This is a genomic window from Micromonospora sp. NBS 11-29, assembly GCF_002140155.1.
Lineage (GTDB): Bacteria > Actinomycetota > Actinomycetes > Mycobacteriales > Micromonosporaceae > Micromonospora.
The window spans coordinates 515,844-572,046 of sequence record NZ_NAPR01000004.1; the positions used below are offsets into that span (position 1 = coordinate 515,844).

The 56,203-nt window shown below is 71.8% G+C and carries 52 protein-coding genes, 2 tRNA genes, 3 pseudogenes and 1 riboswitch (1 of these 58 running past the window's edge); of the genes and pseudogenes, 24 read left to right on the forward strand and 33 right to left on the reverse strand.

The features are described from left to right. Positions 1-276, reverse strand: a pseudogene (locus B1205_RS30215) (allophanate hydrolase subunit 2 family protein); the annotation flags it as partial. Then, positions 273-887 (reverse strand): 5-oxoprolinase subunit B family protein, encoded by a 615-nt coding sequence (locus B1205_RS06470; RefSeq protein ID WP_089154750.1) that lies wholly within the window; start codon positions 885-887, stop codon positions 273-275. The gene B1205_RS06470 and the pseudogene B1205_RS30215, both read right to left, overlap by 4 nt. A gap of 75 nt (positions 888-962) precedes the next feature. Here B1205_RS06470 and trhA point away from each other — a divergent pair, with 75 nt between their 5' ends. Continuing rightward, positions 963-1,640 (forward strand): PAQR family membrane homeostasis protein TrhA, encoded by a 678-nt coding sequence (gene trhA, locus B1205_RS06475; protein WP_089154751.1) that lies wholly within the window; start codon positions 963-965, stop codon positions 1,638-1,640. Positions 1,641-1,710: 70 nt separating this feature from the next. Here trhA and B1205_RS06480 read toward each other — a convergent pair whose 3' ends face one another. Then, entirely contained in the window at positions 1,711-2,001 is a 291-nt protein-coding gene (locus tag B1205_RS06480; RefSeq protein ID WP_089154752.1) for a DUF6458 family protein, read from the reverse strand. Positions 2,002-2,117: 116 nt separating this feature from the next. Here B1205_RS06480 and B1205_RS06485 point away from each other — a divergent pair, with 116 nt between their 5' ends. Further along, positions 2,118-2,648, forward strand: coding sequence for a SixA phosphatase family protein (locus B1205_RS06485; RefSeq protein WP_089154753.1), 531 nt, complete (start codon positions 2,118-2,120; stop codon positions 2,646-2,648). A gap of 116 nt (positions 2,649-2,764) precedes the next feature. Here B1205_RS06485 and B1205_RS06490 read toward each other — a convergent pair whose 3' ends face one another. The 4 genes from B1205_RS06490 to B1205_RS06505 all read right to left on the reverse strand — a co-directional run bounded on the left by B1205_RS06490 (position 2,765) and on the right by B1205_RS06505 (position 7,026). Further along, complete coding sequence (locus B1205_RS06490; RefSeq protein WP_013283345.1) at positions 2,765-3,034, reverse strand: DUF6458 family protein; 270 nt, start codon at positions 3,032-3,034, stop codon at positions 2,765-2,767. A 159-nt stretch (positions 3,035-3,193) separates the two neighbouring features. Beyond that, positions 3,194-5,050 carry an acyl-CoA dehydrogenase gene (locus B1205_RS06495; RefSeq protein ID WP_089154754.1) on the reverse strand — a complete coding sequence of 619 codons (1,857 nt, stop codon included), beginning with the start codon at positions 5,048-5,050 and terminating at the stop codon, positions 3,194-3,196. A gap of 117 nt (positions 5,051-5,167) precedes the next feature. Beyond that, the gene (locus tag B1205_RS06500) at positions 5,168-6,295 is read right to left on the reverse strand and encodes a PP2C family protein-serine/threonine phosphatase (protein ID WP_089154755.1); all 1,128 of its coding nucleotides are present in this window, start codon (positions 6,293-6,295) and stop codon (positions 5,168-5,170) included. 68 nt (positions 6,296-6,363) lie between these two features. Next, positions 6,364-7,026: a septal ring lytic transglycosylase RlpA family protein gene (locus tag B1205_RS06505; protein WP_089154756.1), complete on the reverse strand. Its 663-nt coding sequence runs from the start codon at positions 7,024-7,026 to the stop codon at positions 6,364-6,366. A gap of 170 nt (positions 7,027-7,196) precedes the next feature. Here B1205_RS06505 and B1205_RS06510 point away from each other — a divergent pair, with 170 nt between their 5' ends. Both B1205_RS06510 and B1205_RS06515 read left to right on the forward strand, forming a co-directional pair. Further along, the gene (locus tag B1205_RS06510; protein ID WP_089154757.1) at positions 7,197-7,742 is read left to right on the forward strand and encodes a phosphoribosyltransferase family protein; all 546 of its coding nucleotides are present in this window, start codon (positions 7,197-7,199) and stop codon (positions 7,740-7,742) included. A gap of 66 nt (positions 7,743-7,808) precedes the next feature. Then, positions 7,809-8,198, forward strand: a complete 390-nt coding sequence (locus B1205_RS06515) for an ASCH domain-containing protein (RefSeq protein WP_089154758.1) — start codon at positions 7,809-7,811, stop codon at positions 8,196-8,198. Positions 8,199-8,233: 35 nt separating this feature from the next. Here B1205_RS06515 and B1205_RS06520 read toward each other — a convergent pair whose 3' ends face one another. Then, positions 8,234-9,121, reverse strand: coding sequence for an LLM class flavin-dependent oxidoreductase (locus tag B1205_RS06520; RefSeq protein WP_089154759.1), 888 nt, complete (start codon positions 9,119-9,121; stop codon positions 8,234-8,236). Positions 9,122-9,151: 30 nt separating this feature from the next. After that, positions 9,152-10,195, reverse strand: coding sequence for a MerR family transcriptional regulator (locus B1205_RS06525; RefSeq protein ID WP_089154760.1), 1,044 nt, complete (start codon positions 10,193-10,195; stop codon positions 9,152-9,154). 264 nt (positions 10,196-10,459) lie between these two features. Between B1205_RS06525 and B1205_RS06530 the strand changes: the two genes are divergently transcribed. The 5 genes from B1205_RS06530 to B1205_RS30980 all read left to right on the forward strand — a co-directional run bounded on the left by B1205_RS06530 (position 10,460) and on the right by B1205_RS30980 (position 15,552). Beyond that, positions 10,460-11,026 (forward strand): RNA polymerase sigma factor, encoded by a 567-nt coding sequence (locus tag B1205_RS06530; protein ID WP_089154761.1) that lies wholly within the window; start codon positions 10,460-10,462, stop codon positions 11,024-11,026. Beyond that, positions 11,023-12,084, forward strand: coding sequence for a hypothetical protein (locus tag B1205_RS06535; RefSeq protein ID WP_089154762.1), 1,062 nt, complete (start codon positions 11,023-11,025; stop codon positions 12,082-12,084). The genes B1205_RS06530 and B1205_RS06535 overlap by 4 nt, the downstream gene beginning before the upstream one ends. A gap of 405 nt (positions 12,085-12,489) precedes the next feature. Beyond that, the gene (locus B1205_RS06540) at positions 12,490-13,008 is read left to right on the forward strand and encodes a helix-turn-helix transcriptional regulator (protein WP_140157989.1); all 519 of its coding nucleotides are present in this window, start codon (positions 12,490-12,492) and stop codon (positions 13,006-13,008) included. 2,112 nt (positions 13,009-15,120) lie between these two features. Further along, entirely contained in the window at positions 15,121-15,378 is a 258-nt protein-coding gene (locus B1205_RS30975) for a hypothetical protein (protein ID WP_254909754.1), read from the forward strand. Continuing rightward, positions 15,379-15,552: a hypothetical protein gene (locus tag B1205_RS30980; protein ID WP_254909755.1), complete on the forward strand. Its 174-nt coding sequence runs from the start codon at positions 15,379-15,381 to the stop codon at positions 15,550-15,552. It begins immediately after the preceding gene. A gap of 89 nt (positions 15,553-15,641) precedes the next feature. Here the strand turns inward: B1205_RS30980 and B1205_RS06550 are convergent. Then, a tRNA-Gly gene (locus B1205_RS06550) sits at positions 15,642-15,715 on the reverse strand. A 167-nt stretch (positions 15,716-15,882) separates the two neighbouring features. Here B1205_RS06550 and B1205_RS06555 point away from each other — a divergent pair. Further along, positions 15,883-16,842 (forward strand): zinc metalloprotease, encoded by a 960-nt coding sequence (locus tag B1205_RS06555; RefSeq protein ID WP_217809764.1) that lies wholly within the window; start codon positions 15,883-15,885, stop codon positions 16,840-16,842. A 118-nt stretch (positions 16,843-16,960) separates the two neighbouring features. Here B1205_RS06555 and B1205_RS06560 read toward each other — a convergent pair whose 3' ends face one another. Continuing rightward, a complete protein-coding gene (locus B1205_RS06560) occupies positions 16,961-17,506 on the reverse strand; it encodes a pyridoxamine 5'-phosphate oxidase family protein (RefSeq protein WP_089154764.1) in 546 nt (181 codons plus the stop codon). Between the two features lie 78 nt (positions 17,507-17,584). Here B1205_RS06560 and dcd point away from each other — a divergent pair, with 78 nt between their 5' ends. Beyond that, complete coding sequence (gene dcd, locus B1205_RS06565) at positions 17,585-18,163, forward strand: dCTP deaminase (RefSeq protein WP_073826900.1); 579 nt, start codon at positions 17,585-17,587, stop codon at positions 18,161-18,163. A 63-nt stretch (positions 18,164-18,226) separates the two neighbouring features. Here dcd and B1205_RS06570 read toward each other — a convergent pair whose 3' ends face one another. Next, the gene (locus B1205_RS06570; RefSeq protein ID WP_089154765.1) at positions 18,227-19,258 is read right to left on the reverse strand and encodes a C40 family peptidase; all 1,032 of its coding nucleotides are present in this window, start codon (positions 19,256-19,258) and stop codon (positions 18,227-18,229) included. A 10-nt stretch (positions 19,259-19,268) separates the two neighbouring features. After that, positions 19,269-19,408: riboswitch (cyclic di-AMP (ydaO/yuaA leader) on the reverse strand. 211 nt (positions 19,409-19,619) lie between these two features. Between B1205_RS06570 and B1205_RS06575 the strand changes: the two genes are divergently transcribed. Next, positions 19,620-21,653: an N-acetylmuramoyl-L-alanine amidase gene (locus B1205_RS06575; RefSeq protein WP_089154766.1), complete on the forward strand. Its 2,034-nt coding sequence runs from the start codon at positions 19,620-19,622 to the stop codon at positions 21,651-21,653. A gap of 68 nt (positions 21,654-21,721) precedes the next feature. On the opposite strand, the gene B1205_RS06580 is transcribed toward B1205_RS06575, so the two are convergent. The 5 genes from B1205_RS06580 to B1205_RS06600 all read right to left on the reverse strand — a co-directional run bounded on the left by B1205_RS06580 (position 21,722) and on the right by B1205_RS06600 (position 28,020). After that, positions 21,722-22,723, reverse strand: a complete 1,002-nt coding sequence (locus B1205_RS06580) for a C40 family peptidase (protein WP_176308446.1) — start codon at positions 22,721-22,723, stop codon at positions 21,722-21,724. 180 nt (positions 22,724-22,903) lie between these two features. Next, on the reverse strand, positions 22,904-23,908 hold the full coding sequence (locus tag B1205_RS06585; protein WP_089154767.1) for a hemolysin family protein: 1,005 nt from the start codon (positions 23,906-23,908) through the stop codon (positions 22,904-22,906). Beyond that, positions 23,901-25,208 (reverse strand): hemolysin family protein, encoded by a 1,308-nt coding sequence (locus B1205_RS06590; RefSeq protein WP_089154962.1) that lies wholly within the window; start codon positions 25,206-25,208, stop codon positions 23,901-23,903. Before B1205_RS06590 ends, B1205_RS06585 begins: the two co-directional genes overlap by 8 nt. A gap of 115 nt (positions 25,209-25,323) precedes the next feature. Then, entirely contained in the window at positions 25,324-27,567 is a 2,244-nt protein-coding gene (locus tag B1205_RS06595; protein WP_089154768.1) for a (Fe-S)-binding protein, read from the reverse strand. Positions 27,568-27,756: 189 nt separating this feature from the next. Next, on the reverse strand, positions 27,757-28,020 hold the full coding sequence (locus tag B1205_RS06600; RefSeq protein WP_089154769.1) for a cell division protein CrgA: 264 nt from the start codon (positions 28,018-28,020) through the stop codon (positions 27,757-27,759). Between the two features lie 229 nt (positions 28,021-28,249). Here B1205_RS06600 and B1205_RS06605 point away from each other — a divergent pair, with 229 nt between their 5' ends. From B1205_RS06605 to B1205_RS06620, 4 genes are all read left to right on the forward strand, one after another. Then, positions 28,250-29,056 (forward strand): DUF881 domain-containing protein, encoded by an 807-nt coding sequence (locus tag B1205_RS06605; protein WP_089154770.1) that lies wholly within the window; start codon positions 28,250-28,252, stop codon positions 29,054-29,056. A gap of 707 nt (positions 29,057-29,763) precedes the next feature. Then, the gene (locus B1205_RS33295) at positions 29,764-30,816 is read left to right on the forward strand and encodes a class E sortase (protein WP_441338444.1); all 1,053 of its coding nucleotides are present in this window, start codon (positions 29,764-29,766) and stop codon (positions 30,814-30,816) included. A 3-nt stretch (positions 30,817-30,819) separates the two neighbouring features. Next, positions 30,820-31,104 (forward strand): hypothetical protein, encoded by a 285-nt coding sequence (locus tag B1205_RS06615; protein WP_089154771.1) that lies wholly within the window; start codon positions 30,820-30,822, stop codon positions 31,102-31,104. A gap of 5 nt (positions 31,105-31,109) precedes the next feature. Then, the gene (locus B1205_RS06620; RefSeq protein WP_089154964.1) at positions 31,110-31,760 is read left to right on the forward strand and encodes an aminodeoxychorismate/anthranilate synthase component II; all 651 of its coding nucleotides are present in this window, start codon (positions 31,110-31,112) and stop codon (positions 31,758-31,760) included. A 146-nt stretch (positions 31,761-31,906) separates the two neighbouring features. On the opposite strand, the gene pknB is transcribed toward B1205_RS06620, so the two are convergent. From pknB to B1205_RS29545, 7 genes are read right to left on the reverse strand one after another with little or no spacing between them, the layout of a single operon-like run. After that, entirely contained in the window at positions 31,907-33,736 is a 1,830-nt protein-coding gene (gene pknB, locus B1205_RS06625; protein ID WP_089154772.1) for a Stk1 family PASTA domain-containing Ser/Thr kinase, read from the reverse strand. Continuing rightward, the gene (locus B1205_RS06630) at positions 33,733-35,139 is read right to left on the reverse strand and encodes a serine/threonine-protein kinase (RefSeq protein WP_089154773.1); all 1,407 of its coding nucleotides are present in this window, start codon (positions 35,137-35,139) and stop codon (positions 33,733-33,735) included. Before B1205_RS06630 ends, pknB begins: the two co-directional genes overlap by 4 nt. 1 nt (position 35,140) lies before the next feature. Further along, on the reverse strand, positions 35,141-36,646 hold the full coding sequence (locus B1205_RS06635; protein ID WP_089154774.1) for a peptidoglycan D,D-transpeptidase FtsI family protein: 1,506 nt from the start codon (positions 36,644-36,646) through the stop codon (positions 35,141-35,143). Further along, positions 36,643-38,130, reverse strand: a complete 1,488-nt coding sequence (locus tag B1205_RS06640; protein ID WP_089154775.1) for an FtsW/RodA/SpoVE family cell cycle protein — start codon at positions 38,128-38,130, stop codon at positions 36,643-36,645. Before B1205_RS06640 ends, B1205_RS06635 begins: the two co-directional genes overlap by 4 nt. A 28-nt stretch (positions 38,131-38,158) precedes the next feature. Further along, a complete protein-coding gene (locus tag B1205_RS06645; RefSeq protein WP_089154776.1) occupies positions 38,159-39,613 on the reverse strand; it encodes a PP2C family protein-serine/threonine phosphatase in 1,455 nt (484 codons plus the stop codon). Further along, positions 39,610-40,104, reverse strand: coding sequence for an FHA domain-containing protein FhaB/FipA (locus B1205_RS06650; RefSeq protein ID WP_089154777.1), 495 nt, complete (start codon positions 40,102-40,104; stop codon positions 39,610-39,612). The genes B1205_RS06645 and B1205_RS06650 overlap by 4 nt, the downstream gene beginning before the upstream one ends. A gap of 6 nt (positions 40,105-40,110) precedes the next feature. Then, positions 40,111-40,887: an FhaA domain-containing protein gene (locus B1205_RS29545; protein ID WP_176308447.1), complete on the reverse strand. Its 777-nt coding sequence runs from the start codon at positions 40,885-40,887 to the stop codon at positions 40,111-40,113. Between the two features lie 237 nt (positions 40,888-41,124). On the opposite strand from B1205_RS29545, the gene B1205_RS06660 reads away from it, so the two are divergent. From B1205_RS06660 to B1205_RS06675, 4 genes are all read left to right on the forward strand, one after another. Then, positions 41,125-41,210: transfer RNA gene (locus tag B1205_RS06660), tRNA-Leu, on the forward strand. Positions 41,211-41,298: 88 nt separating this feature from the next. Continuing rightward, complete coding sequence (locus B1205_RS06665; protein WP_176308448.1) at positions 41,299-42,390, forward strand: NAD-dependent epimerase/dehydratase family protein; 1,092 nt, start codon at positions 41,299-41,301, stop codon at positions 42,388-42,390. Further along, positions 42,387-43,193, forward strand: coding sequence for a WecB/TagA/CpsF family glycosyltransferase (locus B1205_RS06670; protein ID WP_089154966.1), 807 nt, complete (start codon positions 42,387-42,389; stop codon positions 43,191-43,193). The genes B1205_RS06665 and B1205_RS06670 overlap by 4 nt, the downstream gene beginning before the upstream one ends. Before the next feature lie 12 nt (positions 43,194-43,205). Then, a complete protein-coding gene (locus B1205_RS06675; protein ID WP_254909759.1) occupies positions 43,206-43,436 on the forward strand; it encodes a hypothetical protein in 231 nt (76 codons plus the stop codon). Here the strand turns inward: B1205_RS06675 and B1205_RS06680 are convergent. The 3 genes and pseudogenes from B1205_RS06680 to B1205_RS06690 form a co-directional block, all read right to left on the reverse strand. Then, positions 43,404-43,753, reverse strand: a pseudogene (locus tag B1205_RS06680) (hypothetical protein). The gene B1205_RS06675 and the pseudogene B1205_RS06680 sit on opposite strands and share 33 nt — an antisense overlap. Before the next feature lie 150 nt (positions 43,754-43,903). Next, positions 43,904-44,125 carry a DUF397 domain-containing protein gene (locus B1205_RS06685; RefSeq protein ID WP_089154780.1) on the reverse strand — a complete coding sequence of 74 codons (222 nt, stop codon included), beginning with the start codon at positions 44,123-44,125 and terminating at the stop codon, positions 43,904-43,906. Next, positions 44,095-44,921, reverse strand: a pseudogene (locus tag B1205_RS06690) (helix-turn-helix domain-containing protein). The gene B1205_RS06685 and the pseudogene B1205_RS06690 overlap by 31 nt, the downstream one beginning before the upstream one ends. Before the next feature lie 497 nt (positions 44,922-45,418). Here B1205_RS06690 and B1205_RS06695 point away from each other — a divergent pair. Together B1205_RS06695 and B1205_RS06700 are read left to right on the forward strand one after the other, a co-directional pair. Continuing rightward, entirely contained in the window at positions 45,419-45,706 is a 288-nt protein-coding gene (locus tag B1205_RS06695) for a hypothetical protein (protein ID WP_089154781.1), read from the forward strand. A gap of 98 nt (positions 45,707-45,804) precedes the next feature. Beyond that, positions 45,805-46,221 (forward strand): hypothetical protein, encoded by a 417-nt coding sequence (locus B1205_RS06700; protein WP_176308449.1) that lies wholly within the window; start codon positions 45,805-45,807, stop codon positions 46,219-46,221. A gap of 3 nt (positions 46,222-46,224) precedes the next feature. On the opposite strand, the gene B1205_RS06705 is transcribed toward B1205_RS06700, so the two are convergent. Next, entirely contained in the window at positions 46,225-47,094 is an 870-nt protein-coding gene (locus B1205_RS06705; protein WP_089154782.1) for a PASTA domain-containing protein, read from the reverse strand. A 111-nt stretch (positions 47,095-47,205) separates the two neighbouring features. Beyond that, on the reverse strand, positions 47,206-47,874 hold the full coding sequence (locus tag B1205_RS06710) for a PASTA domain-containing protein (RefSeq protein ID WP_254909760.1): 669 nt from the start codon (positions 47,872-47,874) through the stop codon (positions 47,206-47,208). Positions 47,875-47,988: 114 nt separating this feature from the next. Between B1205_RS06710 and B1205_RS30990 the strand changes: the two genes are divergently transcribed. After that, positions 47,989-49,455, forward strand: a complete 1,467-nt coding sequence (locus B1205_RS30990) for a hypothetical protein (RefSeq protein ID WP_254909761.1) — start codon at positions 47,989-47,991, stop codon at positions 49,453-49,455. A gap of 272 nt (positions 49,456-49,727) precedes the next feature. On the opposite strand, the gene B1205_RS06720 is transcribed toward B1205_RS30990, so the two are convergent. Continuing rightward, positions 49,728-51,206 carry a glutamate--cysteine ligase gene (locus B1205_RS06720; protein ID WP_089154784.1) on the reverse strand — a complete coding sequence of 493 codons (1,479 nt, stop codon included), beginning with the start codon at positions 51,204-51,206 and terminating at the stop codon, positions 49,728-49,730. 213 nt (positions 51,207-51,419) lie between these two features. Continuing rightward, positions 51,420-52,001: a YceI family protein gene (locus B1205_RS06725; RefSeq protein ID WP_089154785.1), complete on the reverse strand. Its 582-nt coding sequence runs from the start codon at positions 51,999-52,001 to the stop codon at positions 51,420-51,422. A gap of 101 nt (positions 52,002-52,102) precedes the next feature. Between B1205_RS06725 and B1205_RS06730 the strand changes: the two genes are divergently transcribed. After that, a complete protein-coding gene (locus tag B1205_RS06730; protein ID WP_089154786.1) occupies positions 52,103-52,597 on the forward strand; it encodes a MarR family winged helix-turn-helix transcriptional regulator in 495 nt (164 codons plus the stop codon). Between the two features lie 245 nt (positions 52,598-52,842). Here the strand turns inward: B1205_RS06730 and B1205_RS06735 are convergent, their stop codons facing one another. Together B1205_RS06735 and B1205_RS06740 are read right to left on the reverse strand one after the other, a co-directional pair. Continuing rightward, positions 52,843-55,383 carry an ATP-binding protein gene (locus B1205_RS06735; protein ID WP_089154787.1) on the reverse strand — a complete coding sequence of 847 codons (2,541 nt, stop codon included), beginning with the start codon at positions 55,381-55,383 and terminating at the stop codon, positions 52,843-52,845. A 101-nt stretch (positions 55,384-55,484) separates the two neighbouring features. After that, positions 55,485-56,203, reverse strand: partial view of an acyl-CoA dehydrogenase family protein gene (locus B1205_RS06740; RefSeq protein WP_089154788.1) — the 3' portion only. It continues 430 nt past the right edge of the window; 719 of the gene's 1,149 nt are visible here — the last part of the coding sequence; its start codon lies beyond the right edge, outside the window; its stop codon occupies positions 55,485-55,487.

A 56,203-nucleotide genomic window follows, 5' to 3' on the forward strand; every position in this document is an offset into this window, starting at 1 on the left:
ATCCGCGGGCGGAACCCTGCGGAACGGTTGCTCGATCAGGACGTCGGCCGGGGCGCCGGTGAGCGCGACGGTGGCCGCCCGGGTGACGCGCAGCACGCAGCCGGTCAGGGTGATCTCCAGGCCGGCGGCGTGCTCGGGGTTGCCGACGAGCCGGTTGGCCAGGCGCAGGGCGGCCGGGTCGAGCGCGCCGGAACGGGGCACGCCGAGGTGCGCCCAGCCGGGTCGGCCCTGGTCCTGCACGGTGGTGAGCGCGCCGGCCCGCAGCACCTCGATCACGGCGCGTCCACCAGCCGCACCCGGGTGCCGGGCGTGAGCCGAGCCGGCGGGTCGGCGTGCACGTCGAAGAGGGGCAGGTCGGTCCGTCCGACCAGCAACCAGCCGCCGGGCGACGCGGCGGGGTAGATCCCCGCGTACGGGCCGGCCAGCGCGACCGAGCCGGCCGGTACCCGGGTACGCGGGGTGCGTAGCCGGGGCACGGCCAGCTCCGGCGGCAGCCCGGTGAGGTACGCGAACCCGGGCGCGAAGCCGCAGAACGCGACGCGGAACTCGGTGCGTCGCAGCCGTTCCACCACGGCGGGCACGTCGACGCCCCAGTGCTCGGCGACGGCGGGCAGGTCTTCCCCGTCGTACCGGGTGGGCACCCGGACCTCGGCGGCGCCGGCGCCGGTGGTGGCGTCGCGGGGGTGCCAGCGGGCGATCCGCGCGGCGGTCGCCTCCGGGTCCGGTACGCCGTCGAGCAGCACGGTGAGCGCGGCGGGGACGATTTCCTCGGCGGCCAGTTCGCCGGTGGTACGCCGGCGCCACATCTCGGCCCGCCACGCCTCGACCTGGTCGAGGTCGTCGCAGTCGAGCAGCAGGGCGTGCGCGCCGACGGGTCGGATCCGCATTCGGTCATCCTCGCGTCGTGCGACGTGACGGTCCACACTACTTGCAAGTAACCTACGCTGTCGTAACCTGATGAGGTGACCACCTCCGCACCGCTCCGGCTCCGGCCGGTCGACCTCGGAAAGCCGCGCATGCGCGGCTGGCTGCACGCCTACGCGTTCTTCGCTGCGCTCGTCTGCGGCATCGTCCTGTGCTCGATCGCCGCCACCCGGCCCGGGTGGGCACCGCTGGTGAGCTGCCTGATCTACAGCTTCACCGTGTGCGGGCTCTTCGGCACCAGCGCGCTCTACCACCGGCGCGTGTGGTCCGAACGCGGCTTCCAGATCATGCGCCGGATGGACCACTCGATGATCTTCGTGTTCATCGCCGGCACCTACACGCCGTTCTGCGCGCTGCTGCTGGACACCCGGCACGCCACGCTCATGCTGAGCCTGGTCTGGGGCGGCGCGCTGGCCGGCGTGGCGGTAAAACTGATCTGGCCGCACGCGCCGCGCTGGGTCTCCGCCCCGCTCTACCTGGCGCTCGGCTGGGTGGCGGTGGCGATGCTGCCGCAGATCCTGCACTCCGGCGGCGTCACCGCGCTGGTGCTGCTGAGCGTGGGCGGCGCGATCTACAGCGTGGGCGCGGTCTTCTACGCGCTGCGCCGGCCGAACCCCTGGCCCACCGTCTTCGGCCACCACGAGTTCTTCCACGCCTGCACGCTGGTCGCCGCGATCTGCCACCACATCGCGATCTACTTCGCGTTGTTCGCCTGAGCCGGTCCACCCGGCCCGGACATGCGCGAGGGCCCCGCGCCGTTGCGGGGCCCTCGGGTTCTGGGGGTGGTCAGGCCGGGTAGCCCGAGCCCGGACGGGGCACCTCGCGGTACTCCTCGCGGACGACCCGGGCGCCCTGCACCGGCACCACCGGCTCGGCGACGACCTGCTGGCGCACCGGCGCGGCGACCACCCGGCGGCGGCTGTTCCAGAAGTAGAGCGTGGTGAGCAGGCCGACGAGCCCGGCGAGCATGAGGACCCAGCCGACCACGTTGAGGTTCAGCCACCCCAGGTCGGCGTCCACAGCGAACGCGAAGATCGCCCCGACCGCGATGAGGAAGATGCTGGCACCGATGCCCATGACGTCGCCTCCTTGGCGTCCTGCTGGCGTTTCCGGCCCGCCGCGGCCATGGATGAGGTAGCGGCACGCATCGACATACCCAGGCAGTCCGATCGTCAATCAGGCAAGCTGGGCCCATGACGGACGGCAGGATCGATCAGCGGACGTTGGTGCTGCTACGACACGCCAAGGCGGAGCAGTCCCGGGACGCCCCGGACGCGGAACGGCCGTTGACCGCGCGGGGCCACGCCGACGCGGCGGCGGCTGGCGCCTGGCTGGCCCGGCACGGGCTGCTGCCCGACGTGGTGCTCTGCTCGCCGGCCCGGCGCACCCGGCAGACCTGGCACGGCGTGGCGCTGGGCATGACGGGCTCCCCGCCGGAGAGCGGCCCGGCGGGCTCGACGCCGACGGTGCGGTACGAGCCGACCGCGTACGAGGCGCACCCGGACGAACTGCTGGAGCTGGTGCGCACGGTCGACCCGGCGGCCGGCACGGTCCTGCTGATCGCCCACAACCCGGGCATCTCGCTGCTGTCGGCGCTGCTCGACCCGGAACGGGCGGATCCGGACGGCCTGCGCACCACCGACCTGGTAGTCCACCACCCCACCGCCCCATGGGCCACCGTAACCCGAGCCCCCCTGACCACCCGCCACACCGCCCGCAGCTGAGGTGTAAGGAGGGGGCCCCTCTTAACGCCTGCGGTATAGGCGGGGCCCCTTGTTAACGCTTCACGCGCGGACGCCCGTGCCAGCGCGGGCGTCCGCGTCGGGGCGGGCGTGGGCGGTCAGGAGGGTGGGGCCGTGGGCGGCGGTGGGTCCGGCGGGGGCGGCATCATCGCGGTCGGATGGGAGAGCCGGTTCTCCTCCACGATGAGGGTGCGGGCACGCTTGCGCCGGTCCTGCCAGAACCACAACGTGGTCAGCAGGACTCCGAGCCCGGCCAGGATGAAGACCCAGCCGACCGCGCGCAGGTCGATCCACCAGACGTTGGCCCGGATGGCGAAGGTCATGATCGCGCCGAGCGCGATGAGAAAGATGGCGCTACCAATGCCCATGTGCGCTGCACTCCCCCGTGCGGTGGCCCTTGGGCGTACTCCGGTCGTGGTCCGCGACGGTTACCCACCGACCGGCCGCCCTCACCACCCGGGCGGCACCAACGACGACGGCCGGTGGGCTGTCGCCCACCGGCCGTCGAGGTGAAAGGGAGAAAGAGGTTAGAACGCCTCCTCCGGGAGGTCCATGATCTCCAGGTCGGCGCTCTCGACGATCCGCCGGTCGGCGCCGATGCGGGGCAGCACCTCGCGGGCGAAGAACCGGGCGGCGGCCACCTTGCCGGTGTAGAACGCCTTGTCGCTGGCGGAGACCTCGCCGGCCAGCGCCTTCAAGGCCACGTCGGCCTGCTTCTGCAGCAGCCAGCCGACCACCAGGTCGCCGAGCGCCAGCAGGAACCGCCGGCTGCTCAGGCCGACCTTGTAGAGCGCACGGGCGTCGCCGGCCTGGGCCTCGCCCAGCCAGCCGGTCATCACGCCGATCATGCTCTGGATCTCGGCGAGCGCCTTGCCGAGTGCCCGCCGCTCCTCCTTGAGCTGACCGTTGCCGGCCTCGGAGGCGATGTGCTCCTGGATCTCGCCGGCGACCGCCAGCAGGGCCTTGCCGTTGTCCCGGACGATCTTCCGGAAGATCAGGTCGAGGCTCTGGATCGCCGTGGTGCCCTCGTACAGGGTGTCGATCTTGGCGTCCCGGACGTACTGCTCCAGCGGGTAGTCCTGGAGGAAGCCGGAGCCGCCGTACGTCTGGAGCGCCTCGTGGCCGAGCAGCTCGTACGCCCGCTCCGAGCCGACGCCCTTGACCAGCGGCAGCAGCAGGTCGTTGACCCGCTTGGCCAGCTTGGTGGCCTTCTCGTCGCCGGCCGCCTCGGCGACCGCGACCTTGTCCTGCCAGGTCGCGGTGTAGCAGACCAGCGCCCGCAGGCCCTCGGCGTACGACTTCTGCATCAGCAGCGAGCGGCGGACGTCCGGGTGGTGGGTGATGGTGACCCGGGGGGCGGTCTTGTCGGCCTGCTGGATGAGGTCGGCGCCCTGCACCCGGTTCTTGGCGTACTCCAGCGCGTTCAGGTAACCGGTGGAGAGCGTGGCGATGGCCTTGGTGCCGACCATCATCCGGGCGTACTCGATGATCATGAACATCTGCCGGATGCCGTCGTGCTTCTCGCCCAGCAGCCAGCCCTTGGCCGGTACGCCGTGCTCGCCGAAGGTCACCTCGCAGGTGTTGGAGACCTTCAGGCCCATCTTGTGCTCGACGTTGGTGGCGTAGACGCCGTTGCGCTCGCCCAACTCGCCGGTCTCGGCGTCGAAGTGGAACTTCGGCACGACGAAGAGGGACAGGCCCTTGGTGCCGGGGCCGCCGACGCCCTCCACGCCCACCGGGCGGGCCAGCACGTAGTGCACGATGTTGTCGCTCAGGTCGTGCTCACCGGAGGTGATGAAGCGCTTGACGCCCTCGATGTGCCACGAGCCGTCCGGCTGCTGCACGGCCCGGGTGCGACCGGCGCCCACGTCCGAGCCGGCGTCCGGCTCGGTCAGCACCATCGTCGAGCCCCACTGCTTGTCGATGAACAGCCGGGCCCACTTCTTCTGCTCCTCGGTGCCCTCGACGTGCAGCACGTGCGCGAAGGAGGGACCGGAGGCGTACATCCAGACCGGGGCGTTGGCGCCGAGCACCAGCTCGGCCAGGGACCACCAGAGGGCGCGCGGCGCGTTCGTGCCGCCGAGCGGCTCCGGCAGGTCGAGCCGCCAGAACTCCGAGTCCATGAACGCCCGGTACGACTTCTTGAACGACTCGGGCAGCGGCGCGGTGTGCGTCGCGGGGTCGAAGACCGGCGGGTTGCGGTCGCTGTCCGTGTAGCTGGCGGCCAGGTCCTCGCGCGCGAGGCGGTCGACCTCGGAGAGGAAGCTGCGGGCGGTGTCGACGTCAAGATCCGTGTACGGCTCCTGGCCGAACGTCCGGTCCGCCCCGAAGACCTCGAACAGGTTGAACTCGAGGTCCCGAACGTTGCTCTTGTAGTGGGTCATGCTCGCTGGCCCCGCTTCCGGACAGGTGTTACCGATCAGTAACTCCAGACTGTATTACTCACCGGTAGGCAACGACAAGCGGATGCCGGAAGTGACCACGGTCACACGACTTCGGGTTCACCCGTCGGCGGCGCCGACCTCCCAGCTCGGCACCGGAGCGGCGGTCGCGCTGCGCGTACCCGCGTACTCCATCAGGACCAGCGCGATGTCGTCGTCGAGCCGGCCCTGCACCCACTCGACCAGGGCGGTCTCCAGCGACGCGAGCCCGTCGGCGACGGTGCCGTGGCCGAGCAGCCGCCAGGCCCGGTCGGCGGTCGGGAAGAACTCGCCGTCCCGCCGCGCCTCACCCAGCCCGTCGGTGAACAGCAGCAGCCGGTCGCCCGGCTCCAGGCGCTCCACCCGGGGTCGGACCACCGGCATGAAGCCGAGCGGCGGCGCGGGCGCCGGCGGCTCCAGCGGGATCACCGCGCCCCGGCGCAGCAGCAGCGGCGGCGGGTGTCCACAGTTCACGATGGTGAGGGTGCCGCCCCGCTCCTCGATCAGCGCGGCGGTGACGAAGTCCTCGTCGCCGACGTTGCGGGCCACCGCCCGGTCCAGGTCGGTCACCACCGCCCGCAGGTCGGCCCGCTCGTACGCGACGTGCCGATAGGAACCGAGCACGATGCTGGCCAGTCGGACCGCGTCCAGCCCCTTCCCGCGTACGTCTCCGATGATCATGCGGACGCCGTACGGGGTGTCCATCACCTCGTACAGGTCGCCGCCGATCTCCGCGGTGGCCGTGGAGGAGATGTAGCGGGCGGCCACCGCCAGGGTGCCGACCTGAGGGCCGAGCGGACGCAGCACCGCCTGCTGGGCGACCGAGGCGAGCCGGGACAGCTCGGCGATCCGATCCGCCTGGAGCTGACGCACTGCCGCCGCGCCGGCCGCGATCACCGTGGCCAGCACGATGGCCGCCACGTTCACGGCGGTCACCAGCGAGGCGCCCCGTTCGGCCACCGCGAACGCGACACCGGTCGCGGAGGCCAGCGCGCCCACCACGGCCACCACCCGCCAGGACGCCAGCGCGCCGGCGAGGAGGGGCGCGGCGGCCATCAGCGCGAGGTAGTGCGCCGGCCGGCCGTCGGCCCACTCCACGGCCGAGACGACCGCGAGCAGCGCGAGGGCCGCGCCGAGGCCGGCGCGGGATCCGGGGCTCAGCGGGCCGCGGCCCGGCTGGAAGGGTTGCGTGCGTACATCGGACAGCATGCCTGATGGACGTGCACGGGAGAATGAGCCGGGCCCGTCCATCACGGAAGATCTGCCGGACGGGCCGGTCAGCCGAGGACCTCGTAGCGGACGTCCACCTCACCGAGCCCGGTCGCGGCGATGGCCGCGAACGCGGCGCGGGACAGGTCCAGGCAACGGCCGGCGATGAACGGACCACGGTCGTTGATCCGCACCACGACCGACTTGCCGTTGGCCGGGTTGGTCACCCGGACCCGGGTGTCGAAGGGCAGCGTCTTGTGCGCTGCGGTCAGGGCGTTCGGGTCGAAGCTCTCACCGTTGGCGGTCATCTGGCCCTCGTCGTAGAAGGACGCGCCGCAGGAGCCGCTCTCCACGACCTTCGGGGCGGCGGCCTTCTTCGCGGTGGTCTTCTTCGCGGTCGGCTTGGGCGCGGCGGTCCGGGTCTTGCCGCGGGACGCCGCCTGGGTACGGCTCGACGTGGCCGTCGGCGACGGGCTGAGGCTCGGCGAGACCGACGTGGTCGGTGAGGCCGACGCGCTCGGCGACGGCGAGGCGCTCGTCGGCGCGGAGGCGCTCGTGGATGCCGAAGGGGCGACATCGATCGTGACCGGCGTGGCGGGCGGCTCGGCCAAGGTGAGCTGCACGGCGCCGACGGTGCCGCCGACCGCGAGCACCACGCCGATCGCCGCGGTGGCGGCGATGCCGGCGGGCGAGGAGAACAATCTGCGGGTACGAAGGTGCCTACCAGTCACCGGGCCCGGTCCTTTCGTGGGCTGAACAAACCGGCCCGGACCGTAACGAGAGAAGCACTTCCGACGTCAACGTGATCATGATGTTATGCCCGCATTTGACCTGCTACGTGTAGCCGATCAAGCCACCGCCACTCGGCCGAACGGCCGACGGCGGCCAGAAGGGGAACCCCATGTTGAACCGTCGCCTGGTCGAGCTGTTCCGGTGGGTCGACCCCGGACCGGCCAGCAGCCACCTGGTCAGCGACCTCTCCGGCTGGTGGCGGGATCCGGCGGTGCTCGCCGCGGCCGGACCGGCCCTGGCCGGCCTCCTTCCCGACGCGCGGCCGACCGTGGTGATCGCCCCCGAGGTGACCGGGCTGCTGCTCGGCCCGCTGGTGGCGGTCGCCACCGGTGCCGGGTTCCTGCCCGCGTACAAGGAGGGCGGCGAGCGACGCCGGGTCGCGCCGATGCGGTGGGCCGAGACACCGCCGGACCATCGCGGCCGACGGCTGCGGGTCGGCGTGGACGGACGACGGCTCGGCCCGGGCGACCGGGTGCTGCTGGTCGACGACTGGGTCGACACCGGCGCGCAACTGGACGCGCTGCACCGGCTGATCCGCGACTGCGGCGCCGAGGCGGTCGGCGCCGTCGCGCTGGTGGCGACCTGCCCGCCCGCCGTGGGTGAGCGGCTGTGCCTGCGCGCTCTGCTCACCGGCGACGACCTGCCCGAGACCTGACCTCGGCCGCCAGCGGGGGCCGGCCGCGGCCGGACACGCCGTCCGGCGGGCGTAGCCTCGGTGCGCATGTGGCCCCGCATCGACGGGCTGCGCACGCTCGCCCTCGGCACGCCCGGCGAGCTGCGCGCCCGACTCAACACCCTCGTGCTCTCCGGCGCGAAGACCGCCACCGCCGGCCTGACCGGCGAGTACGCCGAGGAGAACGAGGAACTGGAGCACGTCGGCGAACGGCTGGCCCTGGTCGACGACGACGACACCCTGGTCGGTGTCGTCGAGGTCACCGGCGTCGACGTGGTGCGCTTCGCCGACGTGCCCTGGGAGTTCGCCCGCGCCGAGGGAGAGGGCGACCGGTCGATCGAGGAGTGGCGGGCCGGTCACGGCGCGTACTGGGCGCGGCAGGGCACCCCGGTGACCGACGACAGCCGGATCGTCTGCATCCGGTTCCGGCTCGTCTGAGGTGTTAAAAGGGGGCCCCGCCTATGCAGAATGCGTTAAGAAGGGGCCCCGCCTTGCAGCTCTGGCAGCAGGGCGGCGGCCTCTGCCAGCACCGCCTCGTCGCCGGCGTACCAACTGCTCTCCCGGGGCCAGTGCGTCACCACGTCGGTGAAGCCCAGCCGGGCCGCCCGGGCCACCTGCTCGGCGAAGAAGTCGGCGCTGGTGAGCGAGAAGACCGGGGCCGCGTCGAGGGAGAGGTGGCGGTCCAGCGTGGCCGGGTCCCGGCCGGCCTGCTCCAGCGTCCGCGTCATCCGCTCGGACACCTCCGCCACGCTGCCCCACCAGCTTTCCAGGTCGTCACCGTCGAGGCCGGTGGTGATCCAACCCTGCCCGTACCGGGCGACCAACCGCATCGAGCGGGGCCCGTTCGCGGCGAGCACGAACGGCACCCGGGGCCGCTGCACGCAACCGGGATTGTTGCGGGCGTCCACCGCCGCGAACCACTCCCCGCGCCAGGTGGTGCCGTCCTCGCGCAGGATCAGGTCGAGCAGCTCGGTGAACTCGGCGAACCGGTCGACCCGCTGCCGGGGCGGCAGCGTCTCGCCGCCGAGCACCGCCGAGTCGAAGCCGATCCCGCCCGCGCCCAGGCCGAGCAGCAACCGGCCGTCGGAGACGTCGTCCAACGCGGTGACCTGCCGGGCGAACGCCGCCGGGTGGCGGAAGTTCGGCGAGGCGACCAGCGTGCCGAGCCGGACCCGCGAGGTCACCGTCGCCGCCGCGGTCAGCGTCGTCCACGAGTCGAACCAGGGCCCGTCGACCAGGTCACGCCAGCCCAGGTGGTCGTAGGTCCAGGCGTGGTCGAAGCCCCACTGGTCCACCTGCGCCCACCGCCGCCGCGCCTCCGACCAGCGCTGATCCGGCAGGATCACGATGCCAATTCGCATGATCGCCAGGGTACGGCCCGGGCCGGCCCGCTACGTGGTCACCAGGTCCGCCACCACGCAGGCGATGTTGTCCGGCGCGCCCGCCGCGTACGCCAGGTCGATTAGCCGCCCGACGGCGGTTTCCGGCTCGTCCGCCCCGGTCAGCGCGTCGTGCAACGCGGCGGGGTCGACCACCGCGGAGAGGCCGTCGGAGCAGAGCAGGTAGCGGTCGCCGGGCAGCGCGGTCCGCAGCGCCAGGTCCGCCTCGACGTCGACGCCCGCGCCGAGCGCCCGGGCCAGCAGCGCCCGCTGCGGGTGCGCCCCCGCCTCGGCCGGCGTGAGCCGCCCCTGGTCCACCAGGGTCTGCACGTACGTGTGGTCCTGGGTGAGCCGGGACAGTTCGCCGCTGCGCAACAGGTAGGCCCGGGTGTCACCGACGTGCACCAGGGCGAGCCGGGTGCCGCGCCGCGCGATTGCGGTGAGCGTGCTGGCCGGCTGGTCGGCTTCGGTGGCCTGCGCGCGTACCGCCCGGTCGGCCCGGGTCACCGCGTCGCCCAAGGCGGCGAGCAGGTCGCCGGCCGGCTCCAGCGACCGCAGCGCGTCCACCGCGGCAGCGCCGGCGGCGGCCCCACCGGGACCGCGTACGCCGTCGGCGACCGCGAGCAGCGTGCCGCTGGCGTACGCGGTGTCCTCGTTGGAGTCCCGGACGGCGCCGGTCTCGCACCGCACCGCGTACCGGAAGGTGGTCTCGGACATGGTGGTGTTCCTCTCGGTGAGCTGGCCGACGAGGAGCGCGACGGTCCGGCCGCGTGCCGCGGTGTCCGCGCTGACCCGCCGCCACCAGGCGGTCAACGCCTCGGCGGCGACGGCCGGCGGCAGGCCGCAGACCGTGCGGATCTCCGCCAGCGGCATGCCGGCACGGCGCAACGCGGCGATCAGCCGCGCCCGGTCGAGCTGCTCCGGCGCGTAGTACCGGTAGCCCGAGTGCGGGTCCACCGCGGCCGGCGGCAGCAGCCCGGAGTCGTCGTAGATCCGCAGCGCCTTCGGCGTCAGGCCGGCCGCGTGGGCGAACGCCCCGATGGTCAGCAGCCGCACGATGGTGTCCTCCCCGCGCCGGTCGCGCTCCCGTGCCGGCCACGACGACCGGCACGGACCACGGTGGGCCTTGCCGCAGGGGCCGGGTCAAGACCGAGCATCACCTGGCCGAACCGCATCCGGCTGACATCCGCTCTGGGAGTGGCTCGGTCAGCGGCGCTGTCCCTGTTCTTCCTGGTCGTCCTGGCGCCGGTTGTCCCCGCCCGCCACCGACCCATTGCGCGGCACCTGTCACGATCGACGCCCGACCGGACATGGGGAGATGTGAACTCCGGAATCGACTACGAGGACCGCTTCCGACACGTCTACGCCACCAACTTCCGGCCGCTGCTGGCGTATGCCCTGCGGCGCTCCCCGCAGCCTGAGGACGCGGCGGACGTCGTCGCCGAGACCTTCCTCGTGGTCTGGCGCCGCGGCCACGAGATGCCGGTCGACGCCGAGGTCAGACCATGGCTGTACGGCATCGCCCGACGCGTGCTCGCCAACCACCACCGCACCGGCGCACGCCGGGACCGGCTGGGTGAACGGCTCCGGCAACAGGTGCGGGACATCGTCGCCGCCGACCCCGGCAGCGACGTGCCCGAACGACTCGCGGTCCGGGCCGCGCTGGCCCGCCTCGGGGAGCTGGACCGGGAGGTGCTGACGCTCACCGCCTGGGAGGGCTTGGAGCCGCGCGAGGTGGCCGCCGTCCTGGGGGTGAGCCCGGCCGCGGTCCGGACCCGCCTGTCCCGCGCCCGGGCCAGGCTGCGCGACCTCATCGGTGACGACCTCGCCCCGCCCGGACATGTACTCGACATCCTGACCACACCCGCCCCCCAGGAGGGCCGATGACCGACGACCAGCTCGACCAGATGGTTCGGGACGCCGATCCCTACCGACCCGACGCCGTCGGACACCTCGACGGAGCGCAGCAGGCCCTCCTGGCGGAGATCATGGCCGCACCGACCCTCCAACGCATCCTCGAACCGCCGCCACCGCGCCTCCCCGCCCGTCGCGGCAGGATCCGACGTACGGCCGGCGCGCTCGCCGCGGCCGCGGTGCTCGCCGGTGCCCTGGCCGTGCCCGCCGTGCTCCCCGAACGTCCGGCCGACGGCCCGGCCGCCGCCACCCCCGTCGTGTACTCCGCCGCCGCCATGAAGGCCGCCGAGGAGAACCCGCGCCTGCTGATCAACCGACCCGGCTGGAAGGTGACGACCGTCTACGGCTTCGCCGCGCAGCAGGGCACCATCCGCTTCCGCAACGGCCGGCAGGAATTGGAGATGAACTGGTATCCCGTCGGCTCCTACGACGACTTCCACGCCGACCGACTCGCCGTCGGCCGGCCGGAACCGGTGACGGTCGACGGCTGGCCGGGCGACCTCTTCGCCTACTCCGCCGGCGACTTCGAGGTCCTGCTCCGCCCCCGCGACGGCGTCTTCGTCGGGCTCCGGACCGGCGGCCACTGGACCCGGGACACGTTCGGCCGGGCCCTCACCGACGTGGTGCGCGTCGACGTACGCACCTGGCTGGCCGCGCTCCCGCCGGAGATCGTCACCCCGGACCGGGCAGCCGCCGAGGTGGCCCGCGTCCTCGCCGACGTGCCGCTTCCGCCCGGGTTCGACCCCACGGCCCTCGACGACATCGGCGCCAATGACCCCTACCAGTTCGGGGCCGCGGTGACCGGCCGGGTCGGCTGCGCGTGGGCCGCCGAATGGGTACGCGCGCAGCAGGCCGGCGACCATGTAGCGCTCCAGCGGGCCACGGAGGCGTTTCGCAGCAGCCACCAGTGGCGGGTGCTGCGTCAGATGACCGACGAGGGCGACTGGCCGGAGGTGTTCTGGGAGATCGCCGACGAGTTCGTCACCGGGAATCCGAGGGACACGTACGCCCAGGGGTTGGGGTGCGCGTAGCGGGGTGATTCGAACAGGTCGAAGCCCTGCCCCGGGACACGCGTCCCGGGCAGGCTTCGACCTGGGAGCGGGTTGGACGGCCAGCAGCCTGACGCCCAGCCCTCGGCCCGCAGATCGAGGCCGTGTCAGTTTGGGAATCGCCAACGGCTGGCTGGTCACGCGCCCGTCCTCCCGGCCACGGCGGCCTCTGGTGGCGTGGGCTTGACCTCGGCTGTCCCACATTTGGCGCGCTATTGGCACGTCACCGCCAACTCCTCGGCGGTCACTCGGCACTTCCGGTCATACAAGCAGGCGCCGGTTCGCAGCCTGTGTCCCTGCGGACCGAGCCGTGTCCGACCCGAGCGGTGCTCGTTCATCGAAAGTGAGGTCATATCAGGAGGGGTGCACTTGAAAGGGAGGTAGGCCATGACAACGCACATGTTCACGCTGGTGCTTGATCGGCAGCCTACCGAGGACGAATTGGACTTCCTCGGCGCCGAGGGATGCGATGACGCAGCCTTTGGCGTAGAGAACGGCCTGCCGGTCGTAGAGTTCGACCGCGAGGCGGACACCATGGCAGATGCCATCGCCTCAGCGGTACACAATCTCGACGCAGCCGGGGTAATTGCCCTGCGTATCCTGGACCAGGACTTGGTCACTCTTGCAGACATCGCCGACCGGATTGGGCAGAGCCGAGAGTCTGTCCGGAGGTACGCCACGGGAGATCGAGGGCCTGGGAACTTCCCGCCGCCGGTAATCCCTGCCCGCGAAGGCACGGTGTTCTACCGATGGAGCGAAGTAGCCCCCTGGGTCAGGGCTCACCTCAAGCTCGACGCCCCGGACACCGACCCGGCTCTGGTGGTGGCGAACCTGGTTCTTCAGGCACGACGACACCGGAAGCATGTTGCTCACATAGCAGCACTGACCGACTTGCTCGCGGCGTGAGGTTGGAGACCGACCCGTAACGGGCCCGGCCAGTACGAAAGCGGTAGCTACGAACGAGGCCCCAGCCCAAGAGACCTGTCCTGAGCTGGGGCCTTCGTACGTGGAGCGGGTGACGGGAATCGAACCCGCACTGTCAGCTTGGGAACCGTACAAGGTGTAGGCTCAGCCGCCTTGACGCCCAGGTCAGCAGCTCGCGGAGCGGTCTGGGGTGACCCCGAACGGCCTGGCTTAATGGCCCACTGATGGCCCGAGGTCAAACGCGCGAGCAGTCAACCTCTCCAGTTGTTGAAGGGCTGTACTACGGTAGGAAGGTGTCGCGCCAAGTGTTGAGGTGATCTTCAACAGCGCAGCACCCGATGACGCAGCCCTCGAAGCAGGAGCAGATGGCAGAGGATCTCGAAACTCCCGAACCGGCGCTGACCGGCGAGGTCTTGGAGCGTCCCGACGAATCTAATAAGCCGGCTAGAAAGTCGACCAAGAAAGACGAATGGAACCCTAAGTTTTTCGCCCGCTTTGGCACCTTTATCCTTGTTCGAAAGCATGGAGACAAGGAATGGATAAATGCTGGCGCGAGGCTGGAGAAAGCTTTAAGCGATGACAACCGCGTAGCGGAAGTACATCAGGTCTCACAGAGCGCTGAATGGACGTCGGTCGTCGCCTTGCATCCCGCTCGCGGCAAAGCCGTTGCCAAGGAATTCACCGCAAGCCACAATAAGTTTTACGGCATCAAACTTTCCGAGTGCTTAATCTTTAAAGTAACTGTTCCAATTAGAAACCAACCGCCGTTCAAAGATTCGAATGATGTCCCGAGTGATTCATACTGGGTGGCTTGGGACGGAGTACTCTGCGTCGTCGCTTGGCCCACAACGGATAAGAGGCCCCCCCAATCTGGAGGCCACGTCGTTATCGACGTAATTCAGGATGCAGCCAGGGCCGCAGGGTTCGGCTTCTACCTCCAGGCATGCGAGCCAGGATGCTCTAATCTATTCGCACATCCCGTTATTGGCGTGGAGACATGCACGGCTCATCCTGATACTTATCGAGATGGGTTCCGAACTTACAGGAGCAACAGCGTAGTCGCGCATGTTCACGCCGAGCCTGACGGGCAGGCGGTTGTAAAGCGGGTATCACGCGACCTGTGGTTTACGATGCGATTCTTTGCGCTATACAAAAATTATGCCAGGTACGTTATCGACCTGGAGCGGTTCGCGCGCGAAAGCATCGACACCTTACTAGCCCTGGATTATGCCAAAGTGGCGAGGATGAGAGATTCCACTTGGCAACGAATGCGTCATCATCGAACTGTTCGACAAGAACGCATCAAGGCAGCCGAGATAACGTCATCCCTGTGGATCGTTCTGGCGGAGGTAGAGGCGGTTAAGAGGGATTGGCTGGCCGCGCGACGGATATTGGACGAGAGGTCAACCGAATTTGGGATAGATGCGGTCTTCGCCGTAGACAAATNGAGCACTCTGCCGTGAAGTCGGACTCCGCCCGCTTGATAGTGACAACGGTGTTCGGCGCTGTTCTCGCGGTAAGTGGCGGCATCGTCGGCGCGATCGTTGGTGCGATTATTCAGAATGCTAAGTAGAATCAGCGGCGATCGTTTAGATCACCCGACCATCATCGCTGCTGTAGTTGTCGCTGACACCCTGCTACATGTTTTACTTTGTCGCTCCCTGCTCAATTGGCCTGACGCACAGTCCGCTGCAGCTCAGTACCCTTGTCGCGCAGTTTCCCGCCCGTGCACTAACCAATGCCAACGCTAGGTGGAGGCGAGCCCAGAAGGGACAACGTATCTAACTTGGGGTAGTTCCGCTTAATATGCTGACGGAGACGAGGCTTGGGAACTATCGAGGGTCTGCTACGTATACGAGCGTGGCGTCATCACTCTTCTTGTTGCGCGACCACCGAAGAGCGACCGGATCGGACTCTTCGAGTTGCCGTACTCGCCGAAGCACCTTACTTGGCCCTTGATCTTTCAGCAACCTCAAGCATTTCCCTCCAGCTAACGTCATTGAATATCCGCACGAGCCTTGCCGCTCCGTCGGTCAACAGGATCGACCGAGTGACGGTTTCGATGGGCACTGCCTCAACGCCGGCGCGCGGACCGTGGCCCTGCCCAAGGCGGCACTACCCGTGCTGGAACAGCACATGGGCAGCTACGTCGGCGAGGCACCCGAGACGTTCGTGTTCACCGGCGAGAGCGGCCGGAACCTCTGGCGCGGCAACTTCAACAAGCTGGTCACGTGGCCCGAGGCGGTCGCCGCCGTGGGCGTTCCCGGTTTGCACTTCCACGACCTGCGGCACACCGGCAACACCCTCGCGTCGCGGGCACCAGGCACAAGCCTGCGCGACATCATGGCCTGAATGGGGCACGACAGCCCGCGCGCCGCGCTGATCTACCAGCACGCCAACCGGGAGGCCGACCAGGGCATCGCCGACGCGATCGACAAGGCCGTCAAGGCGGCCCGGTGCAAGCCGAGCAAGCGCAAGGTCAAGCGGGTTGCCGAGGGCGACGGACCGGCCGCCGAGGCGAACTAAGGCCCACTAATGGCCCATCCCTGTTTCAGCATGACCTAGAACCACGGAAGCCCTGGCGGGACATCTGTCCTGACCAGGGCCTTCGCACGTGGAGCGGGTGACGGGAATCGAACCCGCACTGTCAGCTTGGGAAGCTGATGTTCTGCCATTGAACTACACCCGCAGGCGGCACCACTGTACCTGAGGTCACCGTCCCCGCGCACCCAGGCACCCCCACGCCCGGCGCGCATGAGTCGATCAAGAGAAGTTGCACGTCGGCAACATATGGACGTTCTCAAATTGGTCGATGCGATGTAACGTCAGCCCCACGTTTCCGACCCGGCGTGACACNTGACCCGGCGCACCGCCGGTGTCGCGACGTCGACCCTCGCGCTGCTGCTGAGCACCGCCGCCGTCGGCGTCGTCCCCGCTGCCTCGGCCTTCTCGGCCGCCCCGGCCGGCGTCTGCGCCGAGCCGGCCGACGCCCACGCGAACGCCCGCGTCGCGAAGGGCGGCAACGCCAAGCTCGACCCGAACGAGCTGACCGCCAAGCAGGTACGCGAGCGCGAGGCCGACCTGGCCGCCGCGCAGCGCGCCCGGGCCAACTTCCGGACCGGTCCCGTCGCGCCGCTGGCCACCGTGACCATCCCGGTCGTCGTGCACGTCATCCAGGAGAACAGCACCCGGGCCGGCGGCAACATCCCGGACTCGCTGATCACCCAGCAGATCAGCGTGCTCAACCAGGCGTACGCGGGCTCGACCGGCGGCGCCGCCACCGCGTTCGGCTTCCAGCTCACGAAGATCAACCGCGTGACCAACACGTCCTGGTACCCGATCGTGCAGGGCTCCTCGGCCGAGCGCTCGATGAAGACCTCGCTGCGCGAGGGCGGCAAGAACACGCTCAACATCTACCTCGGTGAGCTGAGCGACGGCCTGCTCGGCTGGGCGACCTTCCCGAAGCAGACGCTGGACAAGATGGACGGCGTGGTCGTGCTCAACGAGTCACTGCCCGGCGGCACGGCGACCAACTACAACCAGGGCGACACCGGCACGCACGAGATCGGCCACTGGCTGAACCTCTACCACACCTTCCAGGGTGGCTGCTCGGGCTCGGGTGACGGCGTCTCCGACACCCCGGCCGAGGCGTCCCCGGCCTACCAGTGCCCGACCGGTCGGGACACCTGCTCCACCACCGGCAAGGACCCGATCAACAACTTCATGGACTACACGTACGACTCCTGCATGTACCAGTTCACCGCCGGCCAGGCGAGCCGCATGCTCACCGCGTGGAACGCGTACCGCGCGGCCTGACCCATCGCACCACGCGTACCGGTGCCGGCCCTGTCCTCGGACGGGGCCGGCACCGGTCGTTTCGGATCTGCCGGCCGTGGCCTCGGACCGGGCCGGTTCCCGTCGACGCGGGCCCGGGTCAGGCGGCCGAGCGGCGGGTGTCGAAGCCGTGCCGGCCGCGCCGACCATCGGCGGCGAGCGGATCGGTCCGGGCCGGCGCGGCCCCCTCGGGGTCGAGCCAGAGGCGCACCTGCGGTCGGCCGGCGCCGGGGCGGGCCACCGAGTCGCGCCGGGTCAGCATCGCCACGTCGACCGTGAACTCGAACAGCCTCCAGTCACTCCGCGGCGCGGCCCGACCGATCCGGGCCAGGCGGGCCACCGTGATCGGGTCGGTCACCGGGCAGGCCCGCCCCGCCACGTACGCCTCGTCGTCGCTCTCCTCCGGTGGGAAGGAGTGCAACGCGTAACGGCCGTCGCGTTCGAGATCGCGGCACTTCGGCGAGTCGACGACGAAGCACCAGAGCCCGTCGTCGGTGATCACCGGGGAGACCGGGTGCACCCGGGGGCCGCCGTCGGCGCGGACCGTGGCCAGGTAGCCGAAGCCCGGCCCGTACTGCTGCATCAGGAGGCGGATCTCGTCGGCGAGACGGGGCTCGTCGGCGGCGAATTCGGTCCAGGAAGCCATGCCGACATCCTATCGAACAGGTGTACGAGAATGCAGTCCGACACGCAGGTCACCGACGCCGGTCGCTATGGTGTTGCGATGCTGCTCTCCGACCGCGACCTGGTCTCCGAGATCAAGGCGGGCACGCTCGCGCTGGAGCCCTTCGAGCCCACGCTGGTGCAGCCGTCCAGCATCGACGTACGCCTGGACCGGCTCTTCCGGGTCTTCAACAACCACCTCTACACCCACATCGATCCGTCCGTGCAGCAGGACGACCTGACATCGATGGTGGAGGTGCCGGAGGGCCAGCCCTTCGTGCTGCACCCGGGCGAGTTCGTGCTCGCCTCCACGCTGGAGGTGATCTCGCTGGGCGACCAGCTCGCGGGCCGGCTGGAAGGCAAGTCCTCGCTGGGGCGGCTCGGCCTGCTCACCCACTCGACGGCCGGCTTCATCGACCCGGGCTTCTCCGGCCACGTCACGCTGGAGCTGTCCAACGTGGCGAACCTGCCGATCACGCTCTGGCCGGGCATGAAGATCGGTCAGCTCTGCATCTTCCGGCTCTCGTCGCCGGCCGAGCACCCGTACGGTTCGGCCGTCTACGGTTCGCGTTACCAGGGCCAGCGCGGCCCCACGCCGAGCCGCTCCTGGCAGAGCTGGCGCACCTGGCCCACGCGCTGAGCCACCCGCCGTTGTTAAGCGGGGCCCCCTGCTATGCAGAATGCGTTAACAGGGGCCCCCTCCTTACACGCGGCCGTAGCTGTTGATGTCGCCGTCGTCGAGGCGCTTCATCGTTATGGGCTTGCCGGACTGGGAGGCGTGCACCACCCAGCCGTCGCCGACGTACATCCCCACATGGTGCAGGTCGCCGTAGTAGAAGACCAGGTCGCCGGCGCGCAGCTCGGCGCGGCCGACCCGGGTCGTGACGCCGTGCTGCTGGCGGGCGTTGTGCGGCAGCGGGACGCCGGCCTTCGCCCAGGCGGCCATGGTCAGCCCGGAGCAGTCGAAGTGATCCGGCCCGGCCGCGCCCCAGACGTAGATCTTGCCGATCTGGGCGCAGGCGAACTTCACCGCGACGCCGGCCGGGCCGCCGGGATACCCGGCGGGGCAAGGCGCGGGGCGCAGCGGACCGCCGCCGCCGTTGCCGTACGCCTTGAGGCGCAGCTTCTGCAACCGGGCGATCTCGGCGTCGATCTGCTTCTTCTTCGCCGCGAGCCGGGCCTCGGTACGGGTCAGGTCGGCGACCATCCCGTCCAGCGGCTTCTTCCTGGCCGCCAGTTCGTCGCGCAGCTCGGCGACGGTACGTACCTGCTCCTGCTGGTGGTGTGCGAACCGGTCGAGCAGTTCCAGGCCGGTGACCAGGTCACCCGACGTGCGGCTGCCCAGCAGCGCGTTGACGGTGGAGAGGTTGTCGCCCTTGTACGCGTCGGCGGCGAGCCCGCCGACCTGGCCGAGCGCGGCGTCCACCCGGGCCTGGAGCGGGGCGATCTGCGCACCGAGCGCGTCGGCCTGCCTCCGCCGCACCGCGAGCTGCTCGCGTACGGCGTTGACCTGCTCGATGACGGGTTCGAGCCGGTTCCAGTCGCGGTCGATCTGGGCCTCGATCTCGGTGACCGAGGGTCCGGCGTGGGCCGCCGTGGCGCCGCCGGTCAGGACGACCGCGGTGCCGACCAGGGCGGCGAGTGTGGTGGTGAAGCGGGACCAGCGGGAACGCGGCACAACCGTGGACCGGTCGTTCGACCGGTGCGACGGCGGCCGCGGGGCATGGTGTGCCACCGGGCGTCGGTACTCCTTCTTCGGGACCGCCTACCGGGTTAGCTGACGGGTTCGGGCGGGAAGGGGACCGCCCTACCGCAGTGGCCTGCGGATTCACCCCGGTTACCTGGTTCCCCGGCTCGCCCGTGGGCGACTCGGCGGTGTCGTACCGTCACCGACCGGGTTGGACGGTGAGACTGGCGGTCCGACGATTGACCAGCGTAGGGAATGCCGTTATCGATCCGCAACCGAATGGCCGTGACACTCCGTACGCGAAATTATCTTTCACGTCTGATTGTCTTCCGGAAAGCTATTGACCCCCGTGGGTGCGCGGAGCGAGGGTGGGAAACGCAGTGACCCCCATCCCTGTCCAGGAGGTTCGATGCACCTCTCATCCTCGCCGTCGGCGAGAAGGATACTGCTCGCCGCCGCCGTGGCCACAGCCACCGCGCTGGCGACCACCGGACCGGTGACCGCGGCGCCGGCGACGGTCGGGACCGCCGCCGACCGGCAGGAGCAGTACGCCGCCGCCGCGACCGCGTACGGCGTACCGCAGAACGTGCTCCTCGGCGTCTCCTACCTGGAGTCCCGCTGGGACGCGCACCCCGGCCAGCCCAGCACCAGCGGCGGCTACGGCCCGATGCACCTGACCGACGCCGCGCACGTCCTCGCCACGCGGGGCAGCGGTCACGTCGACGAGGACGAGGACCCGCGCGGCGACGACTCCCGGCCGCTCCGCCTCGACCCGGCCACCGCCGCCGCGCCGACGCGGGAGACCCCGCTGCCGCGCGCCTCGCTCCAGACGCTCGACACCGCCGCGGCGCTCACCGGGCTCGACGCGCAGACGCTGCGCACCGACCCGGCCGCGAACATCCGCGGTGGCGCGGCGCTGCTCGCCTCGTACCAGAAGGCACTGGGCGGGCCGGTCGGCGCCGGCAGCGACCCGGCGGCCTGGTACGGCGCGGTGGCCCGCTACTCCGGCGCGGACACCTCCGACGCGGCGGCGGCCTTCGCCGACGAGGTCTACGACCAGCTCGACCAGGGCGCGGCCCGGACCACCGACGACGGGCAGCGGGTCACGCTGGCCGCCACCGCCGCGCGCCCGGACCGGTCCGGGCTGGCCCGGCTCGGCCTGCGCAACGCCGCACGGCCCGACGGGGTGGAGTGCCCGGTGCGGCTGGCCTGCGAGTGGATCCCCGCCCCGTACGAGCAGCTCAGCGCGGACCCGGGTGACTACGGCAACCACGACCTCGCCGACCGGCCGAAGCAGCAGAAGATCGAGTACATCGTCATCCACGACACCGAGGGCTACTTCGACCCCAGCGTCGACCTGGTGAAGCGGGCCGACTACCTGGCCTGGCACTACACGCTGCGCTCGGTGGACGGCTACGTCGCCCAGCACGTCAAGACCAAGGACGTCGGCTGGCACGCCGGCAACTGGTACGTCAACGCCAAGTCCATCGGGTTGGAGCACGAGGGCTTCGCCGGGCAGGGCACCTGGTACACCGAGGCGATGTACCGGGCGTCGGCCAAGCTGGTCCGCCACTTGGCGCTCAAGTTCGGCATCCCGCTGGACCGGCAGCACATCATCGGGCACGACAACGTGTCCGGCATCACCGCCGCGGCGGTGGGCGGCATGCACTGGGACCCGGGGCCCTACTGGGACTGGTCGCACTACTTCGACCTGATGAAGGCGCCGTTCCGGACCACCGGCACCGCCCGTACCGGGCTGGTCACCATCGACCCGGACTTCGCCACCAACCGGCCGGCGTTCGTCGGCTGCAACCAGCAGCCGCCGGGTGTCCCGACGCCCACCCCGCCGGCCGCGCCGTGCCCGTCGCGCGGTTCCTCCGCGGTGATCCTGCGCAGCGCCCCGAGCCCGGACGCGCCGCTCGTCAACGACCTCGGGCTGCGCCCGGACGGCACGCCGGACACGATGTACATCTCGGACCACGGCGCCCGCGCCTCCGCCGGCCAGACGTACGCGCTCGCCGGCCGGCAGGGTGACTGGACGGCGATCTGGTACCTCGGCCAGAAGGCGTGGTTCCACAACCCCGCCTGGGCACCCACCGCGAAGTGGGCCACCGGCTTCGTGGTGACGCCCCGGCCCGGCAAGGCCACCATTCCGGTGTACGGCCGCGCCTACCCGGAGCAGGCCGCCTACCCGGACACCATCCCGTACCAGACCATCTCCCCGCTCCAGTACACGTTCGCCGCCGGCCAGCGGTACGCGGTGGGCGGGGTGCTGCCGGGCGAGTACTACCGGGCGGTCTCGTTCGACGGCTCCGCACCGGGTGACCGGACCGTGGTCCGGGGCAAGAACCGGTACGTGCAGGTCCAGTTCGGCCACCGGGTCATGTACGTGAACCTCGACGACGTGCTGATCCTGCCGTCGCCGGTCGGCGCACCGCGCTAGCGGCCCACGACACGCCGAAGGCCCCCGGTCCGCGTGGACCGGGGGCCTTTCCGTCGATCGGGGCCGGGTCAGCCCACCCGGACGAAGCCGGCAATCGGCATGGTGCTGATGCTCGACACCTGGACCGGTTTGCCGGTCCGTGGGGCGTGCACCATCACCCCGTTGCCGAGATAGAGCCCGACGTGGTGCAGGTCGCTGCCGAAGAAGACCAGGTCACCCGGTCTTGCCTCGGAGCGGGAAACCTTGCGGCCCTCGTTCCACTGTGCGCCGGTGAAGTGCGTGAGCGAGATGCCCGCCGCCTTGTACGCGTACTGCGTCAGGCCGGAACAGTCGAACGAGTTCGGGCCGGTGGCACCCCACACGTACGGGTCGCCGACCTGGGCGCACGCGGTCTTGATCGCGGTACGCGCGGCGCTGCTGACCACACCGTCGATGGCCGGGCAGCCGGCCGGACGGATCGAGGTGACCGGCAGCAGGCCGGTCAGCCGCTTGATCTCGGCGTCGATCTGCTTCTTCTGCGAGGCGAGCTGGGCCTCCTGCTTGACCTCGGTCGCGATCAGCGCGTCCAGCTTCTGCTTCTGCGCGTTGAACTTGTCGCGGGCCGCGAGCACGCTGGCGATCTGCCGGCGCTGGTCGTCGGCGATCCGGTCGAGCATCACGAGCTGCTCGGCCAGCGTGCCCGGCTTGGTGCTCACCAGCAGCGCGCCCACCTCCTGCGACGGGCCGCGCATGTAGTAGCGGGCGGCGATGTCGCCGACCTTGTTCATCGCCAGCGTCGAGGCCAGCTCCAGCGGAACCATCTTCCTTTGCAGGTCCGCGGACTTCTTCTTGTTGACCTTGAGCTGGGAGCGGACCTTGTTGTACTGCTCGATCGTGGGTTCCAGCTTCTCCCACTGCTTGTCGATCTGCGCGTCGATCTCGTCCACCGAGGGCGCCGCGTGCGCCGGGGCCGCCAGCATCCCGGCACCGACCGCGACGGCCGCGACCAGGGTGACCAGACGGCGTACCACCCGGTGGAACCCGGCCGGCCGGCCGGGTGGAGCGCTCGGGGCGTGACGTTCAGGGGGCATGGTTGCCACCGGCACGGACTCCTTTGCAACCGACCGGGCGGGCGCCTCGCGAGAGGGAAGATCGAGGCGGACGACCCACAGCGGTCGGTGCCTCACATTAGGGAAAGCACCGGGGTGGAATCAAGGCGACCCGTGGTTCCATCACGTTTCCGCAATCGGTTGCCCACCAACGGTGTCCGGTCACTTGCCCATGACCGCCGTCAATACGTCGTCGAGCGTCACCACGCCGAGGGGACGCCGGCCGTCGCTGACCAGCACCATGTGCCGGCGCTCGCGGCGCATCGCCAGCAGCAGATCGGCCAGCGTACGGTCCGGCGGCACCACGGCCAGCGGCCGGTAGACCTCGACCGGCACCGGAGCCCGACGGCTCGCGCCCGCGTACCCGAGCACGTCCTTGACGTGGACGAAGCCGAGCACCCGGCGGGTGGTCCGCTGCACCACCGGGAAGCGCGAGCGGCCGGTGCGGGTCGCCAGCACCTCCAGCGAGGCCGGTGAGACGTCCTCGGCCACCGTGGTCACCGTCGACCACGGTTGCAGCGCGTCGGCCGCGGTACGGCTGTGCAGGGCGAGCGCGCCGGTGATCCGGGCGTGCTCCTCGGCGTCGAGCAACCCCTCGGTCCGCGCCTGCGACACCAGGCCGGCCAACTCCTGCGCGGTGAACACCGTCTTCACCGCGTCCGTCGCCTCCACCCGCCACCACCGCAGCACCTGCCGGGCCGACCACTTCATCGCCAGCAGCAGCGGCTTGGTGGCCAGGCAGAACGCGAGCATGGCCGGGCCGAGCCAGAGCGCCGAGGGCTCCGGACCGGCCAGCGTGATGTTTTTCGGCACCATCTCGCCGACCACGGTGTGCAGGAACACCACCACGGCCAGCGCGATCACGAAGGCCACCGGGTGCACCGCCGAAACCGGCAGCCCCAGCGTCTCGAACGGCGTCTCCAGCAGGTGCGCCAGCGCCGGCTCGGCGATCGCGCCCAGGCCGAGCGAGCAGACCGTGATGCCGAGCTGCGCACCGGCGATCATCAGCGGGATCTGGTTCATCGCGGCGAGCGCCCAGCGGGCCCGCTTCGACGTCGCCGCGAGCGGTTCGATCACCGTACGCCGGGACGCGATCAACGCGAACTCACTGCCCACGAAGAACCCGTTGCCGAGCAGCAACACCAGGGCGACCAGCAGCTCAGGCACCGTCGTCGGGCTCCTCGGGGCGGACCACCCGGACCTGCTCGATCCGGTGCCGGTCGACCTCCACCACGGTGAACTCGTAGCCGGCCTCATCGACCGTCTCACCGGGAACCGGGATGTGCCCGAGCCGGGCCATCAGGAAGCCGCCCAGCGTCTCGTACGGCCCCTCGGGCAGCCCGAAGCCGGTCTGCTCGCCCAGCTCGTCGGCGCGCAGCACACCGTCGACCAGGACGGTCCGCTCGCCGCCGGGCACGGTCAGCTCCACCGGCCCGAGGTCGTCCACCGCGGCCGGGTCGAACTCGTCGGCGATTTCCCCGACCAGCTCCTCGACCAGGTCCTCCACGGTCACCACGCCGTCGGTGCCGCCGTACTCGTCGACCACTATGGCCAGGTCCGCGCCGGCGTCCTTGAGCGCGGCCAGCACCCCGTCCAGGTCCAGGCTCTCCGGCACGTACACCGGCTCGCGGGCGACCGCGGCCACGGTGGTGACGGCCCGGCGGGCCAGCGGCACCCCGAGCGCGTCGGGCACCCCGGCGACGCCGGTCACCAGGTCGAGCGTCTCCTCGTACACCGGAAACCGGGTCCGGCCGGTCCGCCGGGCCAGGTCCAGCAGCTCGGCCACGGAGGCGGTGGCGCGCAGCGCCACCACGTCCACCCGGGGCGTCATCGCCTCGGCGGCCCGCTTGTCGCCGAAGCGGATGGTGCGGCGCAGCAGCATCGCGGTGTCCGGCGGCAGCGCGCCGGCACGCGCCGAGATCGCCGCCAGCAGCCCCAGCTCCTCCGGCGAGCGGGCGCTGGCCAGCTCCTCCTGCGGCTCCACGCCGAGCCGGCGGACCAACCGGTTGGCGGAGTCGTTGAGCAGCCGGATCAGCCAGCCGAACGTGCGGGAGAACGCGCGCATCGGCGCGGCCGTGGCCAGCGCGGCCGGCATCGGCCGGGCCAGCGCGAGGTTCTTCGGCACCAGCTCACCGAAGAGCATCGAGACGAGCGTGGCCAGGGCCAGCGCGAGCAGCCCGGTGAAGCGTTCCGCCCCGCCGAACGGGTGCAGCACCGGCGCGACCAGCCGGGCCAGGGCGGGTTCGGCCAGGTAGCCGGTGAGCAGCGCGGTGATGGTGATCCCGAGCTGGGCGCCGGAGAGCTGAAAGGACAGGTCCCGCAGCGCGCGGCGGACCGTGGCGGCGCGGCCGTCGCCCTCGCCGGCCCGCCGGTCGATCTCCGCGCGGTCGACGGTGACCAGAGCGAACTCGGCCGCGACGAAGAAGGCGTTGCCGGCGGTCAGCAGCACGAAGCCGACCAGGGGCAGGAGCGTGAGAACCAGCGGGCCGTCGATGGGCGTGATTGTGGCACGGGACGGCGACGGCGGCAGCACCGCACAGGTGCCGCCGCCGTCGTGGTCCGGCTTCCCGCCGGGGTACGCCTCAGCCGGCCGCCGAAGCGGTCTCCTTCTCGCCGGCCGATGCCGCCGGCTTCACCGAGCGCAGCAGCACGCTGGCCACGTCGACCACCTCGACGTCCTCGCCCGCGCCCTTGCCGTTCACGCCGTCGTTGAGCATGGTCGAGCAGAACGGGCAGCCGACCGCGATGGTCTTCGCGCCGGTGGACATGGCCTCCTCGACCCGGTCCACGTTGATCCGCTTGCCGATCTTCTCCTCCATCCACATCCGCGCGCCGCCGGCGCCGCAGCAGAAGGAGCGCTCGCTGTTGCGCGGCATCTCGACGAGGCCGCTGTCGCGGCCTGCACCGGAATCGGAGGCTGCGCCACCGCGGCCATCTCCGATGGCACTGCCCAACACCTCCCGCGGGGCGGCGAAGATCCGGTTGTGCCGGCCCAGGTAGCAGGGGTCGTGGTAGGTCACGCCACCGTCGACCGGCTGCACCGGGGTGAGCTTGCCGGCGCTGACCAGGTGAGCCAGGAGCTGCGTGTGGTGCACCACCTCGAACTCGCCGCCCAGCTGGCCGTACTCGTTGCCCAGCGTGTTGAAGCAGTGCGGGCAGGTGGCGACGATCTTGCGCTTGTTCTTCTCCCGGCCGTCGAACGCCTCGTTCAACGTCTCGACGTTCTGCTGAGCGAGCATCTGGAAGACGAACTCGTTGCCGATCCGGCGGGCCGGGTCGCCGGAGCAGGTCTCGCCCTCGCCGAGGATGGCGAAGGAGACGCCGGCCTCGTTGAGCAGCGTGGCCACCGCGCGGGTGGTCTTCTTGGCCCGGTCCTCGAATGCGCCGGCGCAGCCGACCCAGAAGAGGTATTCGAAGTCGTCGACCTCGCCGACCCGGGGCACCTCGAAGTCGAGGCCCTTGGTCCAGTCCTCGCGGGTGTTCTGCGGGGCGCCCCACGGGTTGCCCTTGTTCTCCAGGTTACGCAGCATGACGCCGGCCTCGGACGGGAAGCTCGACTCGATCAGCACCTGGTAGCGACGCATGTCGACGATGTGGTCGACGTGCTCGATGTCCACCGGGCACTGCTCGACGCAGGCGCCGCAGGTGGTGCAGGACCAGAGCACGTCCGGGTCGATCACGCCGCCCTCCTCGGCGGTGCCGATCAGCGGCCGGTCGGCCTCGGCGAGGGCCAGCACGTCCATGTGGGCGAGTTGGGCCTGGGTGGCCTTCTCCTCGCCGGTCAGGTCCTTGCCGCCGCCGGCCAGCAGATAGGGCGCCTTGGCGTACGCGTGGTCGCGCAGGCTCAGCACCAGCAGCTTGGGCGACAGCGGCTTGCCGGTGTTCCAGGCCGGGCACTGCGACTGGCAGCGACCGCACTCGGTGCAGGTGCTGAAGTCGAGCAGGCCCTTCCAGGTGAACTGCTCGACCTGGGCGACACCGAACTGGTCGGACTCCGGGTCGGCCTCCTCGAAGTCGAGCGGCTTGCCCTCGCTCGTCATCGGGCGCAGCGGGCCCAGGCCGGAGCCGGCCGGCTTCGCAGGGTCGCGCTTGAAGAAGATGTTGGGGAAGGCCAGGAACCGGTGCCAGGCGACGCCCATGGTGACGTTCAGCGAGATCACGATGAGCCAGGTCATCGAGATGGCGATCTTGATGAGGGCGGCCACGCTGACCCCGGCCGACCAGTCCGGGAGCACGGCGCCGACCGCGTGACTCAGCGGGGTGGCCCAGACCGGGTACTCGAAGTGGTCGGTGGCGACCTTGAAGCCCCGGATGACGAAGCCGAAGATCAGGACGAGCAGCACGACCCACTCGACGAAGTAGCCCTGCCACATGGTCGAGCCGGTGAACCGGGACCGGCCGCCGGGGCGGGTGGGCCGGTTGCGCAGCCGGATCGCCATCAGCACCACGATGCCGACCAGGCCGAGGATGCCGATCCACTCGGTGACCAGGCCGAAGACGGTCCAGTGCCCGATGATCGGCAGCCCGCCGCCGGGCGTGACCACCTCGAAGTAGGCCTCCAGCACCAGCAGCGACAGCACGATGAAGCCGACCATCACGAACCAGTGCGCGGCCCCGACCACGCCCCACTTCAACATGCGGGTGTGCCCGGCGGTCTCCACCAGCATCTTCCGCGTACGGGCGCCCTTGTCGCCGAACCGCTCGGGCGCGGGTTGCCCGAGCCGGATGACGGCGGCCATCTTCATGACCGCGCGCACCGCGAGCCACACCGCCACGGCGGTGATGGCGGCCGCGAGGATCGTGGTGACGATCTGGACGCTGCCCATCGAGTTGGCCTCCCGGTCTGCTGCTTGTCAATGCAGCCTACGCGGAAGGTTACCCAGCGGTAACGTGAGTCTTCTCGCATCGGCCACGCCGCCCTGCCGGACACCTTATGGGTGCGGGCGCGTGCGCGCCGGGCAGGGGCGGCGTGACGGTGACGGGGGACCGCGTCGGGGCCGGACCGGCCCGCGCGGTCAGCGCCAGCGGGAGAGCAGGATCAGCGACGAGACCATCGCGCCGAAGCCGACCGCGAGGTTCCAGTAACCCCACGAGGCGACCGGGTACGCCTGCTCGGAGAGGTAGTAGATCACCAGCCAGCCGATGCCCACGACGATCAGCGCGACCGCCGTGACCGGCAGCCAGATCGGGCTAGGCTTGCGCGTCGCCGCCGTCGCCGTCGGGCGGACGTCCGTCGGCGGGGTGTACACCTTCTTCTTGCGGACCTGAGACTTGGGCACGACGCTCTCCAGAGGGGGGTAAGACCTCGTCCGGCCTGACAACCGGGCGCGGGGGCGACGGTCCATGGCCAATAATGTCGACAGCTAGCGTAGTCCGGAAGGACCGTTCAGGCCACGAACGGGATCAGGCCGGCGCACGGAGTGACCGAAAAGAGTGGACTTTTCGGGCCGAGCAGGACGGTTCGCATCGGCGCGGGCCTCGACGAGACGACGGGGAAGGAAACGCCCGGTGGAGTACACGTCCGGCGCCGCCTCCTGGCAGAAGGTCCTCCGCCGCGCGGTGGTCGGCCTGCTGCCCCGGCGGGCACGCCAACGCCGCCCGGGCTGGTCCGTCGGCGTACCCCTGATCGCCGCCGCGGCCGGGCTGCTCTTCACCACCACCGCGACCACGGCCGGTGGCACCGCGCTGCGCGAGGACCGGAAGCCCCAGCTCACCCAGTTGATCGAGAACCGTCGCGAGCAGGTCGCGGCCAGCGAGGCGAAGGCCGCCCGGCTGCGCGACGAGGTCGAGGAACAGACCGCCGCGCTGGCCGGCACCGACGGACCGGTCAAGCTGCAACGGGACCGGGCCGCCGCCAGCCGGCAGGCCGCCGGGTTCACCGCGCTCACCGGCACCGGGATCAGCATCGAGTTGAACGACGCCGACTTCGGCCCCGGCCATCCGCTGCCGAAGGGTGCCAGCAACGACGACCTGGTCGTGCACCAGGGCGACGTGCAGGCGGTCGTGAACGCGCTCTGGGCCGGCGGCGCGGAGGCCATGTCCATCATGAACGTCCGCGTGCTCAGCACCAGCGCGGTACGCTGCGTCGGTAACACCCTGCTGCTGCACGGCCGGGTTTACTCCCCTCCTTTCAAGATCGTGGCCATCGGCGATCCCGCGCAGTTCCAGCGGGCGCTCGCCGCCTCTGAGGGAGTCCGGTTGTTCAAGGAAGTGGCCGACCACTATCAGCTCGGCTACGTCGAGCGCGTCTCCACCGTCACCGTGCCGGCGTTCGAGGATTCCACAGCGTTGCGGTCGGCGACGGTGCCCCGGTGACCGACGACCCCCGGGGGCCCGACCGACACGGGCGCGATCGGCACGAGGAGCCGACCGCGTTCCTCCCGAGGGTCGAGCGCCCGACCTCGCCGCCCCCGCTCGACCTGCCCTGGCCGGAGACCGGTCCGGCCCACTCCGCTCCGGCCCGACGCGGTCCCGCCACCCAGCCAAGCGCCCCGCCACCGCCCGCCCGGCCCGTCCACCAGGCCCGTCCGCCGGCCGCCGCCCCGCCCGCGGCGTACCCGCCGGGCACGGCGCCCCGGACCACCGCACACCCGCCGGGCACCGCGCCCCAGGCCACGGCGTTCCCGCCGGGCACCGGCCCCCGGACCACGGCGCGTCCAGCGGCCCGCGAAGTCGGATGGCTGGGCGACGGTCCGGAGACTGGACCGCCGAGCCGTCCGGGCCCACCGGACGCAGCCGTCGGCTGGCCCGGTTCCGCTGCCGGCGGGCCGGACGCGTGGCACCGGGCCGACCCGGCCGGAGCAGGCCCCCGGCGATTCGACGGTCCGCCGGATCCCGCCGCCGGCAGCCGGCAGCCCGACCCGCCGGGTCGGGGAACCCAGGCCCACCCGCCCGCCGACCGCCCCCACGGCCACCGCACCGGCCCGGACCACCTCACGGCGGCCCCGTCGGGGGGCCGACCCGGTCACCCCGGGGTACGACCGGCCGCACCCGGTGACGGGCCCACCGCCTTCCTGCCCGCGGTGGGCGAGCGCTCCGCCGACCCCGGGCCGCCCGCGCGCCGCCCGGAGTGGCGGGCCGACGGTCCGGCTCCCCGGCACGCCGACGAGACGACCGGCGTACCCCGCTCGGGCCGGCCGACCGGACGCGGCCCGGAGCCGACCGTCCCGGCGGACCCGGGGGCGACCGCGCTGCTGCCCACGGTGCCGCGCCCGCCCGCCGATTCGCTGCTGGACGCCACCGGGCTGATGGGCGCGGTGCCGCCGGCGCCGCCCGACGACGGGGGTGCCGAGCCACCGGCGGAACCACCCCGACCACGGCGCGGTGAACGGGTGGTCCAACTCCGGCCGGAGCAGACCGGCGAGGGGTACCGCAGCGTCCACTCCGAGCTGACCCGTCCCACCGTCGGGTCCCGGCTGCGCACGGTGGTCCGCGGGGCCGGCGAGCTGCTGATCACCTTCGGCATGGTGGTGCTTCTCTTCGCCGGCTACGAGATCTGGGGCAAGTCGGTCATCGTCGACGCCCATCAGAACACCCTCAGCGGCCAGCTCGCCCAGGACTGGGCGGCCGATCCGACGGTCGCACCGACCACCGGGCCGAGCGTGAAGCCGAAGCCGCCGGCCGAGGGAAAGCCGGTCGCCGGCCTCTACATCCCGAAGCTCGACAAGCGCTGGGTGGTGGTCGAGGGGGTCAGCCCGGACGACATCCGGTATGCCCCGGGCCACTACCCGGAGAGCGCCCTGCCCGGCGAGGTGGGCAACTTCTCCGTCGCCGGCCACCGCATCCGGTCGACCTTCTGGCGGCTGGACGAGTTGACGTCGGACGACGCCATCGTGGTCGAGACCAGGACCGACTGGCTCGTCTACCGGGTCTACCAGCAGCGCATCGTCAAGCCGTCGCAGGTGGAGGTGGTCGCGCCGGTGCCCGGCAAGCCGGGGAAGAAGGCGACCGAGAAGCTGCTCACGCTGACCACCTGCAACCCGAAGTTCGACAACTACCAGCGGTTGATCGTCCATGCCCGCCTGGACCACGCCCAGGCCAAGTCGGCGGGCCGTCCGGCCGAGCTGGAGGGCTGAGTCGTGTACTCGTGGATCTGGCGGAAGCTGCCGTGGGGGCTGCCCGGGAAGCTGATCGGTTCGGTGCTGCTGGCCGCCGCCACGGTGGCCCTGCTCTGGCTCGTGGTCTTCCCGTGGGCCGAGCCGCTGCTTCCCTTCGACGACGTGCAGGTCACGCAGGACTCCGGCGTGCCGGGCGACGCCCCGGACGGTGGGTTCACCGGCCCGAGCGGGCTGCCCGGCGAGGACGAGGAACTGCCCTACAGCACCGAAACGAACAACGCCCCGCCCTCCACTCCGAGCAGGTGACCCCGATGCGCGTCCTGGTGATCGACAACTACGACTCCTTCGTCTTCAACCTCGTGCAGTACCTCGGCCAGCTCGGCGTGGAGTGCGAGGTGCGGCGCAACGACGAGATCGACGTCGCCGAGGTGGGTCGGGCCGGCGCCACCGGGGTCCTGCTCTCACCCGGTCCGGGCAGCCCGGACCGGGCCGGCATCTGCCTGGACGTCATCCGGGAGTACGCCGGCAGCATCCCCCTCTTCGGCGTCTGCCTCGGCCACCAGGCCATCGGCGAGGCGTTCGGCGCCACCGTGACCCGGGCCCCGGAACTGCTGCACGGCAAGACCTCCGAGGTCCACCACCACGGCACCGGAGTGCTCGCCGGTCTGCCCGACCCGTTCACCGCCACCCGTTACCACTCGCTCGCCGTGCTGCCCGAGACGCTCCCGGACGAGCTGGAGGTCACCGGCTGGACCGGCTCCGGCGTGGTGATGGCGATGCGGCACCGCACGCTGCCGATCGAGGGCGTGCAGTTCCACCCCGAGTCGGTGCTGACCGAGGGCGGCCACCTGATGCTGGCGAACTGGCTGGCCGCCTGCGGTTTCACGCAGGCGCTGGAACGCGCCCCGGAGCTGGCCGCCGAGGTCGACGCGCGACGCCGGGCCGCGTTCGCCACGACGTGACCGCTCGGGCCTCACGACTCCCACCCGCCGCGCGAAGAGAAGCACACCGCCCAGGCCGAGCAGGGTGAATCGGCGTCAACGGGACGGCCCGCGCCGCGAGGCCGCCCCCGGCACGGGCTCGGCGTCCTTCCGTCGAGCCCGCGACCTCACCGCCCGCTCGATCGGATGGGCGGCGTGCTGGGGAACGGGAAGCCGCCACCGCCACCGGCACCCGGCGTGGTCGGTGTCGCGCTGGGGGTCGCGCTGGGGCTGGCCGGGCTCTCGCTCTCCTCCGGGGCGGCGACGTCGACGTAGATCGTCACCTGCTTCTCCCGGGCGAGGGACGATCCACCCTTCGGGCTCTGCTTGCTGACCCGGCCGACCTTGTCCGGCTCGCTCACCTCGTCGCCGTCCAGCGTCCGCACCTTGTAGCCGGCGTTCTGGAGCTGCCGGATGGCCTGGTCCTCGGAGAGGCCCCGCACGTCCGGAACCTCGTTGACGTTGCCCCGGGAAACCTGAAGCTTGACGGTCGAGGCCTCCGGGACCTTGCTGCCCTGGCTGGGCTCGACCTTGACGACCGTGCCCTTCTGGGCACTGTTGTCGACGTTGTTCACCTCGACCTTGAGCCCCAGGCCCTCCAACTGCGACTGGACGTTCTCCAGCTGCGAGCCCTCCAGCCCCTTGGGGATGGTGACCTGACCCGGGCCGGTGCAGACCTGGACGGTGACCGGGGTGTTCTTGTCCACCCGCTGCCCGAACGGTGGGTTCTGCCCGACCACCGAGCCCTTCTCACAGGTGGTGTTCTGCACTGGGTCCCCGGCGACGAACCGGAGCCCGGCCTGGGTGATCGCGTTCTGCGCCTCGGCCTGCGGCCGGCCCACCAACTGCGGCACCGAGACCTTCTCGTTGCCGGCCTGGTTGAGCCAGAGCGCGGTGCCCAGCGCGATCACCGCGAGCACGCCGAGCGCGGCGAACATGGCGATGACCCAGGAGGAACTCCTGCGCTTGCGCGGGTCACCGACCCGGGCCGGCGGCTGCTGGCGGGTCTGCGGGCCCAACACCTGGGTCTGCTGCGTCGGGTGGTAGCCGCCCGCGGCGGCGGCCATCGGCGCGGTCTCGTCGGCCGGCATCACCGGGGTGGCCAGCACCGGCCGGCCGGCGGCGGCGCGGAGCAGGTCCGCCCGCATCTCGCCGGCGCTCTGGTAGCGGTTGAGCGGGTTCTTGGAGAGCGCCTTGAGCACGATCGCGTCGACTGCGGGGTTGACGTCCGGGTTGATCGTGCTCGGCGTCGGCGGCTGCTCCCGTACGTGCTGGTAGGCGACGCTGACCGGGCTGTCGCCGACGAACGGCGGGTGCCCGCAGAGCAGCTCGAACAGCACGCAGCCGGCCGCGTACACGTCGGAGCGGGCGTCGACCGCCTCGCCGCGTGCCTGCTCCGGGGAAAGATACTGCGCGGTGCCGATGACGGCGCTGGTCTGCGTCATCGTGGTCGCGCCGCTGGCCAGGGCCCGGGCGATGCCGAAGTCCATCACCTTGACCTGGCCGGTCTGGGTGAGCATCACGTTGCCGGGTTTGATGTCCCGGTGGATGATCCCGTGCCGGTGGCTGAACTCCAGCGCGGCGCACATGTCGGCGCAGATCTCCAGCGCCCGGCGCGGCTGGAGCCGCCCCTCAACGCCGAGGACCTCCTTGAGGGTCCGCCCGTTGACGAACTCCATCACGATAAACGGCAGGGTCTCGCCGGTCGGGGCGGTCTCCTCGCCGGTGTCGTAGACGGCGACGATGGCCGGGTGGTTGAGCGACGCGGCGTTCTGCGCCTCCCGGCGGAACCGCATCTGGAACGTGGCGTCCCGGGCCAGATCGGTACGAAGCATCTTGATCGCGACATCCCGCCCGAGCCGGAGATCGCGCCCGCGGTGCACCTCCGCCATGCCGCCGTAGCCCAGCAGCTCGCCGACCTGGTACCTGCCACCGAGCAGGCGGGCCTGCGCTGTCATCGCGTCTCTCGTCCTTCGCTCGTCGTCGTACCGCCGCCGGCCGGCTGGAGGCGTACCTCACGACGGTACGACGTGCGGACCGGATAGTCGCCCCCGGACGCGCGCACCGCGCCGGAGGTCACGCTCACACTCGCCGGAGCGGAGGCGGCAGCACCGTATTTCCGGTACCAGAACGAAATCACGCCCGAGCAGAGGATGACCAGTACGGCCACCAGGATCGCGGTCGTCCAGAGCCCGGAGCGCGACCGGCGGGGCGGGCGCGCGGGCCCGACGGGCGGGCGAGCGTACCCCAGAGGGTTGTGCGGGGGGCGGGGTTGCGGGACGGGCGCCGCGCCGCGCGGCGCCACCGGCGGGCGGGGCTGCGGGACGGGGTGGGCGACCACGGCCGGGCGCGGCGCCACCGGCGGGCGGGCCGGGGTCACGGGCGGCCGGGGCTGTGGACGGGGAGCGGCGGCCGGCTGCGGCCGGGGAAGCGCGGGTGGCGGCTGCGGCCGGGGAAGGGCGGTCGGCACCTGCGCCCGCGCGGTGGGCGCGGCCGGCGAGGCCGGTACGCCGGAGATCGGACGCCCGCCGCGCGCCTGCTGGGAGATCGTGAGCTTGGCCTGCCGGGCGACGCCGGCCAGGGCGGCGGCACTCGGCCAGCGGGAGCCCGGGTCCTTCGCCATGGCCCGTTCGACGATCGCCCGCACCTGCGGCGGGATGTCGGCGGGAAGCGCGCGCGGGGTGTCCCGCACATGCTTCATGGCGATCTCCAGCGGATTGTCCCCCTCGAACGGACGCCGGCCGGCCAGGCACTGGTATGCCACGACGCCGAGCGCGTACACGTCGGAGGCCGGGGTGGCGACCGCGCCGGTGGCCTGCTCCGGCGAGATGTAGGAGGCGGTGCCGAGCACCGACCCGGCGGCGGTGAGCTGGCCGACCAGCTCCGAGCGGGCGATCCCGAAGTCGGTGAGCACCAGCGTGCCGTTCGGCCGGACCAGCAGGTTGCCCGGCTTCACATCGCGGTGCACGATGCCCTTCTCATGCGCAGCGTGCAGCGCGTCGGCGGCCTGGGCCAGCAGCGCCATGGTGCGGGCCGGGGTGAGCCGGCCGACCCGGCCGAGCGTGGCGGAGAGCGCGTCGCCCTCGACGTACTCCATCACCAGGAACGCGATCTGCTGGTCGCTGCCGAAGTCGTAGACGTCGACCACGCCGGGGTGGTTGATGGTGGCCATCGTCCGCGCCTCGCCCCGGAACCGCTCGGCGAAACCCGGCTCGTCGAGCAGCGCCGGCAGCAGGCTCTTGACCGCCACCGTACGGCCCAGCACCTGGTCGGTGCCGCGCCAGACGTCGCCCATGCCACCGCTGGCGATCCGCTCGTCCAGGCGGTAGCGGTTGCCGAGTTGCACCCCGGGGGCGAGCACGTCAGCGCCTCCCGGAGTCCGCGATGGCCGCGGCCATGATCCGGCCGGCGATCCGGGCCGCCTCGGCGCTGCCACCGCTGCCGGCCTGCTCCAGCTCGACGCAGACCGCGGAGAGCGGAGTGCCGTCCTTGTCCAGCGCGAAGCCGATGAACCAGCCGTGGTCGGGGGTGTCCGGGCCGGACTGCGCGGTGCCGGTCTTGCCGCCGACGAGGTAGCCGTCGATGGCGGCCCGGCGGCCGGTGCCCTCCTTCACCACGTTCTGCATCATGTCGCGCAGGTCGGCGGCGACCTGGCCGCTGACCGGGCGGCGCAGCTCGCGCGGCTTGGCCGCGTCGTAGACCGTGGTGCGGTCCGGCCCGAGCAACTGCTTGACCAGGTAGGGGCGCATCTGGCTGCCGTCGTTGGCGACCGCGGCGGCGATCAGCGCGCCCTGCAACGGCGTCATCCGCACGTTGTTCTGGCCGATCGAGGACTGGGCGAGCGCGGCGGCGTCGGTGCTGCCGTCCGGGTTCTGCATGTCGCCGGTGCGGCTGGCCGCCACCGGCAGCCCACCCTCGCCGACCTGCCCGACGGTGAGGTCCTCCTGCTCGAAGCCGAACTGCTTCGCCTTCTCCTTGACCTTGTCCGCGCCGAGCCGGACGCCGAGCTGGGCGAAGCCGGTGTTGCAGGACTCGGTCACCGCGTCCCGGAGCGTCACCTGCGACTCGGGGCAGATCGACGGCGCGGCGTTGCGGATTGGCTGACCGGCGCCGGGCGCGGTGTAGCTCGATCCCGCCGGGATCTCGGTCTGCTGGCCGACGCCGTTCTCCAGCGCCGCCGCGGCCATGATGACCTTGAAGGTGGAGCCGGGGGGCAACACCTCGGCGAGCGCCCGGTTGGCCAGCGGCCGGTCCTTGTCCTTCTCCAACGCGTTGTAGGCCCGGTCGGCCTCGGTGGTGTTGTGGCTGGCCAGCGGGTTCGGGTCGAAGCTCGGCATGGAGACCAGCGCCTGCACCGCGCCGGTACGCGGGTCGATCGCGATCGCCGCGCCCTTCTTCGCCCCGACCTGGTTGTCGTTGAGCTGCTTGTACGCCGTCTCCTGGGCCCGCTTCGACAGGGTCAGCAACACGTTGCCGCCGCCGGTCTCGTCCCCGGTGAACATGTCCTTGATCCGGTTGGCGATGAGCGCGTCGCTGGTGCCGGCGAGGAAGTCGTTCTCCAGCCGCTCGATGCCGTTGGCGCTGCCGTTGACCGGCTTCCAGCCGAGCACGTGCGCGTACATCTGCCCGTTGGGGTAGGTGCGCTGGAACTTCAGCTCCCCGCCGGTCTCCTTGCTCAGCGCGTACGCGGTGCCGCCGACCTCGATGTTGCCGCGCTTGCGGTCGTACTCGGCGACCTGGACCCGGCCGTTGTAGTCGCTGGTGCGGTACTCGTCGGCCTTGTAGGCCTGGATCCAGTTCAAGTTCGCGAAGAGCAGGCCGAACAGGATCATCACGACCACACCGACGCGGCGCAGGGGTGCGTTCACGGCCGGATCACCTCCGTGGGGGCACCGTGCAGTTGCTCGGGCGGGCCGCCGCCCGGTCGGGCCGCCGAGCCACCGCCGGTCACCGGCCGGCGGGCGCCGTCGGAGACCCGCAACAGCACCGCGATGAGCAGCCAGTTCGCCATCAGCGAGGAGCCACCGGCGGACAGGAACGGCGTGGTCTGCCCGGTCAGCGGGATGAGCTTGCTGATCCCGCCGACGATGACGAAGACCTGGAGGCCCAGGGTGAACGCCAGGCCGCCAGCGAGCAGCTTGCCGAACGAGTCCCGTACCGCCAGCGCGGCCCGCAGGCCCCGCTCGACGATCAGCAGGTAGATCACCAGCAGCGCGGAGAGGCCGAACAGCCCGATCTCCTCACCGATGCCGGCGAAGATGAAGTCGGTCTGCACCTCGGGTAGGAGGTTCGGCTGGCCGCCGCCCGGGCCGGCCCCGAACAGGCCACCGGTGCCGAGCGTGAGCAGGCCCTGGACGAGCTGGTAGCCGCGGTCGTACGGCTCGGCGAACGGGTCGAGCCAGATCTGCGCCCGGTCGTAGAAGTTGGCGAACGGGCCGCCCACCGTGCTGCCCAGCAGGTACGCCAGGTAGGCGCCGCCGAAGAACAGGATCAGGCCGATGAGCAGCCAGCTCACCCGCTCGGTGGCGATGTAGAGCGTCACCACGAACATGCCGAAATAGAGCAGCGAGGTGCCCAGGTCCTTCTCGAAGACCAGCACCAGGATGCTGACCAGCCAGACCACAAGCACCGGCCCGAGGTCCCGCCCGCGCGGGAAGTCGATGCCGAGCACCCGCCGGCTGGCCAGCGAGAGCACCTCGCGCTTGCGCACCAGGTAGTAGGCGAAGAACGTGAGCAGCGCCAGCTTGGCGAACTCACCCGGCTGGATCTGGAACCCGCCGACCCGGATCCACAGCTTCGCGCCGTTGATCTCGGAGAACCGGCCGGGCAGCACCGCCGGGATCATCACCAGCACGATGCCGGCCAGGCCCAGCGTGTAGGCGTAACGCGACAGCGAGCGGTGGTCCCGCAGGATCGCCAGCAGCCCGGCGGCGAGCACCACCGCGGCGAGCGTCCAGGCGAGCTGCCGGCCACCGGTGCCGGCGAAGACGGCCAGGTTCGCCCGCTCCGCCGGAGCGGCCTCGGCCAGGTCGTAGCGGCGTAGGAAGCCGACCCCGATGCCGTTGAGCAACGCCACCGCCGGCAGCAACGCCGGGTCGGCGAACGGCGCCAGCCAGCGGATCACCAGGTGCAGACCCAGGAAGACCAGCCCCAGCGCGGCGGCCGGGACCCAGAAGTCCGAGGTGACGGTGTCCAGCGCCTTCGCCTCGATCATCGCCGCGTACGCCGCCACCAGCACCATGGCGAGCAGCAGCAGGGACAGCTCGGCCTTACGACGGGACCGGGCCAGGCGTACGCCGGGCTGCTCGCCCGTCGAGGCGGGCGAGGCTGCCGGTGCGGCGGCTGCGGTCACGGATACGTCCTCGGGATCGAGCCGGCACTCACTCCGGCGACCGGCAACCGGCGGGATCGGCCGGCGGAACGGTGTCGGAGGGTACGGCGTCGGGCGTGATGGTCAGCGTCGGCGTGGGCGTCGGCGGGCCGGGCGTGGGCGTCGGCGCGACGGCGGTGGCGGTCGGCGTCGGGCTCGGCGCGCCGGCCGTCACCACCGGCGTCGGGCTCGGCGAGCCGATCGACGGGCTGGGCGAACCGGCCGTCGGACCGGGCGGGCAGAGCGGCTTGAGGTTCGGGTTGGCCGGGTCGTCGCTGGTCAGCTCGGCCAGTCGACGTTCGGCGTCCGGTTCGCTCTTGGCCTGGATGCCCTGCTTCACCCGCTCCTGGGCGGCCAGCGTGAGGTCGTCGAGCCGGGCCCCGCTGCGCTCGTGCACGTTCGACAGGTCGAGGCCGGCCACCTGACCGGGCACCCCGCGGAAGACCGCGAGCTGACCGTCGTCGGTGGCGCCGACGTAATACTGCCGCTGGGTGTAGGTCCACCCGCCGAAGACACCTCCGCCCACGATCACCGCGAGCGCCAGGGCCATCGCCGCGGCCCGCATCGGCCGTACCCGACGCCGCTCGGGCTCGTCGTCGCGGGTGTCGGCCGGCTCCTCGGGCGCGGGCGGGCGCGGGGCGGACAGCGCCGACGCGCGGGCGGCCGGGGTGGATTCGTCGGCCGACGTCGCCATGCCCCGGTCCCGGGCGGCGGCGCCGCCGACGATCGGGGACGCCTCGACGATGTCCTGGTCGGTGGCGTCGGCGATGATCACGGTGATGTTGTCCGGGCCGCCGCCGCGCAGTGCGAGCTGCACCAGGCGCTGCACACACTGCTGCGGATCGGGGTATTCCCGCATGGTGTCGCCGATGGTGTCCGCGCTGACCACGCCGGAGAGCCCGTCGGAGCAGATCAGGTAGCGGTCGCCGGGCAGCACCTGGCGGACGCTGTACTCCGGGTCGATGTCCCGGCCGTCGAGCGCGCGGGTGAGCAGCGAGCGCTGGGGGTGGCTGCTCGCCTCCTCCGCGCTGATCCGGCCCTCGTCGACGAGCATCTGGACGTACGTGTCGTCCTTGGTGATCTGCGCGAACTCGCCGTTGCGCAGGAGATAGGCCCGCGAGTCACCGATGTGGACCATGCCCAGCTTGCTGCCGGAGAAGAGGGTCGCGGTGAGCGTCGTGCCCATCCCCTCCAGCTGCGGGTTGGCGTCCACGGTGTCGCGAAGCTGCTGGTTGGCGGTGCCGACGGCGGATCGGAGCGCGTCGACCAGGGCGTCACCGGGGACGTCCTCGTCGAGGGGCGCCATGGCACCGATGACGATGTTGCTGGCGACGTCACCGGCGGCCATGCCGCCCATGCCGTCGGCAACGGCGAGCAGCCGCGGTCCGGCGTAGACGGAATCCTGGTTACCGTCTCGGATCAGACCGCGGTCGCTGTGGGCCGCATAGCGCAGGGTCAGAGTCATGGCCGTAATTCGAGGGAAGTGCGGCCGATCCGGATCGGCACGCCGAGGGGTACGGGGGTTGGCCCGGTGACCTTAGCGCGATCCAGGTACGTGCCGTTAGTCGATCCGAGGTCCTCGACGTACCACTGCCCGTCACGGGGCACGAGCCGGGCGTGTCGCGCCGACGCGTAGTCGTCGGTGATCACGAGTGTCGAGTCCTCGGCGCGACCGATGGTGATCTGGGCCTCCCCGAGCGTGATCCGGGTGCCGGCGAGTTGCCCGGCGGTGACCACCATCTGGTGGGCGGCGCGGCCCCGCTTGGCCTTCGCCGGCTTACCGGCCGGGGCGGGCTGGCCCGTCGAGGCGCCGACCCCCCGGGGCGCGGCCACCAGGCGACCCGAACGGGCCCCCGCGAAGAGGTCCCGGCGGATCACGCCGACCACCGTGAAGACGAAGATCCACAGCAGGACGAGGAATCCGAACCGGGCGACGGTGATGACGAGCTCCGGCAACGCGGGTCAGCCGTCCACGCGGAAGGTCAGCGTCGTCGTCCCGAGCTGGATCATGTCGCCGGGGTTGAGGGCGACCGCCGAGACGCGCTGGCCGTTGACCATCGTGCCGTTCGTGGAGCCGAGATCGGTGAGCACGACCTGCCCGCCGTCGAAGTCCAGTCGGGCGTGGCGCCGGGAGATGCCGACGTCGGGCAGGCGCAGGTTGGCCTGGTCACCGCGGCCGATCACGGTCGAGCCCATCTGGAGCGGGTAGGTGCGGCCGTCGCCGGAGACCAGACGGACGTTGCGGCCGCCGCCGTGGCCGGGCGGGGGGCCGTAACCGCCACCCTGGTCGTACGCGGGGTACGCCGGGCCGGCGTCGTAGCCGCCCTGGTCGTAGCCGCCCGGCGCGGAGACCGGAGCGACGTCGCCGCCGGTGTAGACCTCGGCGGTGACCCGGAACATGCCGGTGTCCAGCCCTTCACCCCGTTCGACCTCGACGATCACGTCGCCGTAGACCGTCCACGCCTGCTCGCCGATGAACTCCGCCTGCGACTGGGCCAGCTCCTGGGCCAGCGCGGCGGCGTACGGCGCCAACCGGCTGTGGTCGTACGGCGAGAGATCGATCACGTAGCGGTTGGGCACCAGCGTCCGCCCACCGGCCAGGATCGCCTTGTGCGCCTCGGCCTCCCGCTGCATGGCGTTGAGGATCTCCACGGGGTGGACCACCCCTTTGAAGACCTTGGCGAAGGCCCCCTCGACCAGGCCTTCCAGACGCTTCTCGAAGCGTTGCAGCACGCTCACCGGCTCCTCCTCGGGTCCCGAGGCAATGATGGTATCCGGACACCGCCTCCGCAGCTCACACGCCGCTCGGCCGGCTGCCGACGGCCCGTTCGTGACCGGGCCTGCGGACGTGCTACAGTTTCGTCCGCCACGAACGGTGATCGTTCGTGGCGATGACCAGTGGACAGCGTAATATGTCCCGGCACCCGCCGCAGATTGACGGGCACGGGATGGGATACGGTGTTCCGGGTCGGCCACGGGGAAGTGGCGGAATGGCAGACGCGCACGGTTCAGGTCCGTGTGCCCGAAAGGGCGTGGGGGTTCAACTCCCCCCTTCCCCACCATGACGAGGGCTCCGCAAGCTGCGGGGCCCTCGCTCCGTATCGGGGCGTATCGGACGTCACGCTATGCTCCGATGGTTCCCTGCCTCGGATGGACCAGGAGTGGCGTGTGAGTGTCGCGTTGGTGACCGGCTCGGGCGGTCTGATCGGCTCCGAGGCGGCCCGGCACTTCGCCGGCCTCGGGCTCGACGTGGTCGGCATCGACAACGACATGCGGCGGTACTTCTTCGGTGAGGACGGCTCGACCGCCTGGAGCCTCGACCGGCTCGCCGCCGACCTCGGGCCCGCCTACACCCACCACGCGGTGGACATCCGCGACCGGGACGGCCTGGAGAAGGTCTTCAGCCGGTACGGCCGGGACATCGCCGTGGTCATCCACAGCGCCGCCCAGCCGAGTCACGACTGGGCCGCCAAGGAGCCGTACACCGACTTCGACGTGAACGCCGGCGGCACGCTCAACGTGCTGGAGAACACCCGGCGGCACGCGATCGACGCGCCGTTCATCCACTGTTCCACCAACAAGGTCTACGGCGACCGGCCGAACACGCTCCCGCTGATCGAGCTGGAGACCCGCTACGAGCTGCCCGAGGACCACCACTGGTACGAGGGCATCACCGAGGACATGTCGATCGACGAGTCGCTGCACTCGATCTTCGGCGCCTCGAAGGTCGCCTCGGACGTCATGGTCCAGGAGTACGGCCGGTACTTCGGCATGAGGACCGCCTGCTTCCGGGGCGGCACGCTGACCGGCCCGGCGCACTCGGCGGCCGAGCTGCACGGCTTCCTCGCGTACCTGATGCGGTGCGTGATGGAGGGCCGGACGTACAACCTCTTCGGCTACAAGGGGAAGATGGTCCGGGACGCGATCCACTCCCGTGACGTGCTGACCGCGTTCGAGGCGTTCTTCCGCGAGCCGCGTTCCGCCCAGGTCTACAACCTTGGTGGCGGCCGGCACTCCAACACCTCGCACATCGAGGCGTTCCGGATCGCCCAGGAGATCACCGGCCGCGAGGCGCGGATCAACTACGTCGAGCAGGCCCGCACCGGCGACCACCAGTGGTACGTCAGCAGCATGGCCCGGTTCGAGGAGCACTACCCGTCCTGGAAGATCACCTACGACGTGCCGATGATCCTCCGCGAGATCCACGAGGCGAACGTCGACAAGTGGGTGCCGAAGGCATGACCACCGGGACCAAGCGAAACGTGCTCGGCGTCGGGGTCGACGCCACCGACTACGCCCGCGCCACCGAGGCCGTGGTGGCGGCCGCGCACGAACGCCGTCCGCTGGCGCTCACCGCGCTGGCCGTGCACGGCGTGATGACCGGGGTGCTCGACCCGGCGCACAACGCCCGGCTCAACTCGTTCGACGTGGTCACCCCGGACGGCCAGCCGGTGCGCTGGGCGCTCAACCTGCTGCACGGCGCCGGCCTCACCGACCGCGTCTACGGGCCCGAGCTGACCCTGCGGGTGCTGTCCCGCTTCGCCGACGAAGGGCTGCCGGTCTACCTCTACGGTTCCACCGAGGAGACGCTGGCCCGCCTGGTCCCGGCGCTGGAACGCCGGTTCCCCGCGCTGAAGATCGCCGGGGTCGAGCCGTCCAAGTTCCGCGCCGTCGCACCGGGCGAGGACGCCGAGATCGCCGACCGGATCCGGGCCAGCGGCGCCCGCCTCGTGCTGGTCGGGCTGGGCTGCCCCCGGCAGGAGATCTTCGCGTACGCGATGCGGCCGTTGCTGGACATGCCGCTGATGGCGGTCGGCGCGGCGTTCGACTACCACGCCGGCCTGCTGCGCAACCCGCCGCCGTGGATGCAGCGCGCCGGGTTGGAATGGTTCTGGCGGCTCGGCCTGGAACCGAAGCGCCTGTGGCGCCGCTACGTGATCCTCAACCCGGCCTACCTGGCCCGGCTGGCGGCGCAGAAGACCGGCCTGTGGAAGGCCACCCCGCCGCCGCCGGCCACCGAACGCCCCGCCACCTTCGACGTCTGATCACCGGATTCGGTGGCCGTCGAAGTGGGCAGGGCTTCGCCGCGCCGGGTCCGCCGGCTGCGGGCCGGCACGGGCGCCTTCGCCACGGCGCCGGGCATCGCCGGGACGGCCGTCACCGTCGCGGTGCTCGGCGTGACCGCGATCGGGGTACGCCACGCGCCGCGGCACAACCGGCTCGCCGAGCGGGCGCTGCCCCCGGCTACGGCGGCGTCAACGCCCCCGGCTCGCGCCCTGCACGTATAGCAGTTCGAGGATCGCCCGGGTCGCCTCGAACCAGCGGTCCAGCCAGCCGGGCGGGGGCACGCTGCCCTTCGGGGGCAACTCCATCAGCAGGCCGCGCAGCAGCGGATGGTCCACCAGGGACTCCGNTCGAGCGACGGCAGGGACAGCGGCGCGGCGGACTGCTCCGGCACACCGGCGTCCCGCCCGGTCAGCTCGTCGCCGTCGCCGGAGACCACCTCGGTGAGGACGGTGTCCCGGCGCGCTCCGCGGTACTTGCCACCGAACCGCTCGGGTTTGCCGGGGCCGTTGGTGAGGTTCTCTGAACCGATCGTCGTCATCCGTCTCGCCTACCTCGTTCGGTTGCCGATCCGTGCGGTTCAACGAGGCGGAACGGAACTGGCGACGGGTGGCCGGGGCCGGCCCGGTCCACGGACGACAAAGGTCCCGCCCGGCGACGCTGCCGGGCGGGACCACACGTCGGGTGCCGATCAGCTCCGGCTGAAGGCCCCGCCCCTGGCACCGGCGACGAAGTCGTGCCAACCACCCGGACCGAAGACCAGGGCCGGGCCCGTCTTGTCCTTCGAGTCCCGGACACCGACCGCCCCGGTCACGTACGCGACCTCAACGCAGTTGTCACAGTTCGGCCCGCTCTTCGAGCTCTTGAACCATGTCGCCTGCGTCAGGTCCACGGGGAACTCCTTGGTCGCCATTTCCACAGCGGCTCCTCTGCCAGTCTCGCGATGTGTGCGACGGACTCCTCCGGTCGAATGGCCGCTGCTCGAATGTGATCGAAGATGAAGCTGTACTTCTGCAGTTCGTCGCTCTTCTCCAGGAAGANCTGAGGATGGTGAACGTCCCGTCCATGCCGGCGTGCGCCCCCACCGCGAAGGGCAGGACCTGCACCGTCACGTTCGGCAGTTCGGCCACCTCCACCAGCCGCTTGAGCTGACCACGCATCACCGCGTCGCCGCCAACCGGCCGGCTCAGCACCGCCTCATCGAGCACCACCCACAGATCGACCGGATCGTCCTGGGTCAACAACGACTGACGGCCCAGTCGGACACGCACACGTTGTTCGATCTGGTCGGCGGTGAAGTCCGGCCGGGCGGCGCGGATCATCGCGGTGGCGTACGCCTCGGTCTCCAGCAGACCCGGCACGACCTGCTGTTCGTACGCCCGGATGGAGCTGGCGGCGGCCTCCAGGCCGACGTACGCCCCGACCAGGACCGTGCTGTACGGATGCCACCAGCCCTTCTGCCGGGCCTCCCGGGCGATCTGCACCAGCTCGTCGCTCTCCGCGCCCACCACTCCGTAGATGCGGAGCATGTCCCGCACGTCGCGCGGCGTGGCGGTGGTGTGGCCGGTCTCGATCCGCGAGACCTTCGACGCCGAGCACTCCAGTTGCTCGGCCACCGCCTCGATCGTGATGCCGGCGCCCTCGCGCTGTCGACGGAGCTCCGCCCCCAGTCGGCGGCGGCGGATGGTCGGGCTGCGCCGCTCGCTCATGAGGTCTCCCGCCAGCTCGTGGGACCAGGAATGACAGTCACCGGGCTACCTCCGGTCGGTCGCGCCCGGTTCGACACCCGCCGTGGGCGCGACCGGCGGGGGGGGGNTGGTGCGGGTCGTCGACCGGCCGCGGCGGGCGAAACCGGCGTCCAGTGTGCCGCCCCGGTACCTGAGGCTTCAAGCGTCCGGTTCACGTGTCCCGCTCATCTATCGGCAAAAGTCGACGTGCAACTTGCATGACGCACGTCGCTGATGCACTCTGTCCGTATGGCTCGGGTTACTCACCGTCTTCGTTTGATCTCCGCCCGTGTTGACGCCACGGTCAGCGGGACGGCGAGACGGAAGCCCGGGTGATGGTCTGGTGACAGCTCGCCACCGCGGGCACGGCCGACCAGCACCGACCACCGGTCCACGAGGCAGACCCCCCGTCACCGGAGCGCACGAACCCCCGATCAACCTCGCCGGCCGGCGGCCGGCCGACCCTCCCAGGAGCCCATGTGCTTCCCCGCTCCGGTGACGTACTGCACGTGACTCGCGCGGCGAGTGTCCAGTTCCTCCGACCGATCATGTTCCGGGTCATCCGGGTGCTCGACTGGCCGACCTTCGACGGTTGGCTCTGGCTCGACGGCTACGAGTTGAACACGGCGGGGGACGCGGTCAACCGACGGTCGATCTTCGTACTGCACGAGGGGCTACGGCAGATGCAGGCCGCGCCGGCCCCCCGTCAGCACACCGTCCGCTCGGCCCGGCGGCCGGCGGCCCGGACCGCGGTCCGGGTGGGCTGACCTCACGATTCCCGGCCGGATGGGCGTGCCGACGCCATAGAATCGGTACGCCCACCCCGGCACGTCCCACCCCGCGCGCCACGGCCCCTGAACCTGGGATGGTCATGGTCAATCTGCCCGCCGCGCGGCGGCACCACCGGTCCCGCATCGGCTACGCCCTCGGGCTCTTCCTGTTCCTCGCCGTCGCGACCACACTCGCGCTCGTGGTCCGGCATCCCGCCTTCTCCGCCACCGAGCAACTGACCGAACCCGTACCGGCCCCGGAGATCACCGTGGCCGGCGAGGGCACCCGGGCAGCGGCCGACCCGATGGAGGACGCTCTCGACGAGGCGGACTCGCCGCCCACCCCCGGCCCGGCCGGGTTCGGGGCCGGGCAGGGCACGCTGGCCGACCGCCCCACCGAACCGACCGGTTCGGCCGGGCTCAGCCGGTCACTGTTCTATTCCGGCCTGCTCGGGCTCGGCATCTCGCTGGCCGGGCTCGGTCTGGTCGGCACCCGACGCCGCCAGTGGTGACCGTCAGGGCGTGACCGTGGCCGTCGGCGTGGCACCCGGGGTGGACGCGCCGGCCGAGGGGGCACCGGTCGTGGGCGCGGCGGGCCCGGCCACCACGAGGGTGACCCGGTCGTCCTCGCCCACCGAGTAACCGGCCTCCGGATCCGTGGCGATCACCGTCCCCGCCGGCCGGTCCGACGGGCGGCGCTGCACCCGGTAGTCGATGCCGAGCCGATCCAGCGCCGACCGGGCGGCCGCCTCCGGCAGACCGACGAGCGGCGGCATCGGCACCTCCACCTCCTCCTCGGCGGTGGTCGGCGGCACGCTCGACGGCGTGGTCGACGGCGAACTGCTCGGTGACGCGCTGGTCGGCGTGGCGCTGGCCGGCGCGGACGTGCTCGGCACCGCCGACGCCGACGAACCCGGGTCGGGGTTCTCCGTAGCGCGCAGCGCCCACCAGACACCCGTCGCGATCAGAGCGACCAGAACCAGGGCCAGGATGCCCAGCAGGATAGGCATCCACCACCGGCGGCCGGCCTGCTCGTCGGCGTACCACTCGGCACCGGGTTCCGGGTAGCCCGCCGAGCGCGGCGGCGGCACCCCGGCCCGCCCGGACCAGGCCCCGCCGCCGGCCCCGCTCCCCGGTATCGGCCGCGTGGCGTCCGGTCCGGCGTCGCCCGAGGGCCGACGCATCGCCTGCGTCGCGTCGACCTCGCCCCGGGCCTCGTCCGGTCCCGCGCCCCCCGAGGGCCGGCGCACCACCTGTGTCGCATCGGCGTCGCCCCCGGCCGCGTTCCGGGGCAACGCCCGGGTCGCGTCCTCGCCCTGCGGGGTCGGCACGGCCCGGGTCGCGTCCGCGTCACCGGCGGGTGGTTCCTGACGGTCGTCGCTCATGGCACGTCCTTTCCCCACCACCGGGACGAGGCACACGGCCCTCGACCGTCCACGGTAACCGTCGACGGCCACGCCGGCCGGCAACAGCGCGCCGGGCAACGGCCCCGCTGGTCAGGGGGTCGGCAGCGGCCCCGTGGTCGGCGTACCGGAGGGCACGCCGCCGCAGGTCAACGCGACCTGGTCGTTCCAGCGCGCGGCGCTCCCGGCGACCGGCTCCTGCGCGGTCACCGGCCCCTGGCGGCCCGTGCGGTAACGGGGATAGAGCCCCGCCTCCACCAGGTCGTCGGCCGCGTCGGAGCAGGCCAGGCCGTCCAGGTCGGGCACGGTGACGGCCGGGGCCGGCCCGGCGACCCAGACCGTGACGGTGACACCGCGCTTCACCGGCTCGCCGCTGCCCGGCGAGGTGCGCTCGACGGTACGGCCGGAGCCGGTGCCGAACACGAGTCGCCAGCCGAGCCGGCGGTCGCGCAACTCCTGCCGGGCCCGCTCGAAGTCGACACCCACCAGCTCCGGCACGGTGAGCCCGCTCGGCGTGCCCGAACGCGTACCGGTGGGCCGGTCGCCGGCGGGTGTCCGCGCGGCCGAGGTCTCCCGGGTGGGCGTGTCGGTGGGCCCGGCCGTCGGGGTGACACCGGGCGAGGCCGCGGGCTTGTCCCGTTCCGGCTCACCGGCCAGCACCCAACCGACGCTGGCCCCGATCACCGCCAGCAGGGCCACCGCCAGGCCACCACCGAGGAACAGTCGGGTCCGGTTCCGTGCCGGCTGCCGATCGTCCGTCATCGCGTCCCCCGCCTCACTCACCGGCGACCGTAGCCGGTGCCGCCAAACCGGTCACGCCCGGTCGGCCGCGCCCACGACTCGCCGGGCCGACCTCGGGACGCTACGCTCCCCGGCATGGCCAGAGCAGGCTGGGGAGGATCGACCGCCGCCGCGCTCGGCGTCGCCGCCGGTGCGGGCGCCGCGCAGCTCGGCTTCGGCTACGGGCTGGGCATCATCAACTGGGCACCGACCGGGAGCGTACGGGTCGAGGCGGCGTGGGTGGCGAGTCTCGCCTGGGCCACCTGGATCGCCGCCACCTCGGTGATCGCCGGCGCGGTCTGCGCCCAGCGCCTGCGTGCCGGTGACGAGCCCACGGGCGCGCTGCCCCGCCTCGGCCTCGCGCTCGCCGCCGGTGTCGGCGCGCTGGTCACCGTGCTGCTGGTGGCCGTTCCGGCCCGCGCCGCCCGGGTGCCGGACACGTCCGCGCCGCAGACCGTCGCCGCCGCGTACGCGGCCGCGGGGCTGGCGCTCGGTGTGCTGCTGGCGACCTGGGCACTGCACACCCGCGCCGCCGCCACCAACCTGATCGCCACCACCGGCTGGCTCTGGCTGCTCGCCGTGGTGTCGGTCGTCGACAGCGTGCTCTCCGGCCGCGGCCTGACCACCGCCCAGCTCGGCATCTGGCAGATCAGCGCCGACCGCGCCGGATTCTGGATCCGCGACTACTTCTACTGGCCCGGCGCGGTGCTCTCGCTGGGCTCGGCCCTGGTGATCGGGGTACTGGCCGCCCGACGCGCGGCCCGCTCGCCGCAGGTGCGGGTCGGCGCGGCCGCCTCCGGTGCGGCCGGCCCGCTGCTGGTCGCACTCGCGTACCTGCTGGCCGTACCGCGACTGGCCGGGATCGCCGCCGAGCAGCTCTCCGCGCACCTGATCGCCCCGTACGCGGTGATCGCCGGCGTCGGCGGCTCACTCCTGGTCGCCGCGCTCGCCCAGCGTGCCGACCGCCGGGCCGCGGAACCCGGGCCGCCTCACCAGACGCCCGGCGAGGTGACGGGTCGGCTCGACGAGCCGGCCCACGTCACGGCCACCGGCCCCGAGTCGACGACGCCGGACGCGCCGGGACCCGCGACTGGCGAGCCCACGCCCACGTCGGACGAGCCCACGCCCACGTCAGACGAGTTCAAGCCCGCGCCGGACGAGCCGGAGTCCGCCACGGTGGGGCCGGGGCCCGCGGACGAGTCGGAGGCTGTGGCGGACAAGCCCGGTGCGACGGTGGGTCGCGTCGGCCGTGGGGCGGCCGGGGCGTCCACGTCGAAGGAACGTGGCACGCGGACCGCTGCCGGACGGACGCGTTCGGCCGTACCTGTGCAGCGGCAGCCCGAGGTCTCCTCGCAGCCCACCCCCGTCGACCGAGACGGGCCTGCTTCCGTCGACGGGCGCGGGCCTGCTCCCGCCCACCGACGCGACGGGCAATCGGCCGCCGACGCGCTGACCAACGACGGTCCAACCGGAGACATGCCGGCCGGAGACGCTGCGGCCATTCCGCAGACCGGAGCATCACCGGCCACCGCACCGAAGCCTCGCCGCCGCCCCTCCCGCTGACGCCCCGAGTCTCGCTCCCGGGCACCGGCGTCGCCGCCGCCGGCCGCGAGCACGATGCCAGCTCGGCGAAACCGCGTGTTCGACAAGCGTCCGCCGCCGGCTCGGCGAAACGGCGTGGTCGACAGCCGTTCGATGCCGCCACTTCGCCGAAAAGGCGCCCGGACGGCCAGCCGCCACCCAGCCCGGGCGGCCAGCCGCCGGCCAGCCCGGCCACCCAACCCGGGCGGCCAGCGCTCCCGACCAGCCCGGCCGGGGCTCTCGCGGGCAGCCGCTCAGTCCAGCGGCCAGGTGTGCACGGGGTCGTTGCCGCGCTGCAACTCCACGTACCGCTGGACCATGTGACGCAGTGCGGCCTGCCGGTCCATGCCGCGGTGCCGCTCGGCCGCCCACACCGTCTCGGTCTGCCAGACCGCGCCGTTGCGACCGGTATGGCAGCGTCCCTCGATCACGCCGAGGAGGCGGTCCCGCTCGGCCGGGGCGACACCGAACCGGTCCAGTCCCTGCGCGGCCACGGGCAGCAGGGTGTCGAGCACGAGTCGGGTCACCGGCACGTCACCGAGCCGGGGCCAGTGCAGCACCGCGTCGATGCCACGTCGGGCGGCGGCGTGGAAGTTCTCCTCGGCGGAGCTGAACGTGAGCTGGCTCCAGATGGGGTGCTCCGCCTCGGCGAGGCCGCGGGCGAGCCCGAAGTAGAACGCCGCGTTGGCGAGCATGTCCACCACGGTCGGGCCGGCGGGCAGCACCCGGTTCTCGACCCGCAGGTGGGGACGGCCGTCCATGATGTCGTAGACCGGGCGGTTCCAGCGGTAGACGGTGCCGTTGTGCAACCGCAGTTCCCCGAGCGTGGGCACGCCACCGGCGTGCAGCACCTCGACCGGGTCCTCCTCCTCGCAGATCGGCAGCAGCGGCGGGAAGTAGCGGACGTTCTCCTCGAAGAGGTCGAAGATCGAGGTGATCCAGCGTTCGCCGAACCAGACCCTCGGGCGTACCCCCTGGGCCTTCAACTCGTCGGGGCGGGTGTCGGTGGCCTGCTCGAAGAGCGCGATCCGGGTCTCCGACCAGAGCTGCCGGCCGTAGAGGAACGGCGAGTTGGCCCCGACGGCGACCTGCACGCCCGCGATGGCCTGGGAGGCGTTCCAGTGGTCGGCGAAGCTGTCCGGCGCGACCTGGAGGTGGAACTGGAGGCTGGTGCAGGCGGCCTCCGGCGCGATCGAGTCGGTGTGCGTGCGCAACTGTTCGACGCCGTCGATGTCCAGCTCGATGTCCTCGCCGCGGGCGCCGACGATCTGGTCGTTGAGTACGCGGTAGCGCTCGTCCGTGGAGAGGTTGTCCGCGACCAGGTGACGTTCGGTGAGGGTGGGCAGGATGCCGACCATCACGATGGTGGCGTCGGACTTCGCGGCCCGCTCGTCGGCGCGGTCGAGGCTGCTGTGCAGGTCCCGCTCGTAGTCGGCGAAGCCGGTGCCCTCGATCAGCCGGGGCGAGGCATTCAGTTCGAGGTTGAACTGGCCCAGCTCCGACTGGAAGAGCGGGTCGGCGATGTCGGCCAGGATCTGATCGTTGCGCATGGCCGGTTCGGCCGCACCGTCGACCAGGTTCAACTCGATCTCCAGCCCGGTCATCGGCCGGTCGGCGTCGAAGCCGAAGTCGTCGAGCATCAACGCGAAGACGTCCAGGCATCGCCGGACCTTCTGCCGGTAACGTACCCGGTCCTCACGGGAGAAGGCACCCTGCTCGACGTCGCTGCCCATGTGTCCTCCCGGCGCCGGTGCGGATCATGTACGTGTGGGTTCCCCCACAGGTCTGCACCTGTACCCACCCGCGACCCGCCCCACCGCGCCGAACCTGCGAACAACAGGTGACAATTCGCACGACCTCTGTCGCGGCCAGTTTCACGGTCAAGGCTGACACGGAGAGGGCCCGCACCCGGGTGGGGTGCGGGCCCTCTCCGTGTGGACCGGGGGTCAGGACTGGCGGACGGCCTCGCCCTCGATCTCGATCTTGACCTTGCGGCCGACCAGGACGCCGCCGGTCTCCAGGGCGACGTTCCAGGTCAGACCGAAGTCCTCACGGTCGATCTCGGTGTGCGCGGCGAAGCCGAAGATGTCCTGCCCGAAGGGGCTGCGGCCGACACCCTCGAACTCGACCTGGAGGTCGACCTCGCGGGTCACGCCCTTGACGGTCAGCTCGCCGGCGAGCACGAACTCGTTGCCCTCACGCGACTTCACGCCGGTGCTGCGGAACTCCAGCGTCGGGAACTGCTCGGCGTCGAGGAACTCCGGGCTGCGCAGGTGCCCGTCCCGGTCCGCCTGGGCGGTGTTGATGCTGGCCGCCTGGATGGTGGCGGTGACCGAGGACTGCAGCGGGTCGTCGGCGACGGTGATGGTGGCGGTCGCGTCGGCGAACTCACCGCGCACCTTGCTGACCATCATGTGCCGCGCGACGAAGCCGACGCGCTTGTGCGCGGCGTCCAGGAGGTACGTGCCGGGGGCCGGGATGGTGAGACCCTCCCAGTCGCGGGTAGTCGACTCGGTGCTGCTGGTCATGATGCTCTCCTCCGGAGAAGATTGTTGAGTAGCCCAACGGCTGACTTAGCAACTATAGCTTTGGCAATATTCCCTGTGTCAAGTGTTGCTAGGATGGTGGCGTGGACCAGAACGTGTTCGACGACCCCCGGATCACCGCCGTCGGCCTGCTCGTCGAGGCGCACGCCGGGCTGTCCGCCCGGTTCGCCGCCCAGTTCGAGGAGCACGGCCTCTCCCCGGTCGAGTTCGAGGTGCTCACCCGACTCGCCCGTTCCCCCAACAACCAGTTGCGGATGACCGACCTGGCCGCACAGACCTCGCTCTCCACCAGCGGAGTCACCCGCGTGGTCGACCGAATGGAGCGCGACGGCCTGATCCGTCGCCGGGCCTGCCCCTCCGACCGGCGCAGCTCCTTCGCGGTGGTGACCGGCGCGGGCATGAGCCGGTTGGACGAGATCCTGCCCGGCCACCTGAAGATCATCGAGCAGTGGTTCACCGGCCAACTCGACCCGGCCCAACTGGACGGGCTCCTGGACGGGCTGCGCCGGGTCCGCGACGCGGTCCATCCCGGTGCCACCGCCGGCAGCACCGAGCCGGCCGGGGGCGGCGACTGCTGAGACCGTCGCTACCCGCCGGTCACCGGCAGAACGACCGGCAGAACCGCCTATCCCGGGGGACAAAAGCGGACAGGCTCGCATGAACAGCACGCGACGCCTGGATAGGCTTCCCGCAGCGGGGGGCACCGGGGGGTGCTGGCGCGAGCGTGGAGCGAGGGGCAGCACCAGGGGGCTACTTCGCTCGCGCCACCCCCGCGCCCCACCAGCATCCCGGCCCGGCCGACCGGCCCGGTGCGCGGCCCGGCTCACTCCGGGCCTCCACGCTCCCGCAGCGACATCGACGACCGCAGCAGCGCCTCCTCCCGGGGCAACAACCGCACGCCGGTGACCTGCCGGGCCCGGTCCAGGCGGTCCAACACGGTCGCCTCGCCGGTGCTCACCGCCAATCCCACCAGCGCCTCGACCAGGTCGCGCCGGTCCGCGTCACCGGTCGCCGCCTCGGCCGCCGCGGCGAACCACTCCGCCGCCAGCTCGCGATCCCCCCGATGCAGCGCCACCTGGCCCTCGATCAACGCACGCAGCGCGTCCTCGGTACGAGCGTGGCGGCCCCCATCCGGCCACTGAGCGGCGAGGTGTCGGCCCGGCACCGAGCCGGACGGCCACAACTCGGCCACCACGGCCAGCGCCTCCTCGTCGCGTCCCGCCAGCGCCAACGCCAGTCCGACCGAGCCGATCGTCCGTCGGCGTCGGCCGGGATCACCCAGCTCCACGAGCGCGGCCGCGGCCCGCCGCCCCTGCTCGACCGCCTCCGCGTACCGGCCCTCCAGCCGGGTCAGCTCAGCCAGATCGGCCCGGGTCAGCAGCCGGAGCCGCTGGTCACCGCACTGCGCCGCCAACCGGTCCACCGTGGCCAGCCGCCGTCGGGCCCCGGCCAGCTCCCCCACGCGTACGTCGTGCCAGGTCAGGTGGGCCTGGGCCACCGCCATCTCGCGTACCCGATGGTGGCGGGTGGCCAGCCCCAGCGCTGCCTCCGCCTGCTCGCGGGCCTCGTCGTGCGCGCCGATCCCCCGTAGCACCGCGCAGAGCACCGACCGGGCGGACAGCTCCCCGGTCACGTCGCCGACCTCGACGAAGGTGGCCAGCGCGGCCCGGGCCGCCGGCAGTTCCTCCGGCCCGGCCCCGTGCTCGACGGCCAGCCGGGCCATGCCCACCAGGGCCCAGGCGCGCAGCACCGGTCGGGCACCGGCGGTACGCGGATCGCTGAGCAACCGGCGCAGCCACGCCCGGCCGGTCACGTCCCGCCCACGCAGCCGCCACCACCGGGGCAGCGCGGCGGCCAGCAGCAGCGCGGTCATCGGGGCGGCCTCGGCGGCGTAGGTCAACGCGGCACTGATGTCGCCGGTCGCCTCGTCGAGCAGGTGCAGGGTGCCGGGCAGTTCCACGCCGACCAGGCCGGGCGCGGTACGCCGGACCAGCCCGGCGACCACCGACGCGTGGCGACGCCGGATCTCCGCCGTCTCGGCCTCGGCCTCGGCCTGCTCGGTGGCGAAGTCACGGACCGCGTCCAGCAGCCGGAACCGGAACGGGCCGGCGCCCCGCACACTCAGCAGGCCCAGCTCGCGCAGCCGGTCCAGCAGGGGTACGGCGTCCCACCGCTCATCACCGTCGGCGAGCAGTTCCTCGGCCAACTCGACCGACCAGCGGTTACGGAAGGCGGAAAGCCGTCGCAGCGCCGCGCGCTCGGCGGGGGCGAGCAGGTGGTAGCTGGTGGCCACCGCCTCGCGCAACGTCACCGTGCCGGCGGTCGGGTCGGCCGGCTGCCAGCCGGGGCGCCCGCCGGCGAGGTCGAGGACCCGGTCGCCGTACCGGTCGAGCAGCTCGGTGACGTCGAGGATGCGGCCCCGCGCCGCCATCAGCTCGATGGCCAGGGGCAGCCCACCCAGTCGCCGGACCAGCGCGGCGAGCGCCGGCAGCTCGACCGGGGTGGGCGGTGCGTGCCGAGCCTGGGTGAGCCGGGCGGCGAAGAGCGCCGCGGCGGGCCAGCGGTCCAGCTCGGCCCGGTCCACCGGCTCCGCACCGGCGGGCGGCACGTCGAGCGGCGCCACCGGCCGGACCAGCTCGCCCGGTAGCTCGACCGGCCGGCGCCCGGTCACCAACACCCGCAGGCTCGGTGCGGCGGCGGTCAGGGCACGCAGCGCCTCGGCCACCGGCCCCGGTGCCCGCTCGACGGCGTCGACCAGCAGCAGCGCCGGCCGGCCGTCGAGCCGGCACGAGAGGTCGGCCAGCCGGCTCACGCCGAAGACCGCCGTCGAGGCGGCGAGCACGTCCGCCGCGTCCGAGCCCTCGCCGATCAGCACCCCGACCACGCCGGCCGGATGTCGGGCCGCCACCGCATGGGCGACGGTGAGCGCCAGTGCGGTCTTGCCGACGCCGGCCAGCCCGACGAGACTCACCACCGGATACGCGTCCAGCAGCTCGGACACCTCGGCCACGTCCCGTTCCCGGCCGACCAGCGGTACGGGTTGGGGCAGCGCGACCGGCGGGTCGGGCTCGACCGGGGTCGGCGCGGTGGCCGGTGCCGGAACCGGCGCCGGCCGGGCGGTGGCGACGAACTCCCGCCGGGCGGCTCCGGTCAGGCCGAGCGCGTCGGCGAGCAGGTCGACGGTGGTGCGTTGGGGTCGGGTCGCCCGTCCCCGCTCCAGATCGCGGACGGTCCGCACGCCGATGCCGGCGCGGCCCGCCAGCTCGGCCTGGGTCAGGCCGGCGGTGAGCCGGTGCCCGCGCACCAGATCGGACAACAGCGCCCGGCCGGCCGGGCTCCGCGAACGATCATGATCGGGAGTCATGGGCACGAAGAGTACGGAGCGGGTCCGACGCTCCACAGTCGAGCGTCAACCACCCGACCGTACGACGCCGATATCCGACAGACGGCCGATTCGGCCCTGGCTCACATGCCGAGGTCGCGTGCGATGATCATGCGCTGCACCTCGCTGGTGCCCTCACCGATCTCCAGAATCTTCGAGTCGCGCCAGAAGCGGGCGACCGGGTACTCGTTCATGAAGCCGTAGCCGCCATGGATCTGGGTCGCCTCCCGGGCGTTGTCCACCGCGATGGTGCTCGCGTGCAGCTTGGCGATGGCCGCCTGCCGCTTGAACGGCTCACCGGCCAGCATCCGGGCGGCGGCGTCGTAGTAGGCCAGCCGCGCGGTGTGCGCCTTCATCTCCATGTCGGCGATCTTGAACTGGATCGCCTGGTAGTTGCCGATCGGCTGGCCGAACGCCTGACGCTCCCTAGCGTATTTGATCGACTCGTCCACGCAGCCCTGGGCCAGGCCGACGGCCAGCGCCGCGATGGCGATCCGGCCCTCGTCCAGGATGCTCAGGAACTGCGCGAAGCCCCGACCGCGCTCGCCGAGCAGGTTGCCCGCCGGCACCCGGCAGTCGTCGAAGGTCAACTCGTGCGTGTCCGAGGCGGTCCAGCCGACCTTCGAGTACCCGGGCGCGACCGTGAAACCGGGCGTACCGGACGGCACGATGATGGTGGACAGCTCCTTGCCGCCGTCCGGCCTGGTGCCGGTGACCGCGGTGACCGTGACCAGCGCGGTGATGTCGGTGCCCGAATTCGTGATGAACGCCTTCGAGCCGTTGATCACCCACTCGTCACCGT

Excerpts from the sequence above, each read along its gene's own strand:
- B1205_RS06470 (WP_089154750.1), bottom strand. The coding sequence starts at position 887 with ATGCGGATCCGACCCGTCGGCGCGCACGCCCTGCTGCTCGACTGCGAC.
- B1205_RS06480 (WP_089154752.1), bottom strand. The coding sequence starts at position 2,001 with ATGGGCATCGGTGCCAGCATCTTCCTCATCGCGGTCGGGGCGATCTTC.
- B1205_RS06485 (WP_089154753.1), top strand. The coding sequence starts at position 2,118 with ATGACGGACGGCAGGATCGATCAGCGGACGTTGGTGCTGCTACGACAC.
- B1205_RS06490 (WP_013283345.1), bottom strand. The coding sequence starts at position 3,034 with ATGGGCATTGGTAGCGCCATCTTTCTCATCGCGCTCGGCGCGATCATG.
- B1205_RS06495 (WP_089154754.1), bottom strand. The coding sequence starts at position 5,050 with ATGACCCACTACAAGAGCAACGTTCGGGACCTCGAGTTCAACCTGTTC.
- B1205_RS06500 (WP_089154755.1), bottom strand. The coding sequence starts at position 6,295 with ATGCTGTCCGATGTACGCACGCAACCCTTCCAGCCGGGCCGCGGCCCG.
- B1205_RS06510 (WP_089154757.1), top strand. The coding sequence starts at position 7,197 with ATGTTGAACCGTCGCCTGGTCGAGCTGTTCCGGTGGGTCGACCCCGGA.
- B1205_RS06515 (WP_089154758.1), top strand. The coding sequence starts at position 7,809 with ATGTGGCCCCGCATCGACGGGCTGCGCACGCTCGCCCTCGGCACGCCC.
- B1205_RS06520 (WP_089154759.1), bottom strand. The coding sequence starts at position 9,121 with ATGCGAATTGGCATCGTGATCCTGCCGGATCAGCGCTGGTCGGAGGCG.
- B1205_RS06535 (WP_089154762.1), top strand. The coding sequence starts at position 11,023 with ATGACCGACGACCAGCTCGACCAGATGGTTCGGGACGCCGATCCCTAC.
- B1205_RS06540 (WP_140157989.1), top strand. The coding sequence starts at position 12,490 with ATGACAACGCACATGTTCACGCTGGTGCTTGATCGGCAGCCTACCGAG.
- B1205_RS30980 (WP_254909755.1), top strand. The coding sequence starts at position 15,379 with ATGGGGCACGACAGCCCGCGCGCCGCGCTGATCTACCAGCACGCCAAC.
- B1205_RS06560 (WP_089154764.1), bottom strand. The coding sequence starts at position 17,506 with ATGGCTTCCTGGACCGAATTCGCCGCCGACGAGCCCCGTCTCGCCGAC.
- dcd (WP_073826900.1), top strand. The coding sequence starts at position 17,585 with ATGCTGCTCTCCGACCGCGACCTGGTCTCCGAGATCAAGGCGGGCACG.
- B1205_RS06575 (WP_089154766.1), top strand. The coding sequence starts at position 19,620 with ATGCACCTCTCATCCTCGCCGTCGGCGAGAAGGATACTGCTCGCCGCC.
- B1205_RS06580 (WP_176308446.1), bottom strand. The coding sequence starts at position 22,723 with ATGCCCCCTGAACGTCACGCCCCGAGCGCTCCACCCGGCCGGCCGGCC.
- B1205_RS06595 (WP_089154768.1), bottom strand. The coding sequence starts at position 27,567 with ATGGGCAGCGTCCAGATCGTCACCACGATCCTCGCGGCCGCCATCACC.
- B1205_RS06620 (WP_089154964.1), top strand. The coding sequence starts at position 31,110 with ATGCGCGTCCTGGTGATCGACAACTACGACTCCTTCGTCTTCAACCTC.
- pknB (WP_089154772.1), bottom strand. The coding sequence starts at position 33,736 with ATGACAGCGCAGGCCCGCCTGCTCGGTGGCAGGTACCAGGTCGGCGAG.
- B1205_RS06645 (WP_089154776.1), bottom strand. The coding sequence starts at position 39,613 with ATGACTCTGACCCTGCGCTATGCGGCCCACAGCGACCGCGGTCTGATC.
- B1205_RS06665 (WP_176308448.1), top strand. The coding sequence starts at position 41,299 with ATGGACCAGGAGTGGCGTGTGAGTGTCGCGTTGGTGACCGGCTCGGGC.
- B1205_RS06670 (WP_089154966.1), top strand. The coding sequence starts at position 42,387 with ATGACCACCGGGACCAAGCGAAACGTGCTCGGCGTCGGGGTCGACGCC.
- B1205_RS06685 (WP_089154780.1), bottom strand. The coding sequence starts at position 44,125 with ATGGCGACCAAGGAGTTCCCCGTGGACCTGACGCAGGCGACATGGTTC.
- B1205_RS06700 (WP_176308449.1), top strand. The coding sequence starts at position 45,805 with ATGGTCATGGTCAATCTGCCCGCCGCGCGGCGGCACCACCGGTCCCGC.
- B1205_RS06705 (WP_089154782.1), bottom strand. The coding sequence starts at position 47,094 with ATGAGCGACGACCGTCAGGAACCACCCGCCGGTGACGCGGACGCGACC.
- B1205_RS06710 (WP_254909760.1), bottom strand. The coding sequence starts at position 47,874 with ATGACGGACGATCGGCAGCCGGCACGGAACCGGACCCGACTGTTCCTC.
- B1205_RS30990 (WP_254909761.1), top strand. The coding sequence starts at position 47,989 with ATGGCCAGAGCAGGCTGGGGAGGATCGACCGCCGCCGCGCTCGGCGTC.
- B1205_RS06720 (WP_089154784.1), bottom strand. The coding sequence starts at position 51,206 with ATGGGCAGCGACGTCGAGCAGGGTGCCTTCTCCCGTGAGGACCGGGTA.
- B1205_RS06725 (WP_089154785.1), bottom strand. The coding sequence starts at position 52,001 with ATGACCAGCAGCACCGAGTCGACTACCCGCGACTGGGAGGGTCTCACC.
- B1205_RS06735 (WP_089154787.1), bottom strand. The coding sequence starts at position 55,383 with ATGACTCCCGATCATGATCGTTCGCGGAGCCCGGCCGGCCGGGCGCTG.